At 68.5% G+C, this 57,131-nt stretch carries 43 protein-coding genes; 34 read left to right on the forward strand and 9 right to left on the reverse strand.

What is annotated here, in order from left to right; translation table 11 throughout:
- The 15 genes from VLK66_RS24785 to VLK66_RS24850 form a co-directional block, all read left to right on the forward strand.
- A partial coding sequence (locus VLK66_RS24785; RefSeq protein WP_325312187.1) for an amino acid adenylation domain-containing protein occupies positions 1-3,249 on the forward strand: 3,249 nt, incomplete at its 5' end.
- A 631-nt stretch (positions 3,250-3,880) separates the two neighbouring features.
- Positions 3,881-5,971: a hypothetical protein gene (locus VLK66_RS24790; RefSeq protein ID WP_325312188.1), complete on the forward strand. Its 2,091-nt coding sequence runs from the start codon at positions 3,881-3,883 to the stop codon at positions 5,969-5,971.
- Positions 5,958-7,667, forward strand: coding sequence for a hypothetical protein (locus VLK66_RS24795; protein WP_325312189.1), 1,710 nt, complete (start codon positions 5,958-5,960; stop codon positions 7,665-7,667). Before VLK66_RS24790 ends, VLK66_RS24795 begins: the two co-directional genes overlap by 14 nt.
- Positions 7,668-7,680: 13 nt before the next feature.
- Positions 7,681-7,974 carry a hypothetical protein gene (locus VLK66_RS24800; protein ID WP_325312190.1) on the forward strand — a complete coding sequence of 98 codons (294 nt, stop codon included), beginning with the start codon at positions 7,681-7,683 and terminating at the stop codon, positions 7,972-7,974.
- A 62-nt stretch (positions 7,975-8,036) separates the two neighbouring features.
- The gene (locus VLK66_RS24805) at positions 8,037-14,015 is read left to right on the forward strand and encodes a hypothetical protein (RefSeq protein ID WP_325312191.1); all 5,979 of its coding nucleotides are present in this window, start codon (positions 8,037-8,039) and stop codon (positions 14,013-14,015) included.
- Positions 14,012-19,582 carry a hypothetical protein gene (locus VLK66_RS24810; protein WP_325312192.1) on the forward strand — a complete coding sequence of 1,857 codons (5,571 nt, stop codon included), beginning with the start codon at positions 14,012-14,014 and terminating at the stop codon, positions 19,580-19,582. The genes VLK66_RS24805 and VLK66_RS24810 overlap by 4 nt, the downstream gene beginning before the upstream one ends.
- 648 nt (positions 19,583-20,230) lie before the next feature.
- Positions 20,231-21,142 (forward strand): ABC transporter ATP-binding protein, encoded by a 912-nt coding sequence (locus VLK66_RS24815; RefSeq protein ID WP_325312193.1) that lies wholly within the window; start codon positions 20,231-20,233, stop codon positions 21,140-21,142.
- Entirely contained in the window at positions 21,139-24,789 is a 3,651-nt protein-coding gene (locus tag VLK66_RS24820) for a hypothetical protein (RefSeq protein WP_325312194.1), read from the forward strand. Before VLK66_RS24815 ends, VLK66_RS24820 begins: the two co-directional genes overlap by 4 nt.
- Complete coding sequence (locus tag VLK66_RS24825; protein ID WP_325312195.1) at positions 24,786-25,751, forward strand: oxygenase MpaB family protein; 966 nt, start codon at positions 24,786-24,788, stop codon at positions 25,749-25,751. Before VLK66_RS24820 ends, VLK66_RS24825 begins: the two co-directional genes overlap by 4 nt.
- Positions 25,752-26,604: 853 nt before the next feature.
- Positions 26,605-26,964: a P-loop NTPase fold protein gene (locus tag VLK66_RS28670; RefSeq protein WP_349260543.1), complete on the forward strand. Its 360-nt coding sequence runs from the start codon at positions 26,605-26,607 to the stop codon at positions 26,962-26,964.
- Positions 26,965-27,144: 180 nt separating this feature from the next.
- Positions 27,145-27,330: a ribosomal protein L7/L12 gene (locus VLK66_RS24830; RefSeq protein ID WP_325312226.1), complete on the forward strand. Its 186-nt coding sequence runs from the start codon at positions 27,145-27,147 to the stop codon at positions 27,328-27,330.
- A 337-nt stretch (positions 27,331-27,667) separates the two neighbouring features.
- A complete protein-coding gene (locus VLK66_RS24835; RefSeq protein ID WP_325312196.1) occupies positions 27,668-28,207 on the forward strand; it encodes a hypothetical protein in 540 nt (179 codons plus the stop codon).
- 183 nt (positions 28,208-28,390) lie between these two features.
- Positions 28,391-29,521: a hypothetical protein gene (locus VLK66_RS24840; RefSeq protein WP_325312197.1), complete on the forward strand. Its 1,131-nt coding sequence runs from the start codon at positions 28,391-28,393 to the stop codon at positions 29,519-29,521.
- Between the two features lie 1,071 nt (positions 29,522-30,592).
- The gene (locus VLK66_RS24845; RefSeq protein WP_325312198.1) at positions 30,593-30,979 is read left to right on the forward strand and encodes a DUF2809 domain-containing protein; all 387 of its coding nucleotides are present in this window, start codon (positions 30,593-30,595) and stop codon (positions 30,977-30,979) included.
- 52 nt (positions 30,980-31,031) lie between these two features.
- Positions 31,032-31,580, forward strand: coding sequence for a dihydrofolate reductase family protein (locus tag VLK66_RS24850; RefSeq protein WP_325312199.1), 549 nt, complete (start codon positions 31,032-31,034; stop codon positions 31,578-31,580).
- Between the two features lie 321 nt (positions 31,581-31,901).
- On the opposite strand, the gene VLK66_RS28675 is transcribed toward VLK66_RS24850, so the two are convergent.
- Complete coding sequence (locus VLK66_RS28675; protein WP_349260540.1) at positions 31,902-32,060, reverse strand: hypothetical protein; 159 nt, start codon at positions 32,058-32,060, stop codon at positions 31,902-31,904.
- Between the two features lie 39 nt (positions 32,061-32,099).
- Between VLK66_RS28675 and VLK66_RS28680 the strand changes: the two genes are divergently transcribed.
- The 14 genes from VLK66_RS28680 (at position 32,100) to VLK66_RS24915 (ending at position 42,307) form a co-directional block, all read left to right on the forward strand.
- The gene (locus VLK66_RS28680; protein ID WP_349260541.1) at positions 32,100-32,219 is read left to right on the forward strand and encodes a DinB family protein; all 120 of its coding nucleotides are present in this window, start codon (positions 32,100-32,102) and stop codon (positions 32,217-32,219) included.
- A gap of 22 nt (positions 32,220-32,241) precedes the next feature.
- The gene (locus VLK66_RS28685; protein WP_349260542.1) at positions 32,242-32,706 is read left to right on the forward strand and encodes a hypothetical protein; all 465 of its coding nucleotides are present in this window, start codon (positions 32,242-32,244) and stop codon (positions 32,704-32,706) included.
- Positions 32,707-32,817: 111 nt separating this feature from the next.
- Complete coding sequence (locus VLK66_RS24860) at positions 32,818-33,057, forward strand: DUF433 domain-containing protein (RefSeq protein ID WP_325312201.1); 240 nt, start codon at positions 32,818-32,820, stop codon at positions 33,055-33,057.
- Positions 33,057-33,422, forward strand: a complete 366-nt coding sequence (locus VLK66_RS24865; RefSeq protein WP_325312202.1) for a DUF5615 family PIN-like protein — start codon at positions 33,057-33,059, stop codon at positions 33,420-33,422. The genes VLK66_RS24860 and VLK66_RS24865 overlap by 1 nt, the downstream gene beginning before the upstream one ends.
- Before the next feature lie 60 nt (positions 33,423-33,482).
- Complete coding sequence (locus VLK66_RS24870) at positions 33,483-33,923, forward strand: VOC family protein (RefSeq protein WP_325312203.1); 441 nt, start codon at positions 33,483-33,485, stop codon at positions 33,921-33,923.
- Positions 33,920-34,264, forward strand: a complete 345-nt coding sequence (locus VLK66_RS24875; RefSeq protein WP_325312204.1) for a YggL family protein — start codon at positions 33,920-33,922, stop codon at positions 34,262-34,264. Before VLK66_RS24870 ends, VLK66_RS24875 begins: the two co-directional genes overlap by 4 nt.
- A 54-nt stretch (positions 34,265-34,318) precedes the next feature.
- A complete protein-coding gene (locus VLK66_RS24880) occupies positions 34,319-34,750 on the forward strand; it encodes an NUDIX domain-containing protein (protein ID WP_325312205.1) in 432 nt (143 codons plus the stop codon).
- A 719-nt stretch (positions 34,751-35,469) separates the two neighbouring features.
- Positions 35,470-35,799, forward strand: a complete 330-nt coding sequence (locus tag VLK66_RS24885; RefSeq protein WP_325312206.1) for a metalloregulator ArsR/SmtB family transcription factor — start codon at positions 35,470-35,472, stop codon at positions 35,797-35,799.
- A complete protein-coding gene (locus VLK66_RS24890) occupies positions 35,796-36,236 on the forward strand; it encodes an SRPBCC domain-containing protein (protein WP_325312207.1) in 441 nt (146 codons plus the stop codon). Before VLK66_RS24885 ends, VLK66_RS24890 begins: the two co-directional genes overlap by 4 nt.
- 41 nt (positions 36,237-36,277) lie before the next feature.
- The gene (locus tag VLK66_RS24895; protein ID WP_349260544.1) at positions 36,278-38,722 is read left to right on the forward strand and encodes an excinuclease ABC subunit UvrA; all 2,445 of its coding nucleotides are present in this window, start codon (positions 36,278-36,280) and stop codon (positions 38,720-38,722) included.
- The gene (locus tag VLK66_RS24900) at positions 38,719-38,937 is read left to right on the forward strand and encodes a hypothetical protein (RefSeq protein ID WP_325312209.1); all 219 of its coding nucleotides are present in this window, start codon (positions 38,719-38,721) and stop codon (positions 38,935-38,937) included. The genes VLK66_RS24895 and VLK66_RS24900 overlap by 4 nt, the downstream gene beginning before the upstream one ends.
- A gap of 100 nt (positions 38,938-39,037) precedes the next feature.
- The gene (locus tag VLK66_RS24905; protein ID WP_325312210.1) at positions 39,038-39,457 is read left to right on the forward strand and encodes a DUF1801 domain-containing protein; all 420 of its coding nucleotides are present in this window, start codon (positions 39,038-39,040) and stop codon (positions 39,455-39,457) included.
- A gap of 273 nt (positions 39,458-39,730) precedes the next feature.
- Positions 39,731-40,987, forward strand: coding sequence for a class I SAM-dependent methyltransferase (locus tag VLK66_RS24910; protein WP_325312211.1), 1,257 nt, complete (start codon positions 39,731-39,733; stop codon positions 40,985-40,987).
- A 207-nt stretch (positions 40,988-41,194) separates the two neighbouring features.
- Positions 41,195-42,307: an acyl-CoA desaturase gene (locus VLK66_RS24915; RefSeq protein WP_325312212.1), complete on the forward strand. Its 1,113-nt coding sequence runs from the start codon at positions 41,195-41,197 to the stop codon at positions 42,305-42,307.
- 121 nt (positions 42,308-42,428) lie between these two features.
- Here the strand turns inward: VLK66_RS24915 and VLK66_RS24920 are convergent, their stop codons facing one another.
- On the reverse strand, positions 42,429-42,674 hold the full coding sequence (locus VLK66_RS24920; RefSeq protein WP_325312213.1) for a hypothetical protein: 246 nt from the start codon (positions 42,672-42,674) through the stop codon (positions 42,429-42,431).
- A gap of 643 nt (positions 42,675-43,317) precedes the next feature.
- Here VLK66_RS24920 and VLK66_RS24925 point away from each other — a divergent pair.
- A complete protein-coding gene (locus tag VLK66_RS24925; protein ID WP_325312214.1) occupies positions 43,318-46,482 on the forward strand; it encodes a PAS domain S-box protein in 3,165 nt (1,054 codons plus the stop codon).
- A gap of 354 nt (positions 46,483-46,836) precedes the next feature.
- Here the strand turns inward: VLK66_RS24925 and VLK66_RS24930 are convergent, their stop codons facing one another.
- Entirely contained in the window at positions 46,837-47,865 is a 1,029-nt protein-coding gene (locus VLK66_RS24930) for an HD domain-containing phosphohydrolase (protein WP_325312215.1), read from the reverse strand.
- Positions 47,866-47,996: 131 nt separating this feature from the next.
- Between VLK66_RS24930 and VLK66_RS24935 the strand changes: the two genes are divergently transcribed.
- A complete protein-coding gene (locus tag VLK66_RS24935; protein WP_325312216.1) occupies positions 47,997-49,364 on the forward strand; it encodes a sigma-54 dependent transcriptional regulator in 1,368 nt (455 codons plus the stop codon).
- Here VLK66_RS24935 and VLK66_RS24940 read toward each other — a convergent pair.
- From VLK66_RS24940 to VLK66_RS24955, 4 genes are all read right to left on the reverse strand, one after another.
- On the reverse strand, positions 49,324-50,367 hold the full coding sequence (locus tag VLK66_RS24940; protein ID WP_325312217.1) for an HD-GYP domain-containing protein: 1,044 nt from the start codon (positions 50,365-50,367) through the stop codon (positions 49,324-49,326). The genes VLK66_RS24935 and VLK66_RS24940 overlap by 41 nt on opposite strands.
- A gap of 261 nt (positions 50,368-50,628) precedes the next feature.
- Entirely contained in the window at positions 50,629-51,063 is a 435-nt protein-coding gene (locus tag VLK66_RS24945; protein ID WP_325312218.1) for a type II toxin-antitoxin system VapC family toxin, read from the reverse strand.
- Positions 51,044-51,463, reverse strand: a complete 420-nt coding sequence (locus tag VLK66_RS24950) for an HU family DNA-binding protein (RefSeq protein WP_325312219.1) — start codon at positions 51,461-51,463, stop codon at positions 51,044-51,046. The genes VLK66_RS24945 and VLK66_RS24950 overlap by 20 nt, the downstream gene beginning before the upstream one ends.
- A gap of 132 nt (positions 51,464-51,595) precedes the next feature.
- Positions 51,596-52,201 carry a ribonuclease H gene (locus tag VLK66_RS24955; protein ID WP_325312220.1) on the reverse strand — a complete coding sequence of 202 codons (606 nt, stop codon included), beginning with the start codon at positions 52,199-52,201 and terminating at the stop codon, positions 51,596-51,598.
- A gap of 271 nt (positions 52,202-52,472) precedes the next feature.
- On the opposite strand from VLK66_RS24955, the gene carA reads away from it, so the two are divergent.
- The 3 genes from carA to VLK66_RS24970 all read left to right on the forward strand — a co-directional run bounded on the left by carA (position 52,473) and on the right by VLK66_RS24970 (position 54,713).
- Positions 52,473-53,579 (forward strand): glutamine-hydrolyzing carbamoyl-phosphate synthase small subunit, encoded by a 1,107-nt coding sequence (gene carA / locus VLK66_RS24960; protein ID WP_414676531.1) that lies wholly within the window; start codon positions 52,473-52,475, stop codon positions 53,577-53,579.
- A gap of 288 nt (positions 53,580-53,867) precedes the next feature.
- The gene (locus tag VLK66_RS24965; RefSeq protein WP_325312222.1) at positions 53,868-54,161 is read left to right on the forward strand and encodes an HU family DNA-binding protein; all 294 of its coding nucleotides are present in this window, start codon (positions 53,868-53,870) and stop codon (positions 54,159-54,161) included.
- Positions 54,162-54,407: 246 nt separating this feature from the next.
- Positions 54,408-54,713 carry a hypothetical protein gene (locus tag VLK66_RS24970; RefSeq protein WP_325312223.1) on the forward strand — a complete coding sequence of 102 codons (306 nt, stop codon included), beginning with the start codon at positions 54,408-54,410 and terminating at the stop codon, positions 54,711-54,713.
- 523 nt (positions 54,714-55,236) lie between these two features.
- Here VLK66_RS24970 and add read toward each other — a convergent pair.
- Positions 55,237-56,289 carry an adenosine deaminase gene (gene add, locus VLK66_RS24975; protein WP_325312224.1) on the reverse strand — a complete coding sequence of 351 codons (1,053 nt, stop codon included), beginning with the start codon at positions 56,287-56,289 and terminating at the stop codon, positions 55,237-55,239.
- 211 nt (positions 56,290-56,500) lie between these two features.
- A partial coding sequence (locus VLK66_RS24980; protein ID WP_325312225.1) for a nucleoside transporter C-terminal domain-containing protein occupies positions 56,501-57,131 on the reverse strand: 631 nt, incomplete at its 5' end.

The raw sequence follows: 57,131 nt of genomic DNA on the forward strand, positions 1-57,131 counted from the left end.
GTGCTGCTCGCCGCGCTGGACCTGCTGCTGGCGCGCTGGTCGGGGCAGGAGGACGTGGTCGTCGGCACGCCCATCGCCAACCGGACGCGGCGCGAGACCGAGGGGCTGATCGGCTTCTTCGTCAACACGCTCGCGCTGCGCACCGATCTCTCCGGCAACCCGTCGTTCCAGGCGCTGCTGGGGCGGGTGCGGGAGGGGACGCTGGGGGCGTACCAGCACCAGGAGGTGCCCTTCGAACGCCTGGTCGACGAGCTGCGGGTGGAGCGCTCCCTGAGCCACACGCCGCTCTTCCAGGTGATGTTCTCGCTCATCGAAGGCGGCGGCGCCGGCGGCACGCGGCCCTTGGGCGGCCTGGAGGTGGAGCCGTACGGGGCGGGTGCCGGCGTGGCGAAGTTCGACCTGGACGTGATGGTGGTGGAGCACGAGGGTGGGCTGGGGATAGGGTTCACCTGGCGCGAGGAGCTGTGGGACGCGTCCACGCTGGAGCACGTGGCCGCGGCGTACGGCCTGCTGCTGGAGGCGGCGGCCGCGGACCCGGGGCGCCCGGTGCTCGCTCTTCCGCTCGTGTCGGAAGCGGAGCGGGCAAGCCTGCTGGCGAAGTCGGGCGGCCCGCTCCTCGACTACCCGGCGGGGCTCCGCGTGCACGACCTGTTCGCGGCGCAGGCGGCGCGCACGCCCCGTGCTCCCGCGCTGGTGCACGCGGGCGAGGTCCTCGACTACGCGGGGCTGGAGCGCGCCTCCAATCGGCTGGCGAACCACCTCCGCCGCCGCGGCGTCGGCCCGGAGACCCGGGTGGGCATCTGCCTGGAGCGCGGCCCGGGGCTGGTGGCCGCCATGCTCGCCGTCCTCAAGGCGGGCGGGGCATACGTCCCGCTCGACCCCGCGTATCCCCGCGAGCGCCTGGGGTACATGCAGGAAGACGCGGGCGTCACCCTGGTCCTCACCTCCGGCCGCCTCGCCGGCGCGCTCCCGGAGGGGACGCCCCTGCTCGCGCTCGACGCCGCCCGGGCCGCGATCGAGGCCGAGCCGGAGGTGGCGCCGGAGAGCGGGGCGAACCCGGAGAACCTGTCGCACGTCATCTTCACCTCGGGCTCCACCGGGCGGCCGAAGGGGGTGATGATCCGCCACTCCTCGACGGTCGTCCTGCTGCACTGGCTGCGCGACACGGTCACCGACGGGGAGCGCTCGTCGGTCCTCTTCTCCACCTCGATCAACTTCGACGTCTCCGTCGCCGAGGTCTTCGGCACCCTCTGCTGGGGCGGGACGCTGGTGCTGGTGGAGAACGCGCTGGAGCTGGCGGGCGTGCGCGAGCCGGTGGCGTACGCGAGCATGGTCCCCACCGCCGCCGCCGAGCTGCTGCGCGCCGGCGGCATCCCGGCGAGCGTGCGGACGCTCGTCCTGGGCGGGGAGCCGCTCCCGGCGGAGCTGGCGCGGGCCCTCCACGCGCTCGGCACGCTGGAGCGGATCGGCAACGCGTACGGCCCGACGGAGGACACCACCTATTCCACCTTTGCGATCGTCCCCCAGGGCGCGGACCGGGTCCTGGTCGGCCGGCCGGTGGCGAACACGCGGGCGCTGGTGCTCGACGGGGAGCTGCAGCCGGTGCCCGCCTGGCTCGCCGGCGAGCTGTACCTGGCCGGCGACGGCCTGGCCCGCGGCTACGCCAGCCGCCCTGGCCTCACCGCGGAGCGCTTCCTCCCCAACCCGTTCGGGCCCGCGGGTGCGCGGATGTACCGCGTGGGGGACCGGGTCCGGCGCCGGCCCAGCGGCGAGCTGGAGTACCTCGGGCGGACGGACTTCCAGGTCAAGGTGCGCGGCTTCCGCATCGAGCTCGGCGAGGTGGAGGCCGTGGTGGGGCGCCACCCCGCCGTTCGCGGCGTGGCCGCGGTGGTGCGCGGCGCCTCCTCCGGGCCGGGCGATGTCCGGATCGTGGCCTACCTGGAAGCGGACGCGGGCGTCTCCGTGGACGAGGTGCGGGAGCATGCGCGAGCCTCCCTCCCGGAGTACATGGTTCCCGCCGCGTTCGTGGTGCTGGACGCGCTCCCGCTCACCCCCAACGGGAAGGTGGACCGGCGGGCGCTCCCGGAGCCGGAGCCCGCCGCCGCGCCGGCCGACGAGGAGCCGCGGACGGAGCTGGAGCGCGCCATCGCCGCGGTGTGGGCGGAGGTGCTCGGCGTCCCGGCGGTCGGGGTCCGCACCAGCTTCTTCGGCCTGGGTGGAAACTCGCTCCTGGTGGTCCGGGCCGCGCGGCTGCTGGAGTCGGCGCTGGGGAGGAGCGTGCGGGTGATGGACTTCTTCGAGCACGCCACCGTGGCCGACCTGGCGCGCCACCTTTCGGGTGCCGCGGCAGCGGCGTCGATGGGCGAGGCGGGCGGGAACCGGGTGGAGGAGCTTCGCGCCCGACGGGCGATCCCGGTTCGGCCGGCCGGATCGGAGCGGCCGTTGTTCCTGGTCCACGACGGATGGGGGGCCGTCGCGTACGCGCAGGCGCTGCATCATCACCTGGACGAGGAGCTTCCGGTCTACGCATTGCCGCCGGTGTCCCGCGAGGAGCTCCCCCTCCACACGGTCGAAGGCATGGCGGCCCGGCTGGTGCGGATGGTCCGTGAAGTCCAGCCCGTGGGCCCGTACCGCCTGGCCGGCTGGTCGTTCGGGGGAGTTCTCGCCTGGGAGATGGCCGCACAGCTCGTCGGCCAGGACCAGGCCGTCGAGTTCCTGGGGATGATCGACACCTACCATCCATCGGTCGTCGCCCGGGACATGGAGCACGGCGAATCCCTGCCATCCCTGGTATTCCGCGGAGAAGACGGTGGAGAGGACCACGGCATGGGGCCGGGGGACTCGGCATCCGCCGCCGCGGGAGCGGACCCGGGGGCGTTCGCCGGCCCGGGGCGGGAGGACGGACTGATCCTCACCGTGGACGAAGCGCGGGAGGCCCGGGGCCATTTGCGCACGTCTCTCCACAGTCAACTCGGCTATCGTCCTCCGCCGCTTCCGCTTCCGGTCCACCTGTTCTTCGCGCGGGACGATGCCGGCGCCGATCCCTGGCGCGGCTGGCAGGCTCTCGTGGACGATGTGTCGATCCGTGCGACGCCGGTGCCGGGAACCCATATGTCCGTGATGGAGGCACCCAACGTCGAGGCCCTCGGCCGAGCGCTGTCGCGTGAGATCGGTCGCGCTGCAAACCGGAACGTCCCGCCGGAAGAACACGACTCACCCGTCGACGCTGCAGAGGGGGAGGCCTGGTGAAGCCCCCACCTTCCGTGCGGTGGGTGCGGGCGTGAACGTGACCAGCTTCGCTGAGCTGGCGGGGCATCTTGATCCGGATTGGCCGGTCTACGGGCTCCGGCGCAGGGGCCCGCGAAGGCGGCGCCGTACGTTCGCCCGGTCTACCTGACGCTCAAGTAGTCAAGGGCGGGTCGAAATGCCGGGTCGGCGGTTCGCCTGTGCCGCGTAGGACCGTAGTGGAATCTGGACGGCGCTTGGCCGAGTTTCGGTTTCAGCGCGCGACGGTCGAGGCAGACCACATCGGACGAGGTACTGTACTGATCGTCCGGTTGCTGTGACAAGGAGTGTGTCGGTCCACGGCGTTTGCGTTTCCGGGAGATTCCATGTTTTTACGAAGGGCCGCGGAAAATGTGAGGAAGGCTGTGGGTTTCATTACGTTTGGCTACAGTGGGTTACGACCGCGAACCGGTTGCCGGGAACTCTCGGGCTGTGAGAATTCATAGGAGGTATCCGAGGAGCACACTATACTGTGCCGGACAGCCGAGTGGCCGCCGCGGATCGTGCGAGCGGCCCAACGATGCAAATTCATGGAATGACGGTCGCTACGAATTTCGAGAAAATCTGTTGCCCCGATCGCTGAGGACAATCCAAAATGGCGGCGAAGTTCTATTTCTTCACCGACACCAACTTGCTCTCCCCCACCCAGCCTACCGCTGACGCGTTCGGCCCGCCGTTCATGGGCGCCGACGAGTTCCGCATCACGAGCAAGCACACGGCCTCGACGGCTCCGCATGCCTACGCCGTCTGCGACGGCATCGTGTGCGTGCAGCGGACGAGCAAGCCGGGACGCGTCAACCTCATCCTCAAGCCACTGGTGCAGCCCCCGCTGAACTTCTCGCCGGTCAAGTTCTTCATCTACAGGGGAATTGATGAGTCGCTGCTGATCGACGGCAAGAAGGTGGCTGCCGAGGGCAATAACAATCTCACGGCCTCGCTGTGGGAAACTCAGGCGAACAAGGCCAAGTCCCTCGGCACAACGGCTGCCGACGCACCCGCTGCGGCGCTCGGCGTGGACATGACCGCGATCCCTCCGACGGGCTCGCTACCGGGCACGCCCGTCTTCCCCGACGGCGACCTCATCGAGAGCCTCTTCTACCAGGCAGGGGTCGATTTCCAGCTCCCCGTGGTGAAGGGCGGCTGGTGCATCGGCCAGTTCGAGCCGGGCGGCTTCGGGTTCGAGGTGCTGATGGACGGGCTGGCGTTCAGGCACACGCTGGCCCTGGCGCGCTCGCTCGACCACGTCATCACCGTGCCGGCGCTGGACGGCAGCGAGACGCCGGCGCAGGTCTTCGACCACTGGCACGAGAAGGAGCAGGTGCTGGGGTTCATGGACCCCTGCGCGTTCTACGGCTCGTTCTTCCGCGCCGGCGTTCACGCCCGGGGCAGCAACGACAGCTCCTTCTCAATGAAATCCGGCAACGACCTGTACCAGGACGTCCTGTCTTCCTTCGCCAACCGCAATACGGCATTCATCGACATCCGCAACGAGCACAACTATTCGCTGGATTATTTCAGGAACTATGGCAGGGACATCCAACTCGACTGCGATCCTGCGAACCCGAGCCCGGTCACGGCCACGGTCGACTACTACCGGTCCGGCTGGCCGATCCTGGCGGTGACGGAGGTGAGCTTTCCCACGGGCAACACGAACAGCGCCCGCAATCCGTTCCGCATCCAGCTTCCGGTGGGCGACAACGCGAAGCCGCTGCTCTACGTCTCGCAGGGCTACCGCGACATCGGCCGCAGAGGGAAGAAGTTTCCGGAGGAGCTCAACAGCGCCGACCGTTTCTTCGGTGCATTCGGGAAGCCGGGGCTGGTGTTCACCACCACCCCCGGCGCCGCCTCCGCGCTGTCGTCGATGACCTTCGTGGTCCCAAACGTGACGGGGCAGAGCGTCACCACGCCGGTTTCGTGCTACATCCGGCTGAAGTACCTCCGGCAGGAGCTGCCCGCGCCTGCGATTCCGGCGTCTTCCACCTCTATCCTCGCGAACAACTACCTCGACAACCTGATCTACCCGCTCGACCTGCGGATCCCGTGGAGTGGCACCGCGAGCATCATGAGCGCCGTCTACGACGAAGAGGTCTACGTCGACGCGCGCTCCGTGGCGGGGCTGGAGTGCGATTTCATCGGCAGCATGGGCATCGCGCAGGACGTGGACAACACCTCCTTCTTCGTCGTCCCGACGTGCATCCGGACCCAGGTGGACCCGGCATCCATGCAGGTCGCGCTCGCGGGCGAGACAAGCGCGTACGGCGGCCACTACCCCAACTTCATCGCCCTGAAGTATCCCCTGCAGATCGTGGCAAAGAGCGACCTGCTGCTGCCCGCCGTTGTTCCTGTCGCGGACTTCATCCCCGACGACGAGGCCGACGAATCGCAGTTCTCCGCGCCGGACTTCGGCAAGCTCATCATGCTCGTCGTCCTCAAATCCACCGTGGATGCCTGGAAGCCTGCACTTTCAGCAGCCGGAGCCGCGATCGACGGCCGGTTCAGGACCTATCTCGGGATCAAGAACCTGCAGGAGAAGACCGATACCGCCGGTGTCGATTACACCTCGTTCGAGCTGGTCCTCCGAGGGTTCACGCCCGATTCATCCGGTGGCGGCTACACGGTCGCGGAAACCCTCAGCGATCCCGCCAACGCGGCCAACGTACAGGTATACGCTAATGCTGGCGCTTGATTCGAGGGCGACGCTGGTCTCTTCCGTGACGGTCCACGGTCTTTTGGCGCCGATCGCCCAACTCGATATCGATGCGTACATCGACCAGCCGGTTGTGTACGACGGATGGACTGCGACGAAGGGTTACGAGCTAAAGGTTTTTGTCTCCTTGGAGGTTCTGCGTGATCATTACCACGCTCGAGTCAATGATCTGATCACCCAAAAATTTCTCTCGGTCGACTCCTCCCCCCCAGACAGGTACCGCGTCCACTGCAGGCTGCGCATTGTGTATCCCTGCTCTCGAACGAATCCACAAAAGCTGAAAGGCAGCGGCAAGCTTCCCGTCGTCGTCCTAGTCCACGGCCACACCGAAGTTCTTGTCGCCTCACACACAGGCTTCACGTATCTACAGAACTACCTTGCGTCCAAGGGGATTGTTTCGGTTTCGGTCGACACCAACGCCGCGAACGCATTCGACTCGTATGTGTTGATGCGAGCCCATCTGGTGCTCGGCGCGTTGGATGTTCTTCGAGAGCTGGCCGCCCCGAAAAAAGATCATCCATTTTCCGATCGACTCGACTTCGATAACGTCGGGATGTTGGGTCACTCGCGAGGGGGTGATGCAGTGGTGCTGGCTGCAATCATGAACCCGGACCGCCCGGACGACAAGAAGTGCAAGATCACGGCGGTTTGCGCGCTTGCCCCAACAGACCTGACCGGCCCCAAACAGGCTACCGGCGGCGACAGCCGCCTGACCAACGACCATGCATCGTTTTTCGCTGTAATCTACGGCGCGCTGGACGGCGATGTGGTTGGTGGCCGTTCTGACGGTACCGGTACCGGGTTCCGACTCTATGATCGAGCGTCGGCGCAGAAATCGATGGTGTTCCTCGATCGATGCTGTCACAATCCATTCAACACGATCTGGGAAAAAAATGATCGTAGCCTCCTGCAATCCGATATCGACAATGGTCGGGTTCTCGATTGGCTGAGCCATCACGAGGTGGGGAAGGCATACATCGGTGGTCTTTTTCGCTGGCGGTTGCTGAAGCAGGCGAAAGCCAGATCGCTTTTCGATGGGAGTGCCAAGAAACCAGTCGGCGGCCCCGCTTCGATCCAGTGGTCGTTTGGTGAGAAGATTTACCCCCTCGATGAAATGTATTCCAACCCGGTTGCGGGTATTCGCACTGTGCCGGGCATTACGATGGACATGGTGTCGGTGGTGGGGGTGGACGGGACCCCGGTGAAGAATCGTACCAATCACCAGACCCGTGTCCTGGTTCTGCCTCCCACCCTGCCAGCCACTGCAGGCATGTCAGCCTATAAACTCGAGAATTTCCCGGTCAAGGACTGGAGCGCGTACGATCTATTCACCTTCCGGGCCTGTGCCGACGCCGACGTGTCGACTCAACAGACGGTGAACAACAGCCTTCTGCCCGAGTTCACGCTTGTTTTTTCTGACGGTGACAACAACAGCGTATCGGTCCTCCCCGCCTCATGGACGCCCCAGCCACGCAGGCCCGTATTCCACCAGATCAAACCGAACCCGGACGGTGAGAACCGTACCGTGATCCGCCTCGAGACGCTGTCCATCAAGCTCTCCGACGTAGCGAAGGGAGGGGTCAACCTGACGCAGATGGCGTCCATCGAGGTTGTTGCACCGGCAAACTTCGCCTTCCACCAGTTTCTCGATTCCTTTCAACTGGTCAAACGGTGACAGGGAGGCTCATATGCAGGTAACCAAGGCAACGTTCACGGCTTTCCAAGGAACAAGCCAGAAATGGGTGCTGCGGGTGGAAGTAGAGGGAAGCGATTTCCAGCGCTGCGCGTCTCCGGTAGTAGCCTCGGTAGGGGGCGTCCCGGTAGAGTTCATCATCGTAAACCTCGCTTCCGATGGCTTCGGCGGGTTGATGCGGACCGTTCCGCCAACCGGGGCCGAACTGAGCGTGGGCTATGATAACACGGGCCTCGACGCCACCGGCATCTTCTTCGACCCGCAGGATGTCGTAGCGCCCACCGTGTAAGCTGCCTCCCCTTCATTCGCTCGCACGGGGGTCCCGCCCATTCCTCTCAGAGCGCTGGGTTCATGCCGACCGACACTCAATTCTACCCCTCCGTCTCCACCCTGCTGCCGCTCGAACGCATCCCGCAGAACCTGGGGTTCATCCAGGGGGCGCTGCAGGACGTGTTCGGCAACCTGTACTACCGCGACCTGCAGGTCCAGAAGAGCGCGAAGGGCGACGTGGGCTTCTACCAGCTCACGCTGGTGGTCTACAAGCGCCTCGCCTTCGAGATCCCCGGCACCGGGGGCGCGGCGCTGGTGCTGCAGCCCGCCGCGACCGGCCCCAACACCGAGATCGACATCGCGCTGGGGTACCGCTGGGAGGTGCTGAAGTACGTGCGGGGGTTCAGCGCCGCCTCGCTGGGCGAGATGCCGCGGCTGCTCTTCGACGCCTTCGTGGAGATCTCGGGCGCGACCTCGCTCGCCATGCTGGCGGAGCTGATCGACCGCTTCCACGGCAATGCGACCGACCCGGTGAAGGAGTTCGTCGACGCCTACAACGTCGACAACGTTCCCGCCGTCCCGTTGAACGTGCCTCCTACCGGGGACCTCGAAGCGCTCCTGGTGGAACTCGAAGAGGTGCAGGAGGTCACCGTCTTCGAGCTGCTGATCGCCGCATACCTGGACCAGGCCGGGTCCGTCGAAGACGTGCTGTCCGGGCTCTCGGGCTTCTTCGGCAAGTGGGTGAAGGAGATCACCCTCGACGACTTCGAGGCGATGCTCATCCCCCACTGCTCGGTGGCGCTCCGCAACCTCAAGCTGGCCCTGGAGTTCCCGCGCACACTGCTCAAGCCGGTGAATCCTGACGGCACCATCAAGGTGTCGAGCCCGCCGCTCCCCGAAGATCAGGAGGTCAAGTCCCGGCTCACCTTCACCGCGGGGTCGCTGCTCTACTCCACCGACGCGGGCCTCCAGTTCGACGCGCTCGGCAGCTTCAGCTTCGACCGCTCGCAGATCGGCGACACGGGGATCATCATCGGCTTCAGCAACATGAAGCTGGACCTGAGCCGCACCACGAACATCCCCGAGGCCACGGCCGACGGGAGGCCGGTCGACTTCGTGGGCGTCTACGTCCAGAACGCGACGATCGATCTCCCCGCGAAGTGGTTCAAGCCGCCGGCGCCGGGCCCCCCCGCGCCCCCCCCGGGCCCCAAGATCGTCGGCAGCGACATCATCATCGGCACGGGCGGGTTCTCGGGGAAGATCGGGTTCGACGCGCCGGGGGTGCTGCACACGAAGCTGGGGAACATCGAGGCCGGCCTCACCGGGTTCGACCTGACCTTCGAGCGCAACGCCATCAAGGAATCGAACATCGCGGGCTGGCTGAAGGTGCCCGGGTTCAAGGACTCCACGGGCGCCGCCGACGCGGTGATCGACATCAAGGCGCACCTGGGCCAGCACGGCGACTTCGAGGTGACGGCCAGCGTGAAGAAGGGCGTGGTCGTGAGCATCCCCGGCGTGATGGACTTCAAGATCCTCACGCTGAAGTTCGGCAGGGAGGACCGCCGCTGCTTCCTCGAAACCTCGGGCACCGTCACCCTCACCTTGCAGATCCCCGCGCTCTCGTTCGACCGGCCCATCGCGGTGGAGCTGAAGAAGCTGGTGATCTGGGAAGACGGCAAGTTCGAGATCGAGGGCGGCACCATCATCCTCCCGCAGGCGCTCTCGCTCAAGATCGGGCCGGTGAAGCTCTCGGTGACGGCCATCAGCATGGGCTCGTACGAGCGGGGCGGGCGGCCGTACAAGTACTTCGGCTTCGACGGCGGGGTGAGCGTGAACCCCGGCGGCGTGGACTGCCGCGCCAACGGCGTGAAGGTGTACTACAGCACGGACGACCTGAAGCTCGACGTGTTCATGCGGGTGGAGGGGATCGCCATCGACATCGTGATCCCCGGCGGCAAGAGCGCCGACGAGGCCACGGTGCTGATCGGCGGCTTCCTGCAGGTGAAGGAGCCGGCCGACCCCAACTCCGGCGCGGGGACGGAGTACGCGGGCGGCATCAGCTTCAAGCTGCCCAAGGCGGGGATCGGCGGGAGCGCGGCCATGCGGCTCAACCCGTCGATCCCGGCGTTCATCATCGACACCGAGCTGAGCATCTCCGTGCCCATCCCCCTGGGCAACACCAGCCTGGGGATCTACGGCTTCCGGGGGATGATCGGGATGCGCTACGTGGCCACCCGCGCCGCCATCAGTCCGCCGCTGACCGAAGACGCGTCGTGGTACGAGTACTACAAGGCCAGGGTGCCGCTCTCGTACAAGGAGGGCATCAACATCGACAAATTCGCGCAGCGCAAGGGTTTCGCCATCGGTGCCGGGCTCACGATCGGAACGCTGACCGACTCGGGGAAGGCGTTCTCGGCCAAGCTCTTCCTCCTCCTCTCCCTCCCCGACGCGTTCCTGCTGCAGGGCCAGGCCGCCATCGTCAGCGAGCGGGTGGACCTGAGCCCCAACGACCCGCCGTTCAGCGTGCTCATCGCCGTCACCAAGCAGTCGGTGGAGGCGGCGTTCGGCGTGTTCTACAAGCTCCCCGACACGGGCGAGATCCTCGATCTGCAGGCGCTGATCGAGATGGGCTTCTACTTCAACGACAGCTCGGCCTGGTACGTGAACGTCGGCCGCGACCAGCCCGAGAGCAAGCGGGTGACGGCGCGGCTCTTCAAGCTGTTCAACGCCTGGTCGTACCTGATGCTGTCGGGCCAGGGGATCCGCGCCGGGGCGGGCGTGACCTGGGACTTCAGCAAGGGCTTCGGGCCGGTGCAGGTGGCCGCGCACGCGTACCTCGACACGCAGGGGCGCATCAGCTTCAAGCAGCCGCACATCGGCGCCGCCATCCTGCTGGGGGGCTCGGCCGCGGTGCGGGTGTTCAAGTTCCGCCTGGGCTTCAGCGTCGCCGCGGGGCTGGCCGCCGAGGCGCCGGAGCCGTTCATCGTCACCGGCTCGGTGGACGTGGAGGTGGACCTTCCCAAGCCCTTCAAGAAGTACGGCGGCACCTTCACGCTCGACTTCACCTGGACCTTCAGCTCGAAGCTGGACCGGGTCGCGGTCCCCGTTTTCAACCAGGACGACGTGAGCGAGGCGGCGCGGGCGGTGAACCTGGCCACGCGCGAGCGCTTCGCCCTGAACGTGGCCGCGGGCAACGCGATCTGGAGCGCGCTGCCGCCGGCGCCGGACGCGGGGTGGAGCGGGAGCTTCAAGCACCACGTGGTCCCGCTGGACTGTTCGGTGGACATCGAGTTCAAGAAGCCGATCGCGCCAAGCGCCGCCGTCACCAACATCGGGATCACGGGAACGGGCTACGCCAACACCGAGCTGGTGCCGCCGCAGCCGGGCAAGTCGCCCCAGGTGCGGCACACCTACGGGGTGGACGAGGTGAGGATCCGCTCGTGGAACGAAGATGCCCAGAGGTGGGACGACTACGACGTCTACGCCGCGCTCACCCCGCTGCGGCACACGGCGCTGGTGGACCCGGCCGACCTGGCGGGACTCAAGCAGGGATGGTGGCAGATGGACCAGCCGGGGCGGGTGAACAAGCTCTCGCTCCTTTCACAGACTCCGCTGGCGTACGCGAACGACGTGGCCGGCCCCTTCGCCCCCGAGAACAGCGGCGTGACGGCCGAGACCCTGTTCTGCCCCGCGACACCCATCGCCGACCGCTGCGTGGTGTTCGACGCCTTCCCGGAGCTCCGCACGCTGGAGGCGGACCGGCGCTACACCCTCGACGGTGTGCAGGTGCGGGTCAAAGGGAAGGGCGGGCGGGTGATTCCCTCGATCAACCCCTTCGGGCTCGTCCGCGGCGCGGCGCTGGAGCCGGGGTCGATGCTGGAGATCTTCTTCCCCGAGGCCACCGGGCGGGTGAGCCTGCGGATGGCGTCGCAGGCCGACAGCGTGACGGTGCTCTTCCAGCGCCGCGTGCAGACGGGGGTGAACCCCAGCACGCAGCCGGTCTACGCGTACGTCACCGTGCGGCAGGACGTGCTGAACCCGGTGAGCCTGCTGCGGCGCGTGGCCTACGACGACGCGCAGGCGGCCGTCGACAAAGTGGTGGTGGTCGCGGGCGAGTGCGCCTGCCTGGAGGGCGTGACCGGCGCGGCCGCGGCGCAGGGCGGGGATCGCCCGACGTGGCCGGACGACCGGCAGCCACCCCGCCCCCCCGCGCCGCCGTGCGGGAGCATGGAGGCCTGGCTCGCCACCGTATGCGCCGACGCGCGCGCCCGCCGCGACGCCCTGCGGGAGCAGCGTGAGCGGCTGCTGGCCCAGGCGGCGGAGAACGCGCTGCTGGCCGCCGATGCGCGCCGCGATCACGGGGAGCGCGGCGAGGAGCGCGCCGACTCCGCGCGTGCCGCCGGCTACGAAGCCGCGGCGGAGGCGCTGAATACGTCCGCCGCCGCGGTGCAGGCGGAGATCGACGGGTTGAACACGATCGTCCGCGCCTGCCCGGGCGGCATGGGCGCGGCGGTGAACGACGCGGGACGGGTAGATGATCCCGCCGCGGGACGGGGCGGCGTGGAAGCGCACCAGGTGGGGCCGCCGCGCGGCGCCGACCGCTGCCTCACCCTGGTCTTCGGCGTCTGCTGGCTTCCCCTCGGCGACCAGCTCTTCAACCAGGGGATTCCCAGCCTGGCCACGCTGCAGGCCAGCAACCAGGCGATGGTGGCGGCGATCAACCGGGTGATCCCGCCCATCTGGCGGCCGGACACCATCTACGCCGTCTCCATCGCCACCCTGGATCGCGTGGCCGCGGACGGATATGCGGACGTCGCCGATATGCAGTACATGCACGTGGGCTTCCGCACCGACGGCCCGGTGGGGCACTTCCACGAGCACCGCGCGGAGTACGATGCGCTGGCGGCCCAGGACCGGGCGGACCAGTACCGGCTCCAGTCGCTCAAGCCGTACATCGACTTCGCCCACTCGTATCCCAACCCCGACGGCAACGTGCTGGGCGCCAAGCCGCTCTTCTTCGTGGCGCCGCGGCTGCGGCTGTTCTACCTCCACCCGTACGTCTACACGATGTACGGCGGCACCTTCGACGCGTACAACGGGAACCTCGCCGTCACCAGCACCCTCGAGGCCTCCATCCTGGACCCGGTGGACCCCGTGCCCAAGCCCGGCGACCCCGGCGACGTGGGCCCGGTGAGCGTCTCCTACGTGGCCGCGCCGTTCGGCCGCAGCGGCGCCGACGTGAAGATGCTGAACAACCTGGCCACCCGCGGAGACCCCTGCACCGGCGTGGGGAAGACGGGGATCGCGCCCGGCGGCGTGCAGTCCGAGATCACGGTGGAGCGGCTGAAGCCGCTCAAGCTATACCTGGCCGTGTTCAAGGCGAGGTTCAAGGCAGCCGTGAGCGAGGTCCACCGCTACAACTTCCAGACGTCGCGCTACGCCGACTTCGCCGCGCAGGTGAACAGCTACCGGCTGCACGACGCCGACGGGGTGTTCCTGAAGGACGCCGTGTTCGACGACCTGCCGGTGACGCTCGACGCCGGCCGCTCGGCACAGCTCGCCGGGCTGCTGGCACACCCCCCTCTCTCCGACCCGCCGCTGGAGCAGGAGTACGCCGACCCGTTCGACCGGCTGGTGGACGGCATCCTGCGCCTGGGGCCGCTGGACCCGCCCACGGGCACCGACGTCAACGTGGTGCGCAACGCGGGCGACGGCCGGGTGATCGGGATCCTGCTGCGCAATCCCGAGCCCTTCAACGACCCGCGCGTTCCGGCGGCCGACGTCGCGGCGACGATCGTTCTCTCCCAGCCCGGCACGGCGGCGGGGGATTTCACCACGCTGCACTCCAGGGACCGCTCCCGGGCCTTCGTGGCGCACGCGGGGATGGACCTGCAGCTCCACGACCTGTCGTTCACCTTCACCTACCTGGAATACGACGGCGCCGCGTACGTGCCGGCGAGCACGGTCAAGGCGAGCTTCTTCCCCACGCCCCCCGCCGCACCGTCCTCGACTTCGGGAACGACGCCGTCCACGGGCCTCCTCGCGGGGGTGACGGAATGAGCGATCCGACAATGAACGCGGTGGTGGCCGCAGCCGCGGGCGCCCCCGGCCCGGTGGCGGCCCTGGCCGCCGACCTGGCTGCCGGTGTCGCGCAGGTGCAGAGCCCCTGGCTGTACCTGCAGGGCGCCGGCAGCGACGGCTCCGATGGCAGCGCGAGCGGCATCCACCTGCGTTGGGACCTGCTGCGGGAGCTGGGCGAGGGCCACCTGCCCAAGGGAAACCTGGCGGCGGGGCCGTCCGCGGCGTATCCGGCGCCGTACGGCTTCCACCGGCCCGACGACTTCGTCACGCTGCTGCGCGTGCTGTACGCGCGGCGCTTCCCCTGCGTGGTGAGCTTCGCCACCAACCGGCCGGTGTCGGTGGAGGAGTCCGGTCCGCAGCGCCTCTGGCGCTTCGACACGGTGGTGGCCTCCACCACGCCGCCAAGCCACCGCGAGGTCGTCGTCCGCTTCGCCGATCTCGCCGATTACGATGCCGTACGCGCCTCGGTCGATCCGAACACGGCGCCCGACCAGTTCCTCGCGCGCTACACGGGGGTGGTGGAGGCGGAGGTCACAGGGCAGCTCTGCTTCGCCCTCACCCTCACCGCCCGCACCACGGGGGATCGGAGGGAGGGGACGCTGCGTGTGGAAGCCGTCTCGGTGGCGGAGAACCTGCCCGGCGCCGAGCTGTTCATCTCCTGCCGCCGCCGTTACGTGGTCGCCGCAGCTGCGGGGACCGAGGTGGGGAACGGGGCGGGGGAGGGGACGGAGACGGGGACGGGGACCGGTAAGGAGCCCGGGCCCAGCCTGGCGTGCCGCGTGGCGATCCGGCTGCTCGCCCTGGTGCGCCCGGCGAAGCCCCCGGAGCCCGTCACGCCGCCGAAGCTCCCCGCCGAGCACCGGATGGTCGCGGAGAACGTGAAGTACTTCCGCTTCGACTGTTCGGGGTGCACGCCGCTGGAGCTGCGGCTGGAGAGCTACGAGCAGTTCATCCTGGGCGCGCTCCCGCCGCGGGCGGAGGCGTGGACTCAGGTGGGCGGCGGCTTTGCGCTGACCGACCGCGACGCCGTGGCCTATCCCCGCCTGGAAAACGCGGCGGCTCCGGTGAACGGACGCTGGCCCCGCTACGCCGGCGCCGATACCGCCACGGGGCGGTTCACCGCCAGCGTTCCCAACTACCGCGCGAAGTGGGACCCCACCCTCCCACCGTCGAAGGAGCCCACCGACGCCAACGGCCTGCGCAGGGGAGTGATCCGCTACCTCACCCTGAGCATGAGCCCCGCCAACGCCACGGCCGACGACGTCCTCGCGGCCGACAACCTGAAGGACGGCGGCGCGTTCGGGATCAGCTACCTGCGCATGCTCAAGCTGGTGGCGCTCGACTTCCACGTGGCGCGCATGCTGGGGCTGGGCTGCATCGACGCCGCCGTGGCGCCGGGCACGGCCAGTCACGTCTATCTCGCCGTCTACCGCACCGCGGCGGCGCTGGAAGCCGGCGTCCCGGCCGCGCCGCGGACGCACCTCTCCATGACGCTGCCCACCTCGCGGCTGGACCCGAGGCTCCCGCCCGCGCCGGTGCAGAACGCGCCCACCTTCGGCCTCTCGTTCGACAACGGCACCGGCCAGCCCACGCAGCTCACCGACGCCGCCGGCTACACGCCGTTCGACGACGCGCGCATGATCAACCTGTACCTGGAGCCGTACGACACGGTGCGGCCGTTCGGCCCGTTCTTCGTGCCCCCGGTGCAGTTCTGCTCCAGCGACGTGACCCGCCCCGTGTTCTACGGCTTCAAGCACAAGCTGGTGAGCGAGGCAGCGTACGACGAGCCTGAGCCGAGCCACGACCCGGAGTTTGCCGACGCGGCCGGGGTGGCCGAGGTGGTGCCCCTGCTCCCGCAGCTCGCGCCCGCCAAGCCGGCGTCCGCCGCCCCACCGCCCATCTACACCCACGAAGAGCGGGAGAACGGGCTGCACCGCTACGCGTTCTACGGGGTGAACTGGTTCTCCCGCCCGTCGCCGCTGGGCAACCCGCAGGACGTGGACACGCTGATCCCCACGCGCCACACGCTGCTGCCGCCCGCCGCCCTGGCGGTGCAGCTCATCCAGCTCGAAGACCCGCCATTGCTCACCACCCTGCTCGAGCAGAAGCGGCTGGCCGCGTTCCCTCCCGGCAGCGACGCCACGCTGGTGCGCTGCACCTTTGAGTGGAACCAGAACCATTACCTCCCGCAGAAGCTCTCGCCGGCCAACCAGTACGCCGACCGGGTGCAGCTCTTCTTCCGCCAGGAGCCGCCGCGCGCGGTACAGGGGATCGTCCGCACGGTGACCAGCCTCTCCGCCGGGGAGGTGGAGGTGCGCACCGAAGGCTACACCCTCACCAGCATCACGCCGGCGCAGACGGTGACGCCCGCCGTAAAGCCCGGCGACGAGGGGCGGTTCGTGGGCGGGTCGTTCGCCTCGGGCGGGGTGACGTATGGGGTCGAGGGCGTGGCCCAGCCCCCGGCGCCCGGCGAGGGCGTGGTGTTCCGCCTGCGCAAGCAGACGCAGTCCACCTTAGCCGACCTGGACAACGCCAACCAGTTCTCGGCCTCGGTGCAGGTGAGCGTCCCCACCGTGGGCGACCGCTTCCTGGCGGTGGAGAACATGAACGAGCCGGCCAACTGGGGCCCCGGCCAGCCGCTGGCGAAGGAGGTGGCGCTGGTCAACTTCCTGGTGAACGGCCAGCTCCACCGCGAGACCGCGTCATACGCCGACGGCTCGCACGCCACGCTCGCCATCGGCGGTGTCCTGCAGACGGCCAACGTCAAGGAGCTGCCGGCCCTCGATCCCAACAGCTCGCCTCCGGGGAGCAAGATCCCCAACTCGCGCACCGGGATCTTCGAGATCGTGTTCGACACCTTCGTGCTCGCGCCGCACCCCGACCCCGACGTGGAGTGGCAGCGCGGCACCGTGCGCATCGCCACGGCCACGGGCGAGATGAAGGTGCTGCAGGTGTGGAAGATCGAGATAGGCACGCCGACGCTCGAGCTCACCGTGTACGACCCCACCTTCGCGGTGGACGCCGCCTGGGTGCCGGTCTCCGGCTATGTGCCCATCAAGGCGGGCGCGGGCGTGCCAGTGAACTTCCACCCCGGCTACCGCGTGTACCTCACGGCGCAGGCGGGCGTGCTCGACGAGGCCTCGACTCTCCCGGGCGTGGGGCAGAGCTCCAGGCAGACGTTCCTCTCCGCCCGGTCGCGCAACCCGGCCATCTCCAGCGACTCGCACTTGGCCACGCCGGTGGTGGTGCAGTCGCGCAGGATCGTCCCGCCCGAGGCCCCCGGCGAGCCGGCGGGCCCGCTGTACGCCACGCGGCCGGACTTCTACGGCAAGGCCACCTGGACGATGGACGTGAAGGTGGCCGTAAGCGCCACGCGCGAGCCCTACGGGCTGGTGTTCTACCGCGCCAACGAGCGGTCGGTGCTCGACGTGCTCTACCGCCCCGAGACGGCCGATGCGGCGCTGGCCGCGATCTCCGCCCTCTCCGACGCCGACGCGGCCGGAGCCTGGGGCGACCTGGTGAACGTGCGCCTGGACGCCGACGGCCGCTTCAAGGAGCACGGCGGGTTCCGCTTCCCCATCCCCGACAACGCACCGGTTCCGCTTCCCGACAGCTCGCCGCCGGCCCTGCACGGCGGGTACATGATCCCCGAGACGGCTCTGGCGCCTTTCGACGGAGTGACGCCGCCGGGGGCCGCCGCCACGTTCTCCGTTGGCGGGGTGCCGGTTTCCATGGCCGAGATCGTTCGGGGCGCCATCGAGGGTGTCTTCCTGCCGTTGACCGAATCGCCCCTCATCTACGCGTTCATCCGCTCCGGCACGCAGACCTCGGCGAAGAAGCCCGTGATCCGCGACGCCAATGGCGACCTGCTGCCGTTCACCGACCCCGCGTTCGATCCCTCCCCCATGGCGCGCCGCCACAACGGCGACGACGGCGCCGCGCGGGTGCGCTTCACCGACTACACGCTCGACGGCGCGGCGAAGAATCTCTACTTCTACTACGCGGTGGAGATGAGCGACCAGCTGCGGTTCAGCGCCGGCAGCGCCGTCGCCGGGCCGGTGCGCCTGGTGAACGCCTACCCCGCCACCGCCCCGGCCATCCGCAGGGTCACCTCGCTGATCGAAGACCCCGTCCTGGGCATCGCCACCGGCGTGAGCGTGGTGGTGAACGCATACCTCCCGGCCGAGGGGATCACCCGCTTCGCCCTGTACCGGGCCACGAACGCGGCCGACGCCGCCTCCACGCGCACGATGTCCCTGGTCGGCCGATACGCGGCCGAGGCGGGGGAGGAGACTGAGTTGGTCGACTACTTCGCGGATCTCCCCTTCCCGCCGTTCGGCGATCCGCTCTTCCACCGGGTGGTGGCGCTGCGCCGGATCACCAACGAGCGGGGGCTGTTCGAAGAGATCCCCTCGCAGCCGTCCGACCTGGCGCGCGCCTCGATCATCGACGTGCGCAACCCGGTCGCGCCTCCGCTCTCCTTCACCTCCAAGCCGCCCACGCTGTCGCACCCCGAGCGGCTGGACGACGGCGTGATCTCGTGGCCGAGCGCCACGCACAACGCCACCTACCGCCTGTACCGGCAGGAGGCCACGGGCACCTGGAACCGCATCCACGAGGTCAGGACCAACGCGAGCCCCGTGGTGGTGCCGCTGGCGTCCACCGCGCTGGGCGATGGCACGCTGCTCCGGCGCGACGCCGACGGCGCGCCCCTCTACCACCGCTTCAGGGTGGAGGTGGAGAACACTTCGGGGATGTTCAGCCTGAACGAAGACGTGCTCACCGTGCCCGCCACGTGCAGCGAGGGTTACTCATTCTTCCAGGCAGTGGTGACCTGCGCCGACATGTACCAGCCGGCCGCCCCGCTGGCCGACCGGCTGGTGGCCCCGGCGGATTCACCGCACCCGGGGAGCATGACGTTCCAGGACGCCGTCTCCACGCTCCCCACGGGCCACGTCTTCGACCGGATCGAGGTCACCGTGGCCGACGGGCTGGGGAACGCCGCCCGCAAGACCATCGCCGCCGCCGGCGGCGCCGTGACCTTCGACCACCTGGACGGAACGGGGATCGTGCTCGACGGGTCGGTCCCCAACATCACCTACGGCGTGCGGGTGCGGGTGTTCACCGACATGTGCCCGGGGGGCCTGCTCTTCCGCTACACCCTGCGGTACGGTCCCGAGGTGGAGCTGATGGGGCTCGCCTCCGTGCTCGACTACGCCGACAGCTTGGCCACGGCGTCGCCGCTGGAGGACCCGTACGTGGCGTCGGGCGTGTCGTTCCCCGGCACCATGACCTTCACCGACGCCGCAGCCCTGCCGCCTGGACACACCTTCACCAGCCTCGAGGTCACGGTGCAGGACGAGGCCGGCGCCTCGTCGTCGCAGAGCATCACCGTCCCGGGTGGGTCCGTGACGTTTCAGGATGGCGACGGAGGGCTGGCGCTGGGCGCCACCCTCCCCAGCGGGAGCTACCAGGTCACGGCCCGGCTGTTCACCGATCTGGCGCCGAAGGGCGTAGAGTTCACGTACAACGTTTCCTATGCGTGAACGGGTATGGCCTGGCTCTGGCGCGCAATGCCTGGGCGTTCGAGTGGGCGACATGTACTGAGCCAATCGGCCGAGAGGCTGAACGGATCGGTGGATGAACAGGACCGGCGGAGGGCTCATCAGGCCCTCCGCCGGTCCTTTGCATGCTCCCGGTGCAATCCAGGCGGCGCCTCCTGCGGGTGATGATACCGGGTCTGGCAATCACCGGTGCATTGCAAACGCACGGAGAGACGTCATCCTGAGTCGAACACCGCGCTGCGCGCGACCATGATGGATGGAAGGGAGGCGTCCTCCGGAGCGGAACCGGCCGCCGAGCCGAACCAGCCTCGCGCAGTTTGCGAGGCTTCCCGTCGTTGTTGCTGCAACTTTAGTTGCCGGTGATCGGCTGCGCCCGGAACTTTCCATTCAGGCCGGCCACCCTGTCGTTGCCCTCGCACGCACGGTTGCAGGCCGAAGGATCCATAAGCGCGGTCGCACGTGCGTTTCCGGATTGCACGATGATCCCCGATCCGGTATGAGAGTGTGCCGGCTCGCGCGCATCCCCGCGTGCTTGCGCACACCTTCTTTGTATGATAAAGTACTTCATCGTACCGCCGAGTACTCCCACCGCGTTTCTGCACAGCCATCTTCGGGGACCACGGGCAGCCCATGGAATTACGGATTCAAGGCGTATCCAAGACCTATCCCAACGGCGTGCAGGCGCTGAACGATGTGACGCTCACGATTCCGGCGGGGATGTACGGCTTGCTCGGCCCCAACGGCGCCGGCAAGTCCACGCTGATGCGCATCCTGGCCACGCTGCAGGAGCCGGACGAGGGCAGCATCCGCCTGGGCGACCTGGACGTCGTGCGGCAGAAGGACCTGGTGCGGCAGACGCTGGGCTACCTGCCGCAGGAGTTCGGCGTCTACCCCAGGGTGAGCGCGGAGGAGCTGCTCGAGCACTTCGCGCGGCTGAAGGGCATCGCCGAGAGGAAGGCGCGCAGGGAGGTCGTCGAGGCGCTGCTGCGGCAGACGAACCTGTGGGAGGTGCGCGGGCAGAAGCTGGGCGGCTACTCGGGCGGAATGAAGCAGCGGTTCGGCGTGGCCGTGGCCCTCCTGGGCAATCCGAAGCTCATGATCGTGGACGAGCCGACGGCCGGGCTGGACCCGGGCGAGCGGGTGCGCTTCCTGAACCTGCTGAGCGAGCTGGGCGAGAACAGCGTGGTCATCCTCTCCACGCACATCGTGGAGGACGTCTCCGAGCTGTGCACGCGGATGGCGATCATCGACCGGGGCGAGATCCTGCTGGAGGCCGAGCCGCTCGCCGCGATGGAGGAGATGAGAGGGCGGATCTGGCGCCGGGTGATCGAGCGCGCCTCGCTCGCCGAGGTGGAGCGGGAGCACGACGTCATCTCCACCAAGCTGCTCGGGGGCCGCACCGTGGTGCACGTCCACGCCGATGCCTCGCCCGGCGCCGGCTTCGAGCCGGTGGAGCCGGACCTCGAGGACGTCTACTTCAGCACCATGGCGGGCCATCACGGCCGGCGCCGCGAGCCGGCGGTGCCGGAGGTGGCGCCGTGAAGTTCCGCGAGATCTTCCGCTTCGAGCTCGCCTACCAGCTGCGCCGCCTCTCCACCTGGCTCTACTTCACGGCGCTGGGCGTGATCGCCTTCCTGTTCGTCCGCGAAAACGCCCTCTCCGACGCGCTCTACGCCGACTTCTTCCTCAACTCGCCCTTCATCATCGCCAGCGTCACGGTGTTCGCCGGGCTGTTCTGGTTCGTGGTGGCCGCGGCGGTGGCCGGCGAGGCGGCGGCGCGCGACATGGAGACGGGGATGCATCCCCTCACCTGGACCGCTCCCGTCAGCAAGGCCGCGTACCTGGGCGGACGTTTCCTCGCCGCCTTCGCCCTCAACGCGCTGATCCTGCTGGCCGTGCCGGCGGGCGTCATGCTCGCCGTGTACGCGCCCGGCGTGGACGCCGCGGTGGTCGGTCCCTTCCGGCCGGCCGCCTACCTCACGGCCTACGGCTTCCTCGCGCTGCCGAACGCCTTCGTGGGCACGGCCATCCAGTTCGCGTGGGCGGCGCTCGGCCGCCGTGCCATCGCGAGCTACCTGGGGAGCGTGCTCCTCTTCTTCGTGGCCTACGGGGGGATGTTCTTCACGGCCATCTTCCTGGAGCGGCAGGATCTGGCGGCGCTGCTCGACGTCTTCGGCCACGTGTTCATCACCTCCGACCTGATCCTGGGGTGGACGCCGATCGAGAAGAGCACGCGCCTGATCCAGCTGCAGGGCCCGCTGCTCTGGAGCCGCCTGGTGTGGCTCGGCGTCGCGCTGGGGACGCTCGCGTTCACGTACGCCCGCTTCCGCTTCGCGCACCACACGGCGGGTCCCGGGTCGAGCCGCATCGCGCGGCGGCGGGAGACGCATGCTCCCACGCCCACGGCCGGCGACGTCGCGAGGACCGCCCCCATCTCCGTCCCGCATGTCCCGCAGACGTTCGACTTCGCGACCCACGCGCGCCTGGCGTTCGCCATCGCATGGGACTCGTTCCGCACGATCGCGAAGGGGCGGGGCGGGCTGGTGGTGATGGCCGTGCTCGCGGCCATCGTCGTCCTGGTCCTGCCGGAGAAGATGGAGGACCTGGGCACGCCGCTGCTCCCCCGGACCGCGCACGTCCTCACCTTCCTGACCACGCCGCTGGCCAATCCCCTCACCCCCTGGCTCGTCATCCCCCTGCTCATCGTCCTCTGGGCCGGAGAGCTGGTCTGGCGGGAGCGGGATGCGGGGCTGGGCGAGATCACCGACGCGTCGCCGGCGCCGGACTGGGTCCTGTTCCTGGGCCGCTTCCTGGGGCTCGGCCTCGTCCTCGCCATGTGGATGATGCTGCTGGCGGCGGCCGGGATGCTCGCCCAGGCGCGCATGGGATATCACGACTTCGAGATCGGGCTGTACCTGCGCGTGCTGCTGGGGCTCCAGCTTCCCGAGTACCTCCTCTTCGCCCTGCTCGCCCTGGTGGTGCAGGGGGTGGTCAACCAGAAATACGTGGGCCACCTGGCGGCCCTCCTCGTCTACGCGTCCATCCTCTTCGCGTCCAGCCTGGGGATCCATCACGACCTGCTCGTCTACGGGGCCGGGCCGCGCTGGCGGTACTCGGACATGCGCGGATTCGGGCTGTCGCTGGGGCCGTGGGCGTGGTTCAAGCTCTACTGGGCCGCGTGGGCGCTGCTGCTCGCCGTCGCGGCCCGGCTGCTCTGGGTGCGGGGGATGGAGGGGGGACTGGGGATGCGGCTGCAGCTGGCGCGCCGCCGCTTCACGCGTCCGGCGGCCTGGACCGCGGCGGTGGCGGCGGGGCTCATCCTCACGCTGGGCGGCTTCATCTTCTACAACACCAACGTGCTGAACCGGTACTCGACCGCGTCCGACGGCGGGGAGCGGAGCGCCCGGTACGAGCGGCGCTTCGGGCGGTACGCGAACGTCCCGCAGCCCCGGCTCACGGGGACGCGCCTGCGCGTGGAGATCCATCCCGGGCGGCGCGAGGCGGAGATCCGCGGCACCTACCAGCTCGTGAACGGCGGCGCGGTCCCCATCGACTCCATCCACGTGGCCACCGCCTGGGGAGTGGAGACGGGGCCGGTGTCCTTCGACCGGCCGTCGGCGCTCGTCGCCGCCGACGAGGAGCTGGGCCACCGGATCTACGCGCTGAAGACGCCGCTGCAGCCCGGCGACTCGCTGCGGCTCGGCTTCGTGGTCCACCACCGGTCGCGCGGCTTCCGCACCGCGGGCGCCGACGGCTCGGTGGTGGCGAACGGCACCTGGTTCAAGAACGGCTGGCTCCCCGCCATCGGCTACCAGCCCGGCCGCGAGCTCTTCAAGCCCGCCGAGCGGCGGGCGCACGGACTCGCTCCGCGCCGCATGTTCCCTCTCCTTGCCGACGTGGACGCGGGCCGGGACGTCACCGGCGAAGCGGGCCAGGACCCGGCCGCCACCGGGCGCATCGCCTTCGAGGCGGTGGTGGGCACCGACGCGGACCAGGTCGCCGTCGCGCCGGGGGCGCTGCGCCGGACGTGGACGGAAGGCGGGCGCCGCTACTTCCACTACGCCACCGATGCCCCCATCGGGAACGAGTACTCCATCTTCTCCGCGAGGTACGCGGTGCGTGAAGCGCGGTGGAGCCCCGCGGCGGGCGCGGGGCAGGGGGTCGCGATCCGCATCTACCACGATCCGGGGCACACGGCGAACCTGGACCGCATCCTCCACAGCGTGCGCGCCTCGCTGGACTCCTACAGCCGGCGGTTCGGCCCGTACCCGTACGGCCAGATCACGCTGGTCGAGAACCCCGCGCGCGGCATGGGCGCGCATTCGGACGCGGGCGTGATCGACTATGGAGAAGGATGGGCCCTCTACGACCCGCGGATCGATCCCCAAGGGCTGGATTTTCCCTTCGCGGTGATGGCGCACGAGATGGGGCACCAGTTCGGCGTCCCCTACGCCTTCGCCGAGGGCGCCCCGCTGCTGAGCGAGAGCTTCGCGTGGTACGCCGCGATGGGGGTGGTGGAGGATACCTACGGGCGCGAGCACCTGGAGCGGCTCCGGCGGTTCTTCCGGCAGCCGGATCCCATCAAGCCCGTGCGCCAGTCGGTGCCGCTGCTCCGGGCGATGGATCCGTACGCGGCCTACCGCAAGGGCCCGTTCGCGCTGTTCGCGCTCAGCGAGTACGCCGGCCGGGAGCGGGTGGACCTGGCCTTCCGGCGCCTGCGCGGGAAGCATGGATCGGGAGCGCCGCCGCTCCCCACCACCCTGGACCTGTACCGCGAACTGCAGGCGGTCACGCCGGACTCGCTCCGCCCCCTGCTGCACGACCTGTTCGAGGCGAACACCTTCTGGGACCTGAAGACGGAGCGCGCCACGGCGGCGCGGACCGCGGCGGGCGCCTGGCGCGTGACGCTGCGCCTGCGGGCGCGCAAGGTGACCGTCGACCCCGCGGGCGTGGAGACGGAGGTGCCGATGGACGAGTGGATACCGGTCGGCGTCTTCGCCCCCACCGTTGAGCAGGGCGCGGACTTCGGGGAGACGCTGTACCTGCGGAGCCACCGCATCCGCTCCGGCCGGCAGACGATCACGGTGACGGTGCCGCGCAGGCCGTCCGATGCCGGCATCGACCCCTATCTCCTGCTGATCGACACGGAGCGGTTCGACAACGTCGAGAAGGTGAGGATCGAGAGATGAGCGTGCTCATGACCCGTACATCCACGCCGGTCGGCGCCCGATCCGGCAGCGTGCGCGGCGACGCCTGTCTTCTGGAAGCGCCTGTCAGTGGCGGTGCCGTGGCTGATTTCGTCGACCAGAGCTCCATCGTGCGGAGGATCTGGGGAGATGGAGACATGGTGCTCCTGGTCTTCGCCGGCTCCGCCGCCGAGTTCGCGCTCAACCGCGCGGTCGACTGGCTGTTCTTCACCGGGAAGCTGCCGGGCGATCCCATCGGCCGGCTCTTCTCCACGGCCAGCTATGCGCAGGGGATCGTCTTCGCCGACGCAGCGACGGCCGCGCGCACGCTCGGTCGAATCCGGGCGGTCCACCAGGCCGTCGAGCGCCAGCGAGGCCGGCACATCCCGGACTGGGCCCACCGCGACGTGCTCTACATGCTCATCGACTACTCCGAGCGAGCGCACGAGATGTTCGCGCGGCCCCTGAGCGCGGACGAGCGGCGCGAGCTCTACGACGTGTTCTACCGCGTAGGCACCGGCCTCGGCATCCCCGATCTCCCGCCGGCGTACGACGAATGGAGGGCCGATCGCGAGCTCCACCTGCGCCGCGATCTGGTGCATGGCGAGGGCACCGAAGCGTTGTACGCCCAGTACCGGAAGCACCTCGGCCCCTGGCGGTACCATCTCCTGCTGCGGCTCCAGGCGATCCTGACGCCCGGGCATGTGCGGGGCCTGCTGCGGCTGAAGCGTGCGGAGTGGCTGCGCCCTCTGCTTCGCTTCTATCCAGTGCTGGTCCGCGCCGGACTGCGCTCGATCATCCAGCGGCTGCTCATGCCACCGGCGTATCTCGCCGCCGTGCGGGCCCTGGATCAACCCGCGGCAAGCCTTCCGGAGCCGCGCACCTCCCCGGCGGGTGACGCTCGGCGGGCGGATGCGCAGGATGGTCGGCACCGCGGCGGTCGAGACTGCTGTGCCGATGGATGATCGGGCGGGCGGGCGGGAACTCGGCGTGCACGGGTGTTATTTGCGCGCTTATCGGGAACCGGTCTACTTAGACGGCAGTTAGGCGCCGCCGGACCAAGCTTCGGTGCGGCGCACTCGGCGCGGCGACAGACTCTCGTGCGCGGTGCTCCCGGCCGGGGCATCCGTGCTGAGAGTCACCGCCGCGCACCAGGCGATCGACTCGCTTCGGCGAGCTCAGGTGCGGCGCGGCTGTATCGTGCGAGCCGCTTTCGAACGGAACGTCCAGGCGCGCCACGCCGGTGCGCACCAGTTCCGCGGCCCGTCGGCGCCACCACCATCGGCGCGCCTTTCCGCTTCAGTGCTTGCCGGGCCCGGCGCCGCCTAACAATCGGCTGCAGGGGATGCGGGGCCATTGATGTTTTCGCGGCTGAGGCTCTGAGCGGCCCCGCACCCCTGACCCTTGATCCGTTAGGCCGCCACCACGGCCCCTGATAATTCTCCCGCTCCCTCTTCCCACGACTCTGCGCCCCCGCGCCGCTATGAGCATGCCGAGCCTCCAAGACCTCTGGGGTTTCGCTCAGGACCTCGGAATAGATGTGTCCAAGGACAGCCTCAAGTACCTCATCGGAGCAGGCGCGGCCTGGCCCCTCAGAGCCGGCACTCGGTGGTGTGAGAAGCTAGACCGAGATCGCACCGTGACGATCTGGTTTGATTCCTGGTTGCACCAGTACGACGATAGCCCCGCGGTTGCTCTGCTGCAGACTTTGGTTCAGTAGCTGGATTTGGGCGAAGAGGGAAAGAAGATCATTCTTACCATTGCCACGGCGCTTAGCGGGGCGTTGATGAAGAAGCTTACAGGACTTGCGGTGAAGATATCAAGGAATTACTCGCTCAGTATGAGGAGGAGCAGTTCCAAACTCGTGAAGTTCGAACACGGCTTCGTGACTACTTTCAACAGTTAGCTCGAACCGCCACGGCGGGAGGCACACGTCGACTCATCTTCTTCATCGACGACCTTGATAGGCGCAGCGCAGAAACCACGCTGTCCATGATGGAAGCGCTGAAGCTCTATTTGAACCTTCCAGGATTCGTGTACTTCCTCGGCGTTGATCGCTCTGCGTTGGAACGAAGCATCTCGCATCGTTATGGAGATGGGGCTGTCGCCGAGATTCAGTACTTGGACAAGATTGTGCACTTCCGTTCACTGTTCCGCCGACCACACCGGAAGCTATGAGCCAGTATGTATCATCCTTGCTTTCCGAACCCTTGCGGCCGTGTCGCGATATCCTGATACAAGGGCTTGGGGACAATCCGCGTCGCGCAAAGCGTTTCGTCAACACGCTCGCATTGAATCACGAACTCGCGAGAGAAGCCAACATCACCAACTACGATGTTTCGAAACTAGCAGAGAAAGATCCAAGTCATCAAGGCAGTGCGGGAGATTACGTCGTTGGGACTGAAGGAGGCGAAAGACTTGGTGGGTGGCGCCCCGCAGCGCGTCGGTAGATTTCATAGGGACCTCGCGAAGGAAGTAGTTGCCAAGCTCGAAGAGCTAGGTGCAAGAGTGAGGATGGAGATTGCCGGGGTGCCGAAGCAGTGAAGAACTCCGAGAGCACATGCTTGATGCCTCCCCGTCGGGTGGAGAATTGGCTAGTAGCGGCCTAACAATCGGCTGCAGGGGATGCGGGGCGGTCCACGATTTCGCCAACGAAAGTCTTGCGCGCCCCGCACCCCTGACCCTTGAGGCGTTAGGCCGCTGGGCAACTATCGCGGCAGCCGCAGGTGATCCCTCCTGCGCTGCCGTGTGTTCATACTGGTCCGCTCAGGCGGCGAGCCGCCGTTGCGAGAGTTGACAACACATTTAAGACTCATAATAGTACCATGGTTGACTTCTGTCCCGCCGTAATTTTTTCACCATTTTCGTATGGATGGTCATCATGCAAAACAAGCTACTGCCCGTCTCATTGCTTGTGTCTACTGTCTTTCTATGCGGCTGCCAGATAGAAGGTTTTCACAAGCTAGAGCGATACGGAAATCCCGACCGCGGGTGGTACCAGGTTTCGATGGATAATGTTGCTTGGAGCATGTTTGTCAACTCTTCCAACTATGGAAGCACTATCTCCGACCTTCACCGCTTTTCGAACCCTACGATCCGTACCTTGGGCGATAGAACGTACATCGAAGACCTTAGTGGCACAGCCCAGATGGAGCATAGCTACGACAATTATACGTGCTCACCTGATCCTGTTTATTCGCGCTATATGATCTGTGATTACTACGTGGTCGGCACGGATAGGTATCAGCCGGGATGGAGTATCAAATGGACGGTCGAGTTGGATCCTGACATGCAGATGCTCTCCTCGAACCATCACAGCACGCAGATCGTGGGGGGCCGGCAGCGGTATATCTGGTATTTCGACGGCAACATCGTATCCTCCTTCAACATCCACTTTAGGGTCCGAACGCCAATCGCCTGATCGGCCACAAGTAGCTGCAGCCTAACAATTGGTTCTAGGGGACGCGGGGCCGTCCATGATTCCGTGGACGAAAGCTCTGCGCCGGCCCCGCACCCCGGCTCCTTGTGTCGTTAGGCCGCTGGTCAAATCTTGCGGCAGCCGCAGGTGATCTCCTCACGGTACACTCACCTACTGGAGGCGACCATGAGCTCAGTTCGTGAAAGAGTCGAGATCTTCTGGGCTACTGACCTCCCTAAACCTGCGCAGCGAGCGCTTGAAAGCGGTTTGTTAACGGACGCGTTGCCGCGGCTCACCTCCTGTACTGACGGGTTTGTTGAACTTGAATTACTAGGTCATGACTTTAACCCCGATATACGTCGGAACCTCGAGGAAAAACTTGGTGAGATTGCATCAGCTTCGCGGGCCTATCAAGTGCAGCAAAATGCAGAGTCGGCCGCCGCTGTCAGTGAAGCCCTGACTCGAATCGAGCTACTTCTTCATCTAACTTTCATGGGTGCTGTCCAAACATACACGGGGAAAATTACTCCCTTGCTTACAAAGCAAGCGGAGCTCGAGGAAAGTGTTACGCGCCTCCGCGAAGCAACGGAAACGGCGGTTGAGCGGGCGGCAGAGTCAGTGACTCAAACTGGTACGGGCTTTAGGGACGCCATCGAGCGACTGAGGACTCAAGCCCAGGAATTCTTGAACGAACAACAAACCGCACGAGATCATGAGATCGGGACGCTTCATCGCTTTGCAGATGAGGAGCGCCAGAGATGGCGCTCGGAGACAGAGACCTTTCAGGCTCGGAGAGCCGAGCTTGAATCGGCCTTGAAGGAGGTTGAGGAGCGGTTAGGCTTAGTTCGCCAAGGACCCGCCGCAGCTGCGTATCAATTGGCTTCCGATCACGAACGTCGCGCAGCTGACTTTCTTCGCTATGTTGCTCTCGGACTAATGCTCATTGTCGCGGGTTTCGTCGCATACTCGCTTCAAGATGCAAGACACCCACTTGCCTGGACCGAGATAGCCCTCCGGTTTGGACTCGCCTTCACACTTCTTATTCCGGCAGGCTACGCATCTCGTGAAGCTGCACGGCACCGAGATCGTTCGGAGGATTACCGACTTCGCGGCTTGGGGGTGCTCGCTGTTCAGAACTATATCCATGATATGCCAAAGGACGACGCCGTTGGCCTAAAGAAATCCCTTGCGAAGCGCCTGCTTGGTGCGATCTCGCCACTCAAACCAGATTCGATGGGCGGCGGCACTGCGGATGTCATTCGCCTAATCCGCGAGGCAGCACGTGCACTCCAAGCACGTGAGAAGGCGGCAAAATGAGGGGCAACCCTCGTGTCCCGGTTTAACCCTGCATCAAGCGACGTATGCGTGGCGCGACTGTGTTATTCGTTCGCGCTTTCCTCCACTATCGCTGAACCGTACGCGGCCTAATATAACAATCGGCTGCAGGGGATGCGGGGCCGTCCATGGTTTCGCGGTCGAAAGGCTTGCGCGGCGGCCCCGCACCCCTGACCCTTGATCCGATAGGCGGCTTTAACCCACTGATATCACTACCCATGAGTAGTCCCCCTGATTCGGACGCTCCGCTCCTCGCGTTCCAGGGACGCGTGAGCAGGTTGGTGACAGTGTCACCCATTGCCCCCGCGCTTGCTCAAGGCATATCCTGGCTGTCGCTGTCAATGATCGTCCCGGGACGCACGCTGCTCTTCATGATCCTGACAGTGTGTGTTGCCGCCCAGACGTCGGTGGTCACTGCACAGGTGAGAGCTTTGCCAAAACCGATCGAGCCTATCCGACCGACGCCGCCCACCATTCGCTCCATACCCCCACCTGTAAACAGCTTACCACCCACCACCATCAATAGGCCTCTCACTGTTCCAACAGACCAACAGACCCTTTCGCGTGCGCCCGACAGAACGGTCCGTGAATCTGGCATGCCAGTATCGGCAGGAGGCGGGAACGACTCCCTGGAGGAGCACGAGCACGGGCACCCTCACGAGAATCAGGAAGCGGGCGACAGTGGTGTCACCGACACTACATCAGTGGCGGACCCAGTTGACACTACTCTGTTTACTGCACCGCCGAACCCTCCGCCGCCTGCTGAACCTTCGCCGCCATCGAGCAATGTCGCTCCGCCGCAAGAGCGTCCCAATCCCAATCACACGGTGGAATTGCTCGTGGCGATGCTGCTCTGCCTGATGCTCCTCTTCGCCTGGCGCCGATCGGCGCGGGGGTAGAGCGTGGCCGCCCGCCTGACAATCAGCTGCAGGGGATGGCGGGGCCGTCCATGCTTTCGGGTGACGAGGATCTTGCGCGCCGGCCTCGCATCCCTGACCCTTGAGTCGTTACATGGTCCAGAATGTTCCGGCCTCCACGCTGCCCATGACTCGCGTGGCGTATCTCGCCGCCGTCGTGGTGACGATCGCCGTCGGGCTGCTCGTCCACCTGCGCGGCGCGCCGCTCGGGCCGGTCGCGCGGGACGTGCTCGGTGACGCCCTCTGGGCCGCGATGGTCGCGTGGGGGGCGGGGGCGCTGGCCCCCGGTGTGCGGCTGGCAGCGCGGAGCGCCGTGGCGTACGCGGTCTGCGCTGCCGTGGAGGCGAGTCAGCTGTACCACGCCCCGGCACTCGACGCGATCCGCGCGACGCGTGCGGGGCACCTGGCGTTGGGGAGCGGCTTCGACGCGCGGGATCTGCTGGCCTACGCGCTCGGCGTGGCGGGGGCCGCGCTCCTGGAGGCGGCGGTCGTCGCGCGGGGCAGACGTCTGCGCGCGGCCTGAGCGGCCCCGCACCCCTGACCCTTGTGTCGCCAAGCCACTTCAGGAGCACGTCATGCGACCCCTTCGGTATTCCATCAACGTCACGTTGGACGGGTGCTGCGATCATCGTGGCGCGATCCCTGACGACGAGCTGCATCGTCACGCGATCGAGAACCTCGAGCGGGCCGATGCCCTCCTCTTTGGCCGGGTGACCTACGAGATGATGGAGGAAGCATGGCGGCCGCCGGCGCAGCCGGGAGCGAGGCCCGACTGGATGGAACCCTTCGCTCGTACGATCGACGCGGCAAAGAAGTACGTGGTGTCGAGCACCCTGGACCGGGTCGATTGGAACGCGGAGCTCGTGCGCGGGGATCTGGGGGAGGCCGTTCAGCGGCTCAAGCGGGAGCCGGGCAAGGGACTGTTCGTGGGAGGCGTGAAGCTCCCGCAGGCGCTGGCGGAGCTGGGATTGATCGATGAGTACGAGTTCGTCGTGCACCCCAGGGTAGCGGGCCATGGGCCAACGTTGTTCGCGGGGCTCTCGAAGCCTCTCGACTTGAAGCTCGTGAGCCGGCTCGAGCTCGGCTCGGGCGCGGTGGCGATGCGATATGAGCCGAGAAGGTAGCCCATCCAACCTCGGGCAGACGCCCGACAATCGGCTGCAGGGAATGCGGGGACGCCCATGTTTCGCCGGGCGACAGCCTTACGCGCCGGTCCCGCACCCCTGACCCTTGTCAGATCGCTTGAAAACATCGCGGCAGCCGCAGGTGATCCCTCCCGCGGCTGCCGTGTGTTTGATCGCTGCGGGCTCGGGCGGCAAGCCGCCGCGCGTGCCCGACGAGCACTGGAACTGGCGGCCGGACGGGCGGTCACGGGCGATGGGCCCGCTCGCCACCCACCTGGTGGAGGTGCTGAACCTCGCCGCGACCGTGCTCTCGCGCGACGGCTACGACGTGGCCGCGGAACGCTGGCCCGGCGGCGCGCCCGCAACGCACGACCAGCTCATGAGCGCGTACGAGAGCGCCGCGATCGCGATCACGCAGGCCATTGCCGCCGTGCCGGAAGGCGCATGGACGCGGGTATTCACCGTGCGCAGCGGCAGCATCACGCAGCTGGGGATGCCGCGCTACACCGTGTTCCCTCGATGGCCATCAACCACCTGGTACACCACCGCGCCCAGCTCACCGGCTACATGCGCCAGCTCGGCATCCCCGTGCTCGCCCTGTACGGCCCCACGGCCGACGAGGATGGCCCGCCGATGTAGCACCTACCCCGGGAGGAACACCATGATCGTTGAAGCGCAGGTAACCATCAAGGGATCCAGGGCGGCAGTCTGGGCGGCAATGACCGACATCGAGAACGCCTCGGAAACCATCAGCGGAATCGAAAAGATCGAGATTCTCGAAAAACCGGCGAGCGGGCTCGTGGGACTGAAGTGGCGAGAGACGCGGATGCTGTTCGGCAAGCCGGCTACCGCGGAAAAGTGGATCACCGATGCTGCCGGGAACGAGTTCTACAAGACCAGGGCAGAAAGCGATGGATTCGTATTCCTGTCCACCACCAGCATTTCGGAGAGCAGCGGCGGCATTACGTTGAGCAGCTCTCATGATTCCCAGCCCCAGGGCATCGTTGCAGGGTTGCTGTCGATCCCGATGGGGCTTCTTTTCAAGGGCGTGGCGAAAAGGGCCCTCCTGCAAGACCTGAACGATATCAAGTCCGCGGTTGAACAGGAATCATCGGCTGCGGCCTGAAAACGGCATGCGGCGGTGGTTCGACCACTTGCAGGTTCCTACGCTCGGTTCGAGCTTTCGGTGACGGCGTCGCGGTTGCGTCGCCCCAGATCCGTTTCGAAGGGAGGGCCGATGAACTGGCGCGAGCACATCCATTCCGATCCTGCCGTACTGACCGGGAAGCCAGTCGTGCGTGGTACTCGACTGGCGGTGGATTTCCTCTTGGAGCTTTTCGCCTCAGGGTGGACGTCTGCGCAGGTGCTGGAGGGCTATCCCCAGCTCACCCCCGAAGCGCTCCGGGCGGTTTTCGCGTTCGCAGCCGAGGCGATGCACGAGGAATCCTTCTATGCCGTCCAGCTTGGGGCCAGGTAGTGCGCCTGCTCGCGGACGAGAACGTGCCGGTGCCGAGCATCCGCCTGCTTCGCACGGCCGGGTACATGGTCGAGGCGATGATCGAGCTTGCGCCCGGCACTCCCGACCCCGAGGTGCTCTCGCATGCACGTCAGCACGGACAGATTCTCATTACCTTTGACCGTGACTTTGGCGAGTTGGTCTATCACCGCGGAAGTCCCGTCCCGGCGGGCATCATCTATCTCCGTCTGAGCCCAGCCGATCCTGAGGAAGCAGGCCGCGTACTCTTCAACCTTTTCGCCATTGAGGAACTTCAGCTGGAGGGCCGCTTCACCGTTGTAGACACCGATCGTATCCGCCAGCGGCCCCTGCTCTCCTTGGAGTAGTGCCCTCCACACAGCAATCGGCTGATCGTGAACCTGAGGCTTCCCGCACCCCTTCCGCGAATGATCGATCACGACACCGCAGAACAATTTCACGCCGAGGCGCTCTCCGCTTCGCTCACCGTGCGCGACCTCCACGCCAGTGTCGCGTGGTATCGGGACGCGCTGGGCTTCGAGGTGGAGCGGGAGATCACTCGCGAGGGCACGCTCCGCGCGGTGGCGCTCCGTGCGGGTAGCGCGCGGCTCCTCCTGAACCAGGACGACGGGGCCAGGGGGCTCGACCGGGCCAAGGGGGCGGGAATCTCGCTGATGTTCACCACCCGGCAGGATGTGGACGCCATCGCCACACGCATCAAGGCGTGCGGGGGCAGCCTCGTTTCCGAGCCGGCGGACATGCCGTGGGGCGCGCGGGCGTTCCGGTTCCGTGACCCCGATGGCTTCGCGTTCGCGATCTCGTCGCCCGTGTCCAACGAGGCGCCTCTCGGCGGCACGGCCACGGGATGAACAAGCGCCAGCGGAAGAAGCATCGCCTCGGCGAGTTCCAGGAGCTCGGGTTCGAGCTGCGGTTCTGCACGCCCGCGGACTGGTCCGAGGCGCAGCAGCTCGACTTCTGGGACGCCGCGATCACGCGGATCGAGGCGCTCGGCCTCTCGGTGGGCGGCGGGACGGGGACGTGCTGGGACGTCTACGTCATGGCATTCCAGGAGCGCCGGACGGTCACGCCGGCGCTTCGGCAGGCTCTCGTCGACTGGCTGGCGGCGCAGCCGGCGGTGTCCGGGCTGCGGGCCGGCCCGCTCGAGGACGCGTGGCACGAGGGAGCTCCCGTGCGCGCCCCGGCGGCATGACGGATCGTCGCAGCTGAACTCTGGCGTCAGGCGATACTCGAGCCCATACCGCTCGTGACGATACGCGACACGCGGCTCCAGGCGGCGATCGTGCGGGATGGCCGGCTGCTGCTGTTGCAATGCACGCTGCCGGGCGAGCCGCCGTTCTGGACGCTGCCCGGCGGCGGGCATGAGGCGGGCGAGAGCGACGCCGAGGCCGTCGCGCGCGAGGTGCGCGAGGAGCTCGGGGTGGCGGTCGAAGTAGGCGCCGTGCTCGACGACGTGCCGGCCAACCCGCCGGACGGCACGTACACGCGCTGGCGGACGTTCGCGTGCCGCCTCGTGGGCGGCGAGCCGGCGCCCTGCGGGCCCGATGGCGGGGCGGAGCTCACGGCGGTGCGCTGGCTCCCGCTCGCGGACCCCGGCGAATGGGATGCCACGCTCCGCAGCGACCCGTTCCTGTGTCCGCAGCTCGAACGGATTCGCGCGGCGCTCGGGCTACCGTGACACGCGCGTGTTCCTCGGCTGGGATGACGAGTCGTTGTGGCCCCTGATACCGGATCTGGTAATCACCTGTGCATCACAAACGCACAGAGAGACGTCATCCTGAGTCGAACACCGCGCTTCGCGCGACCACGATGGATGAAAGGGAGGCGTCCTCCGGAGCCGAAACCGGCCGCCGAGCCGAACAGCCTCGCGCAGTTTGCGAGGCTTCCCGTAGTTGTTGCTGCGACTTCAGTCGCCGGTGACCGGCTGCGCGCGGAACTTTCTATTCAGGCCGGCCACACCGTCGTTACCCTCGAACGAGCGGTTGCAGGCCGAAGGATCTATAGGCGAGGTCGCACGTGTGCTACCAGATTGCACGATCGATCCCCGATTCGGTGTGACTTAGCGGCGAGGCGCAGTCGACGAAGCCCCCTTGGCATCGGCCCGGGGGGCTTCGCGCTATCTAATACCAAATCCGGGGGAAGAATCGGTGCATCCAGCCAAATCACGTGCTGTGGCGCCGATAGATCCTTCGGCCTGCAACCTCCTGTCTAGACGCTGGTTACGGTGTGGTCGGCCTCAGGATGACGTCGGCTTGATGCGGCGAGGATACACGAACTGAATTCCCGGATTCCGTATTACTATGTTCCGCGGATTTGCGTCGCGCGGGTGCGGTGAGCGCCGGGACCACGCGATCCGCGACGCTTGACAACTAATAAGCAAACGCTTATTGGTTATCCATGCAAAGCGCGGCCGTGGGCGAAGACAGGATCTTCCAGGCGCTGGCGGACCCCAGCCGCCGGGCCATCTTCGAGTCGCTCACGCGCGGCGAAGCGGCGGTGAAGGACCTCACGGCGCGCTTCGACATCTCGCAGCCGGCGGTCTCGCAGCACCTGGCCACGTTGAAGGACGCCGGCCTGGTGAACGGCCGCCGCGAAGGGCGGTGCGTCTACTACCGGGTGGAGCCGCGCGGGATGAAGCCGCTCATCGACTGGATCGCGCACTACCGCGCCTTCTGGACGGAGCACGTCGATCGCCTGGAACAGCTGCTGGAGAAGATGGACGGATGAGCCGCGCAGACACGACCGACCCATCGCAAAGCGAAGCCATCTCCTTCGAGTTCGATCTGCAGCACGCGCCGGAGAAGGTGTGGCGCGCGCTCACCGAGCCCGAGCTGCTCGCGGAGTGGCTTCTCCCCGTCATCGATCTCCATCTGGAGCCGGGGGCGGCGTTCACGTTCCGGACGCAGCCGTACCCCGGGTGGGACGGCACGGTGAGCTGCCGGGTCCTGGAGATCGAACCGCAGAGAAAGCTCAGCTATACGTGGACCGTTCCCTTCCTCGACACCGTGGTGACCTTCACGCTCACGCCCACGGCGTCGGGCACGCGCCTGTCGCTCGTGCAGTCGGGCTTCAAGCCGGACCAGAAGCGGGAGTTCGGCGGCGCGCGCTACGGCTGGAACATGATGGGCGGGAAGCTCGCCGACCTGCTCGCGAGGATCCCGTGAGCAGCCGGACCCGGCAGGGCGGCGCACCGGCCGGGGCGGAGATGCGGGCGAACATGGCTTCCCCCAGCCGGCACCCCGCGGACGGCCACGACCGGATCCGTGTCCGCGGCGCCCGGGAGAACAACCTGAAGGACGTCAGCCTCGAGATCCCCAAGCGGCGGCTGACGGTGTTCACCGGCGTTTCGGGATCGGGCAAGTCGTCGCTGGTGTTCGGCACCATCGCGGCCGAGTCGCAGCGGCTGATCAACGAGACCTACAGCGCGTTCGTGCAGGGGTTCATGCCCACGCTCGCCCGCCCCGACGTCGACGTGCTGGACGGGCTGACGACCGCGATCATCGTGGACCAGGAGCGGATGGGCGCCAACGCCCGCTCCACGGTGGGCACGGCGACCGACGCCAACGCCCTGCTGCGCATCCTCTTCAGCCGGCTCGGCACGCCGCGCATCGGGCCCCCGACCGCCTACTCGTTCAACATCCCGACCCGGAAGGCGAGCGGGTCGATGACCGTGGACCGGGGCGAGGGCGAGCGCATCGTGGTGCGCGACGTGGTCTACCACGGCGGCATGTGCGCGCGCTGCGAGGGGATGGGATCGGTCACCGACATCGACCTGTCGCAGCTCTTCGACGAAACGAAGTCGCTGGCCGAGGGCGCGATCACCGTCCCCGGCTACAACGCCGACGGCTGGTCGGTGCGGATGTTCACCGAGTCGGGGTTCCTGGACCCGGCGAAGCCGATCCGCGGGTACTCCCGGCGCGAGCTGCACGACTTCCTGCACAAGGAGCCGGTGAAGGTCAGGATCAACGGCATCAATCTCACCTACGAGGGGCTGATCCCCCGGATCCAGAAGTCGTTCCTGTCCAAGGACGTCGACGCGATGCAGCCGCACATCCGGGCGTTCGTGGAGCGCGCGGTCACCTTCACCCCCTGTCCCGGGTGCGGCGGCACCCGGCTCAACGAGGCCGCCCGGTCCTCCAGGATCGACGGGAAGAACATCGCCGACCTCTGCGAGATGCAGATCGACGACCTGGCCGGGTGGGCGCGCGGCCTGGACGAGCCGTCGGCCGCGCCGCTGCTGGCCACGCTGCGGGAAACGCTCGACTCGTTCGTGGAGATGGGGCTGGGCTACCTGAGCCTCGACCGGCCGTCCGGCACTCTGTCGGGCGGCGAGGCGCAGCGCACCCGGATGGTCCGCCACCTCGGCTCGTCGCTCACCGACGTGACCTACGTGTTCGACGAGCCGACGATCGGGCTGCACCCGCACGACATCCGGCGGATGAACGACCTGCTGCTGCGGCTGCGCGACAAGGGGAACACCGTCCTCGTGGTGGAGCACAAGCCGGAGGTGATCGCGATCGCCGACCACGTGGTGGACCTGGGCCCCGGCGCCGGCACCGCCGGCGGCCGGGTGGTGTTCGAGGGCACCGTCGAAGGGCTGCGGGCCAGCGGCACGCTCACCGGGCGTCACCTGAACGACCGGGCCAGGCTGAAGCCGTCGGTGCGCACGCCGTCGGGCGTGATGGAGGTGCGGGGCGCGCGCACGCACAACCTCAAGGACGTCGACGTCGACATCCCGCTCGGGGTGCTGGTGGTGGTGACCGGCGTGGCCGGGTCGGGAAAGAGCTCGCTGATCCGCGGCTCGGTGAGCGGCCGGGACGGCGTGGTGTCGGTGGACCAGGCCGCCATCCGCGGCTCGCGGCGGAGCAACCCGGCGACGTACACCGGCCTGCTGGAGCCGGTCCGGAAGGCGTTCGCGAAGGCCAACGGCGTGAAGCCCGCCCTGTTCAGCGCCAACTCGGAGGGCGCCTGTCCGGCCTGCAACGGCGCCGGGGTGATCTACACCGACCTGGGCGTGATGGCCGGCGTCACCACGGTCTGCGAGGAGTGCGAGGGGCGGCGGTTCCAGGCGTCGGTGCTGGAATACCGGCTGGGCGGGCTCGATATCGCCCAGGTGCTGGACCTGCCGGTGGACGACGCGGCCGGCTTCTTCGGCGCGGGCGAGGCGCGCACGCCGGCCGCGCACGCGATCCTGCGGCGCATGGCCGACGTGGGGCTGGGCTACCTGCGGCTGGGCCAGCCGCTCACCACGCTGTCGGGCGGCGAGCGGCAGCGGCTGAAGCTCGCCACGCACATGGCGGCCGACGGCGGCGTCTACGTGCTCGACGAGCCGACCAGCGGGCTGCACCTGGCCGACCTCGAGCAGCTGCTCGGGCTGCTGGACCGGCTGGTCGACTCGGGCAAGTCGGTCATCGTGATCGAGCACCACCTGGCGGTGATGGCGCACGCCGACTGGATCATCGACCTGGGGCCGGGCGCGGGCCACGACGGCGGACGGATCGTGTTCGAAGGCACCCCGGCCGGCCTGGTGGCGGCGAGGTCCACGCTGACCGGGGAGCACCTGGCGGCATTCGTCGGCAGCGGTTCGAAGGCGATCGGGGCCGGTGTGCCCGATCCGCTCGAGGCTCGTGTTCAGAGGAGGCCGCATTGAGCTGGAACCGATGGATTCGGCAGGCCCACCGCTGGCTGTCCATCGTCTTCACGGTGACGGTGATCGCCAACTTCGCCGCCATGTCGCGGGGGACGCCGCCCGCGTGGGTGACCTACTCGCCGCTGCTCCCGCTCGCCCTGCTCCTGTTCAGCGGCCTGTACCTCTTCGTGCTGCCGTATGCCACCCGGCGACGCAGCGGACAGCGCAGCAGCTGAACGTGCGGGCGGCCGTCGACGAGAAGCAGCTGGCCGGCCGGATCGAGGAGGCGGCCTCCATCCCGGCTGGAACGGCGGATCCTCATCACAGGGTGAGAACATGAAGAAACCGGACGCGAGCCCGGCCCGGCCGGCATCGGAGCTCATCTCGCAGAGAATCGCCGAGCTGGGCGACTGGCGCGGGGAAACCCTCGGCAGGATGCGCAGGCTCATCCAGGAAGCGGACCCGGACGTGGTCGAGGAGTGGAAGTGGATGGGCACGCCGGTCTGGTCGCACGACGGCATCATCTGCACGGGCGAATCCTACAAGAGCGTCGTGAAGCTCACCTTCCTCAAGGGCGCGTCGCTGGAAGATCCGGCCGGTCTCTTCAACTCGAGTCTGGACGGAAACGCACGCCGCGCGATCGACATCCGCGAAGGAGAAGAAGTCGACGAGCCCGCCTTCAAGGCGCTCGTTCGCCAGGCGGTCGCCCTCAACAGCGCCGGCAAGCCGAAACCGGCGAAGAACGCGAAGTCCTAGCGTCGCCGATCCGGCGCCTGGCCCACGGCCCCGCTCCCTCGCACGAGGGGGTGGGGCCGCTCCGTTTTGCGGCTCACCGTCGTCCATCGGGATGCCGGCCGATGCGAATCAGCCCGCGGAATGCTCCTCGAATCGCGCGCCCGCATCGCAACATCCTTTGCGAACCATCGTCCCCCGTTCATACTTCGCTGCATCCGCTCCCCGCGCGGTGATCCGCCATGGGAGCGCGAACCTGCCGGCTCCCGTCGTTCCCCCCTGGCCCCGGACCAGCCCATGCCTCCCGTCACCGCCACACCGCCGTCCTCCACCGCGCCCACCCCGCAGCGCCCGCGACGGGCCGCGGGCGGCGCCGAGCGCGTGTTCCTCGACATGCTCGACCGGCACCTGGAGGACGCGTCCGTCCGCTTCGTCGTGCGCGGCGAGGAGGTGGCGGTGGGGAAGGGCGAGCGCGGCGGCGCCCCCGTGGTGCGCATCCACGACGACCGCTTCTTCGCGCGGGTGCTGAGCGGCGGCAACCTGGGCCTGGGCGAGGCCTACATGGACCGCGACTGGGAGATGGAGGAGGGCGACATCGAGGACCTGCTCACCCCGCTGCTTCGCAACCGCATCGACCGCAAGGTGAAGGGCGATGCCGCCACGGCCGCGAAGGTGCTGCGCGTGCAGGTGGCCAACCTCTTCCGCCGCACGCACTGGGGGAACGCCCAGTTCCACTACGACCTGGGCGACGAGGTGTTCGAGTCGTTCCTGGACCCCGTCACCATGATGTACTCGTGCGGCTACGCCCACACGCCGGACGACACCATCGAGCAGCTGCAGCTGAACAAGCTCGACCGCATCTGCCAGAAGATCGGCGTGCGGCCCGGCGACCACGTGCTGGACATCGGCTGCGGCTTCGGGGGGATGCTGATGCACGCCGCGAAGCACTTCGGCGCCACCGGCGTGGGGATCACCACCAGCCGCCGCCACTGCGAGCGCGGCAACCAGCGCATCGCGGATGCGGGGCTCTCCGACCGCGTCCGTCTCGAGCTGCGCGACCACCGCACCATCTCCGGGAGCTTCGACCGGGTGGTGAGCATCGGGATGTTCGAGCACCTGCCGCGCAAGGAGTACAACCGCTTCTTCGAGCGCATCGCCGCGGTGCTCCCGGCGCACGGCACCGGGCTGGTGCACGCGGTGGGCGCCAACACCGCGAAGAATGTCCACGATCCCTTCATCCAGAAGTACGCCCTTCCCGGCACCGGGCAGCCCAAGCTCTCGGAGCTGGCCCACTGCTGCGAGCAGAACGAGCTGGCCATCCTGGACGTGGAGAACTTCATCCGCCACTACGGCTACACCTCGCGGCACTGGCTGAACCGCTTCCGCGCCAACAAGCACACGCTCGACCAGCAGAAGTACGACACGCGCTTCCAGCGGATGTGGGAGTACTACCTGAGCTGCGCGATCGCCGCGGCGTGGGCCTCGGACGCGGCGCTGTACCAGGTGCTGTTCGCGCGCGATTACGCGGCGGCGATGCCGTTGCATCGGGTTTAAGGTAGAAAAGTCCTAAGTGCTAAGTCCCAAGTCCTAAGTGCTGAGTGCTGAGTGCTGAGTGCTGAGTGCTGAGTGCTGAGTGCTGAGTGCTGAGTGCTGAGTGCCGACGGTGGGATATCGATCCAACAACTTGGGACTTAGGACTTAGGACTTAGGACTTAGGACTTAGGACTTAGGACTTAGGACTACTTACCTCGTGGAGCGTCCGTGCACCCGCTGACCGTTCTGAACCGCGAGCTCGCCGCGCGCGGGTTCCACCGCAAACCGACCGCGCGCCTCCTCGCCGAGCTGGCGCTTCTGCTGGCGATGGCGGGGGGCGGCGCCGCGGCGTACTTCCTGGCGGACGGCATCGCCGCGAAGGCCGCGGCGCTGCTGGTGATGGCGATGGGGAACCTTGGGATCACCACGCACACCCACAGCTCGTCGCACAACGGCACCAGCGGGCGGCTGTGGGTGAACAAGGCGCTGACGCTGTTCGGCTACGGGATCTGGTTCGGCACCTCGGCCCACTACTGGTGGAACAAGCACGTGGCGGTGCACCACGCCACCCCCAACGTGGTGGGGCTGGACGACGACGTGGACCTTCTCCCCTGGTTCGCGCTGACGGAGGAGCAGTTCCAGTCCGGCGGGCCGCTGCGCCGCGGCTACTACCGGGTGCAGTGGCTGGTGGTGCCGCTCGCGGTGGGACTGACGGCGCTGAACATGATCCGCGCGTCGTGGGTTTACCTGGCCGCCGCGCTCCGCGACCGCCGGCGGCGCACCCCGCTGCTGTGGATGGACCTCGGCGTGGTGATCGCGCACTACGCGGTGTGGATCGGGATCCCGCTGCTCTGGTTCCCGGCGGGGCAGGTGGCCGTGTTCTACCTGCTGCGGAGCGCGCTGCTGGGCTGGTCCGTGTTCGCCACCGCCGCCCCCGCGCACTTCCCCGTCGAGGCGCGCTTCCTCCCCACCGAGGGGCACGCGAGCCGGGGGGAGTACCGAAAGCACTCGGACTACCTGCTGCTGCAGACGGTCACCACGGTGAACTACCGCACCGGGCCGATCGGCCGCCTCCTCTGCTGCGGCGCCGAATTCCAGATCGAGCACCACCTCTTCCCCGGCATCAGCCACACCTGGTACCCGCAGATCAGCCCGCTTCTGCAACGCTTCTGCGAGGAGAACGGGTATCCCTACCGCACCCTGGGGTGGGCGGAGGGGATCGGGAAGAGCCTGATGGTCTTCAAACGCCCCAAACGGGTGGAGCCGGCGCTCGAGGCGCTGCGCCAGCGCGTGCAGTCCCACCTGGACGAGGGGATGGAGCCGGCGCTGGCGGAGGCGTAGCATCGATCTCGCCTGCGACGCATCGAGATCCGCCGGAATCACGCCGAGAAGCGGAGGAGCAGAGATGAACTCTCTGTTTCTCCGCTTCTCCGCGTGAAATGCGCCGGGCAGGGATCCGCCGTCAGGCGCAGATGTCGCCGGTCTGCTGGCAGCCGTCGCACCGCGTGGGATCGCTGATGCACCCGATGTCCCTGGACTGCACCGGGCACCCCGTCGCGGCGCAATAGGTGACGCAGCTGTACTGCTGCGTGCAGAAGAACTGCGTAGGCGTGGCGTTTCCCTTCACCGTCCCCGCCGCTGCGGCGGCCGGTCCAGTCGGGAACGACTGCACGGACAGGGTGCCGACGTCCAGCTTCAGCTTGCGCATTCGTACCTCCTCCGGGGTTGAGATCGGCGCTGGACAGCTCCGGATTCCAGCCGCTGGAGAATGATGGGGCTATCAGTCAGGCAGATGCAATCGTTACGGCTAAATAGGCGCTCCAGCCGAATCTCACGCGGAGACGCGGAGAACTCCGCCCATGCGCTGAGTTCTCTGCGTCTCCGCGTGAAATGCGGTTGAGGATGATGCGGCATGCGCGGAAACTCGTACTCGCGCGATCTGTCGATAATCTGAACACTGCTCGAAATCTCGACACATCTACCTCCATCCTCCCGCGGGCGGACCAGAATCGAGCCATCTCCATCGCCTCTGTCCGGATTCTGTCCACTCCGCCCAACGCCGCGCATCTCCCCGGATCTCCCTCCAACCCGTTGACCTGAAACCGTTTAGGTGGAGATTGGCCGTTCGGCGCGGCTTTCGCTGGGGCGCGCCGCATTCGCCCACGCGGGGGGATGCGTGCGCGCGGCGGGACCAGGGCTGGACGAGGATGATGCTGGAGAGAACGACAAGCGTGGCGGCCGCCATACGGTGGCCGCCGGACGGCGTGTTTCCCCGGGCGGAGGCCGAACATTCGCACGAACACACCGGGGCGCCCGCCCCGCGCGCGGCCCCCGTGGCGGCGGACGCGCTGATGCGGCGAGTGGACTGGGCCGCCACCCCCGTGGGCCCCGCCGCCGGATGGCCGGCGGGGCTGCGCGCCGCGGTGGACATGGTGATGGGCTCCCGCTTTCCCATGGTGGTGATGTGGGGGCCGGAGCTCATCCTGCTCTACAACGACGCCTACATCCCCATCCTGGGGATGCGCCACCCCGCCGCCATGGGCCGCCCCGCGCGCGAGTGCTGGCCCGAGATCTGGCACGTCACCGGCCCCATGCTGCAGCGGGTGATGGAGACCGGCGAGGCCACCTGGAGCGAGGACGCGCGCTTCCTGCTGGACCGCCGCGGCACCCCCGAGGAGGCCTTCTTCACCTTCAGCTACTCCCCGGTGCGCGGCGACGGCGGCGAGGTCGCCGGGATCTTCGTCTCCATCATCGAGACCACCGAGCACGTGCTGGCGCGGCGCCGCAGCCAGGCCGTGGCCCGCACCCTGGCCGCCGCCAGCGCCGCCGACGACGCCGAGGTGGCCCTGCAGCTGGCCGCCGCCGCCGCCGTGGGCGAGGACCTTCCCTGGGCCGCCGTCTTCCGCCCCGACGGCCCCGACCGCCTCCCGCTCCGCGCCTCGGCCGGGCTGCCGGACGGCGTGCTGGACGCCGATGCGTGGCTGGACCCGCGCGACCCGGCGGTCGCCCGCGCGCTGGCCACCGACCGCGCGATGGAGCTGGACCCGTCCCACGTCCACGGCCTCCACGACGGCGGCGAGGCGGGGCGCATCGTGGCCGTGCGCGTGCCCGGGCTGGGGGGCGGAATCCTGCTGGCGGGGGTGAATCCCCATCTCCCCCTCGAGACCGAGTCGGCCGCTTTCCTGGGGCGCGTGGCCCGCGCGATCGGCGCCGCCATCGACCGCGTGGGGCGGCTGGCGCGCGCCGAGGGCGAGCGGATCGCGGTGCTGGAGCGGATGACCGACGGCTTCTTCGCGCTGGACGGGGAGTGGCGCTTTGCCTACCTGAACCCCGTCGCCCAGCGCCTGGCCCGCCGCCCCTCGCAGGAGCTGATCGGCCGCACGCTGTGGGAGGCCATGCCGGAGCTGCGGGGGACGGACTTCGAGGCCGCCTTCCGCCACGCCATGCGCCGCCAGGTGCCACGCAGGGTGACGGGCCGCGCCCCGCGCGGCGGCGAGTGGCTGGAGGTGCACGCCTACCCGTCGCGCGAGGGGCTCAGCGTGTTCTTCCGCGACGCGTCGGAGCGGGTGCGGATGGAGGCCCAGCGCGCGGAGCTGCTGGAGCGCGAGCGCCGCGCCCGCGCCGACGCCGAGGCCGCCGAGCGGCGCGTGCGCGAGCTGGTGGAGGGGCTCGACGCCATCATCTGGGAGGCCACGGGCGACCCCATCCGCTTCACCTTCGTCAGCGAGCACGCCCGCGCGCTGCTGGGCTACCCGGTGGAGCGCTGGCTGGACGAGCCGGGGTTCTGGGAGGCGCTGATCCACCCCGAGGACCGCGGCTGGGTGGTGGACCTCTGCGCCCGGGCCACGCGCGAGGAGCGCGACCACGCCTTCGAGTACCGCGTCCGCGCCGCCGACGGCCGCACGCTCTGGCTGCGCGACGTGGTCCGCGTGGCCCGCGGCGCCGACGGCCGGGTGCACCTGCGCGGCGTGATGGTCGACGCCACCGCCCGCCGCCGCCGCGAGGACGAGGTGCTGCGGCTGGCCGCCGTGGTGGGGACGATGGACGACGCGGTGGTCTGCAAGGCGTTCGACGGCACCATCCTGAGCTGGAACGCCGCCGCCGTGCGCCTTTTCGGGTGGAGCGAGGCGGAGACGGTGGGCCGCCCCGTCTTCGAGTTCCTTTCCCCCGAGACGCACGCCGAGGAGCGCGAGATCCTGGCGCGCGTGGCCGCGGGCGAGCGCGTGGCCGGGCGGGAGATGGAGCGCACGCGCAGCGACGGGCGCCGCGTGCTGGTGTGCATCACCGTGAGCCCGGTGCGCGACGCGGCGGGGCGGGTGCAGTGCGCCGCCGTGGTCGCGCGCGACCTGACCGACGAGCGCCGGCTGCAGGCGCAGCTGCGGCAGGCGCAGAAGATGGAGGCGGTGGGGCGCCTCGCCGGCGGCATCGCGCACGACTTCAACAACCTGCTCACCGCCATCAAGGGAAACGCGGGGCTCCTCCTGGGCGACCTCCCCGCCGCCAGCCCCTGGCGCGAGGAGGTGGAGGAGATCGACCGCGCCTCGCAGCGCGCCTCCGACCTCACCCGCCAGCTCCTGGCCTTCAGCCGCCGCCAGGTGCTGCAGCCGCGCGTGGTCGACCTGAACGCCGTGATCGCCGACACCCGGCGGATGCTGCGGCGGCTGATCGAGGAAGACGTGGAGATCGACGTCGCGCTCGACCCCGGCGCAGGGCGGGTGGAGGCCGATCCCGGGCAGGTGGAGCAGGTGGTGCTGAACCTGGCCGTGAACGCGCGCGACGCCATGCCCGGCGGCGGCCGCCTGGCCATCTCCACCTCCGCCGCCAGCGTCCCCCAGGAGCCGCGCACGGGGTGGCCGTACTACGTGGCCCCCGGCGACTACGTGCGGCTGGACGTGCGCGACAGCGGGATGGGGATGGAGCCCGACATCCTGGCGCACCTGTTCGAGCCCTTCTTCACCACCAAGCCGGCGGGGAAGGGAACGGGGCTGGGGCTCAGCACCGTGTACGGGATCGTGAAGCAGAGCGGCGGCTACGTCTGGGCCGAGAGCCAGGTGGGAGCGGGGAGCCGCTTCGTGGTCCTCCTCCCGCGCGTCCCCGACGCGGGCGCCGCCCCCGCCCCCGCGCCCGAGGCGGCGCCGGGGCGGGGATGCGGCGCCACGGTGCTGCTGGTGGAAGACGAGGATTCGGTGCGCTCGCTCGCCCGGCGCGTGCTGGCCCGCGCCGGCTACCAGGTCCTCGAGGCGCCGGACGGCGAGCGGGCGCTGGAGGTGGCTGGCGCCCACGCCGGCGCCATCGACCTGCTGCTGACCGACGTGGTGATGCCCGGTGGCGGCGGCCGCAAGCTGGCCGACGCGATGGGCCGCGTCCGCCCCGCCACGCGCGTCCTCTACATGAGCGGCTACCCGGGCGACGCCATCGCCGAGCACGGCCTCGCGCCGGAAGTGGACCTCCTCCCCAAGCCCTTCTCCCCCGACACCCTCCTCCGCCGGGTCGCATCCGCGCTGGGAGGTCCGTGAAGAAGTGCGGAAGTGCGGAAGTGCGGAAGTGCGGAAGTGCGGAAGTGCGGAAGTGCGTGAGTGCGTGGGGGATGAGATACAGCGCATGGAAGCGCAATCCGGCACACCGCGATCAGCCGCCCGGGCGGAGGATGCAGGCCCCGCAGATCCCCAACCCTCACCCGGTACGGGAGAGGGCGAGCGCTCCAAGGCGCGGGGAGAGGGCCCCTCGGCGAGCACCGCACTCTGGTGAGCACAAATAGCGCGCGGCTCACCGGCCCGGCTCCGCTCCGGCTCGACTTCGCGCGGCAGAGGCGAGGTGCGAGACGAAAGCACACTCCCGCACTTCCGCACTCACGCACTTCCGCACTGTGGTTATCCGTGCAACGCCAGCAGCGCGCTCGCCACGTCCGGGTCGAAGTGCAGCCCCGCCTCGCGCTCGATCATCGCCAGCGTGTCGGCCACGGGGAAGGCGGGGCGATAGGGGCGATCGTGCGTGAGCGCGTCGAAGAAGTCGGCCACGGCGACGATCCTCGCCTCGCGGGGGATGGCCTCGCCGCTCAGGCCCCGCGGGTAGCCGCGCCCGTCCCAGCGCTCGTGGTGGGCGACGGCGATGCGCTCGGCCATCGTCATCAGCTCGCTGCGCCCGCCGGCCAGGATCCGCGCGCCGATGGTGGTGTGCGTGTTCATCCGCGCGCGCTCGTCGGCGGACAGCACCCCCGGCTTGCGCAGGATCTCGTCGGGGATGCCGATCTTCCCCACGTCGTGCAGGGCGGCGGCGCGGCGCAGCATCTCCGCGAACGCGTCGTCCAGCCCCATCGCGCGGGCGATGCGCGCGGCCAGGTCGCCCACGCGGCGCACGTGCTCGCCGGTCTCGTCGTCGCGCAGCTCGGCGGCCTGCGCCAGCCGCTCCAGCACCTCGACCTGCGCCAGCTCCAGGTCGCGCGTGCGCTCGGCCACCTTCCGCTCCAGCAGCCGGTTCTGCTCGCGCACCTGGCGGTGCAGGAAGCGCATCTCCAGCAGGTTGCGGATGCGGAGCACCGCCTCGGCCGGGTCGTACGGCTTGGCCAGGAAGTCCTTGGCCCCGTCGGCCAGCGCGCGGCGCCGCGCCTCGGGGTCCAGGTCGCCGCTCACCATCAGCACCGGGAGCCAGCCCTCGGCCGCCAGCGACGGGCGGAGCTGGCGGATGACCTCCATCCCCCCCATCCCCGGCATGTGCAGGTCCAGCACCACCAGGTCGGGGCGCACCTGGTGGAAGAGCGGGAGCACCTGCGCGGGGTCGGTGGTGGCCGTGAAGCCGGTGAACCCCTCGCGCTCCAGCACGCGCCGCATCAGGCGCAGGTTCGCGTCCTCGTCGTCGGCGGCCAGGATGCGCGCGCCGCGAAGCACCTGTTCGTCCATCATCCCGCCCCGTCCCTTCCCGTCCCGCGGGCGTGCTTGCGCTGGAACCGCGAAGGCGCTAAGTAGCCGGAATATTCAGGCATCCGGACGCAGAAAGCGTCCGCTGCCCCACGTATGCGCAACCTTGAGGCCCGATGCCCCGTTCGGTTCTGCTGGTCGACGACGATCCCGCCGTGGTGCGGGTGCTGGCGCGCTTCTTCGAGCGCCAGGAGTGGGAAGTGTATCAGGCCCTGTCGGGAGAGGATGGGGTGCGCACCTTCGAGGCCCAGCGTCCGGACCTCGTGGTCCTCGACGTGAACCTCCCCGGGCTCAGCGGGCTGCAGACGCTCGAGATCCTGGTCGCCCGCGGCGCCACGGTCATGATGCTCACCGGCCAGGCCGAGGTGAACACCGCCGTCGAGGCCATGCAGCTGGGTGCCGAGAGCTTCCTCACCAAGCCCGTCGACTTCGCCCACCTGCAGACCGCCGCCGAGCGCGCCGTCGAGAAAGTGGAGCTGCGCCGCGCCAACGAGACGCTGGCCGAGCGGATGGAGGAGCGCAGCCGGCAGGGCGTGCTGGGCGGCAGCGCGCGGATGCAGGAGCTGGCGCGCCAGGTGGACCTCGTGGCCGCCAGCGCGCACACGTCCGTCCTCCTCCTGGGCGACAGTGGCACGGGGAAGAGCTTCGTCGCGCAGATGCTGCACGCGCGCAGCCCCCGCGCCCGAGGGCCCTTCGTGGAGATCAACTGCGCCGGGCTCAGCGCGACGTTCCTGGACTCCGAGCTCTTCGGGCACGAGAAGGGCGCCTTCACCGACGCCAGGGAGATGAAGCGGGGGATGTTCGAGGTGGCCGACCACGGGACGCTGTTCCTGGACGAGATCGGCGACCTGGCGCCCGAGCTGCAGCCCAAGCTGCTGAAGGTGCTGGAGACGCGCACCTTCCGCCGGCTGGGCGGCACGCGCGAGATCGAGGTGGACGTGCGCCTGATCGCCGCCACCAACCATGACCTGCAGGCGTCGGTGAAGGCGGGGAAGTTCCGCGAGGACCTGTTCTACCGCCTTTCCGTCTTCCCGCTCACCATCCCCCCGCTCCGCGAGCGCTCGCGCGAGGACGTGCTGGAGCTGGTGCATGCCTCGCTGCGCGACCTGCACCGCCGCCACCCCGGCAGCCCCGACGGGCTCTCCGCCAAGGCGCTCGATCTCCTCGTCGGCTACGGCTGGCCGGGGAACGTGCGCGAGCTGCGCAACGCGCTGGAGCGCGCGCTGGTGCTGGCGCGCGGCGCCGACCGCATCGGCCCCGAGCACCTGCCGGAGCAGCTGCGCGCGCCCGGCGCGCCGCGGGCCCAGCGGCAGGACTGGGAGGTGCTCACGCTGGACGAGGTGGAGCGCCGTCACATCGAGCGCACGCTTCACCTGACCGCCGGGAACCGCACGCTGGCGGCCGAGAAGCTGGGGATCAGCCGGGCCACGCTGCACGCCAAGATCAAGGAGTACGACCTGCAGGAAGTGGGGCGTCAGGGTTGAGGCGCAGGAAGGCCTCCACCGCCTCGGGGTGGAAGCGCGTTCCGGCGCCGGCCCGGAGCGTCCGCTCCCAGTAGTCGCGCGGCATGGGGCCGCGGTAGCTGCGCGGGCTGACCATGGCGTCGTACGCGTCCACCACGCGCAGGATGCCGGCGAGCAGGTGCTCGGGGCCCGCCGGGTCGAAGTGCGCGCCCAGCTCCGCGTAGTCCGTCCCCTGGTGCTCGATCAGCGGCGCCACCCGGCGTAGCGCGGGCACCCCGGCCACGATCCCCGCGCCGGTCCGCGCGTGCCCGCGGATCTGCTCCAGCTCCTCGGGCGCCAGCGGCCCCGTCTTGTGCAGCAGCTCCAGCGGCACCCCCGCCTTGCCGATCTCGTGCAGCATCGCCGCCGTCTCCAGCAGCTCGATCCGCTCCTCGGAGAGGTGCAGCGCGTCGGCCACGCGGCGGCAGAGCGCGGCCACGCGGGTGGCGTGTCCGTGCATGTAGGGGTCGCGCGCGGCCACGGTGGCGGCCAGCGCGTTCACCGTCTCGCGCTGCATCTCGCGCATGGCGCGCTGCATCCGCTGCATCTCGCGCCACATCTCGCCGCGCATGGCGCGCAGGTCCTCGTCCACGCGGCGGATGGCGTCGTCGATGCGCAGCGTCACGTCGCCCTTGCGGAAGGGGCGGGCGAGCGGCGTGGCCAGCAGCGGGAGCGCCGCGCCGTCGCCGCCCTTGGGCGCGGCGGGAAAGCCGGAGAAGGGGGCGCCGTCCTCCACCACCACCATGTGCCGTCCCGCGCGGTTCATCTCCCGGAAGCGCCAGACGTAGTCGATGCCGTCCAGCGACCGCTCGCACCCCAGGTCGCTGATCACGATGTCGGGGACCAGCCCCTCGTCCAGCGTCTGCAGCGCCTCGCGCCCGTCGGGCACGATCAGCGGCAGGTGCTGCCCCCCGCGGATGATGGATTCCAGCTCCGCGATCACCTCGGCGCGGTCGCTCACGATCATGATTCGTCCGTTCAGCATGGTCGGGTGTCTCGGTAGATGGTGGCGCGGTTCGCGGCACGCACGGCGGAGCCGTCCGCCGGAACGCGCGCGCCCAACGCCAGACCCGCGCCGGACCCGCGAGGCTCGTAAGATGTTGATAGGAATATGTTTACGTGGATGATGCGGAGATGCCGCGTTGTCGGGAAGGCGGGCAGGTGAAGCGGAGGGGAGATGCTAAGCTGCTGCGGGAGATGAAGATGCCGCCGCCGTCGCGATTCTGGACGGCGTCAGGATGGCAGATCAGTTGAGGAATGCCGACCAGCTGCGCGTGTGCCGCAGCCTCGGATAGTAGCGCTGGATGGCGACGTAGTCGCGCTGGTTGTCGTGCACCAGCGTCGCCCCCACCTCCGTCGCGGAGACGGCGATCAGCGCGTCATTGGTCAGCGAAGGGGTGATCTGGTACCCCTCCAGGCGCAGCTTGCGGAGAACGTCGCCCGCCGTCCGCCACCCCTGATGAGACGGCGTCGCAACGCGCTTGAGCTTTTCGAACGGCTCCAGGAACACCCGGTCCAGGTGCCGGAGCTCGTGCGGGCGGGCGCCGGAGAGCAGCTCCTGCGCCGCCACCGAGCTCAGGTAGACGACGGACGCAGAGAAGAATGTCTTCAGCCTCTGGAATTCTTCGTGCGATCTGAAGGCGCGTACGAGCAGCCCGGTATCAAGGACGAACTTCCGCATCCGCCCACTCCGCCCGCTGTTCTTCGGTCAAGCCCGCCAGCCACCTGGCCCTCTGCTCGCCAGTCCACATCGCCATCTGCTCGTCGGCCCACCCGGACGGGAATACGTCGTCGATTTCGAGCCCGTAAGCTCCCTCGAACGCAGCGACCAGCTCGCGCCGGATCTCCGCCTCCTCCGGCGTGATCACGTCATCGTCACCGTCGTCCGGCACATGCGCGGCCCAATTCCCATTCCGGCGGTGCGTCCGTGTGATCATCCCCAGCCCGCGGACGGTCACGCCCTCCCCGTTCGCCGCGCAACTCTCGGCGACGTCGAAGATCGCGGCGACGGCACGGCGGGCCTCAGCGCGCGAAATCTTTGCTCTGCGCGCGACCTGATCGATGAAATCGGATCGAGTCATCTCCGTCTCCCCGTGATTGACATCGAACGTTCGCCAATCTTCCGGAAGCACGCAAGAGGACAAAGCGCACGTCTGAGGCCGCTTTAGAGCGTCGGACGAAAAGGACGCGATTAAGCCTTCGGTGAGTCGGGATCACCCTCGCGGCAGCGCGCGCGCGGCCTTGAACTGGAAGCGCTCGGGGGGCATGGGGAAGAAGTCGAGGTAGCGCTCCTTCTCCTGCTCCTCGGCGATCCACTCCTCGAACTTCGAGGGGACGAGGCCGCCGCTGTCGAGCTGCTTGGAGGCGGCCTGGATGGCGCGGAAGTTGGCGTACTCGTTCTGCGGGTGGCCGGCGTGCCCCTTCACCCAGCGCCACTGCAGCGGGTGCCGCGCGGCCACGGGAAGGAGCGCCTTCCACAGCTCCAGGTTCTCCACCGCGCCGGTCTTCCGCTGCCACCCTCGGGCGGCCCACCCGTGCACCCACTCCGTCATCGCATCCACCAGGTAGCGGCTGTCGGTGGTGAAGACCACGCGCGAGGGGCCCTTCAGCGCCGCAAGGGGGACCAGCGCGCTGCGGATGGCCATGCGGTTGTTGGTGGTGTCGGGCTCCGACACCCAGAAGTCGCGGCGGACCCACCCCTTCTGCGGGTGCCAGAACTCGACGAGCCCGGCCGCGCCGCCGGGGCGCGCCCGGTCCTTGAACTGGTTGCCCAGGCAGCTCTCGTCGGCGTAGACGAAGACCAGCGGCAGATCAGACATCAACCCCGAAGTGCGTGAGTGCGGAAGTGCGGGAGTGCGCGGGTGCAGCGCGAAAGCCGGCGTCCGCACGGAAGCAGAACGCACTTCCGCACTCCGCCCGCGGCGAGCACGAATCTATCCCCCGCGCGGGAGCCCGCCAGCCGCGGCGGCGCGATCCCCGGTTGACAGCCCGGGCCGCGGCGGTAGATTGTCGCGGCCCGCAAACCCGCGGCGTCCAAGCACTTGTACAACGTTGCGCGAGGAGACCGGGGTGGGCGAGCCCGCGGTGCTGATGCTGGAAGACGGCCGGACCTTCCACGGCGAGACGTACGGCGCCGCGGGGACGGCGTTCGGCGAGGTGGTGTTCAACACCTCGATGACCGGGTACCAGGAGGTCCTCACCGACCCGTCGTACACCGGGCAGCTCGTCACCATGACCTACCCGCTCATCGGCAACTACGGCGCGAACCCCGAGGACGAGGAGTCCGCCCGCCCGCAGGTGGCCGGCTTCGTCATCCACGAGGCGCCGCCGGTGTTCAGCAACTGGCGCGCGAAGGAGTCGCTGGACGCTTATCTGAAGCGCCACGGCATCGTGGCCATCTGCGGCATCGACACCCGCGCGCTCACCCGCCACATCCGCTCGCTGGGCGCCATGCGCGGCGCCATCGCCCCGGCCGCTACGGATGCCGAGGCGCTGCTGGGCGAGATCCGCGCGCAGCCGGAGATGTGCGGGCTGGACCTGGCCGACGAGGTGTCGACCGGCGAGCGCTACGTGGTTCCCGCCGCGGGCGACACCCGCTACCGGGTGATGGCGTACGACTTCGGGGTGAAGAGCCACTCGCTGCAGCTGCTGTCGCAGCGCGGGTGCGAGGTCACCGTCATTCCCAGCACCACGCCGGTGGACGAGATCCTGGCGCAGCGCCCCGACGGCCTGTTCGTCTCCAACGGCCCCGGCGACCCCGAGGCGGTGCCGCACGCGATGGACGCCATCCGCGAGCTGGCCGGGCGCGACACGCCGGTTTTCGGCATCTGCCTGGGTCACCAGCTCATCGGCCGCGCCTTCGGCGCGGAGACGTACAAGCTGCTGTACGGGCACCGCGGCGGGAACCACCCGGTGCGGCGGCTCAGCGACGGGCTGGTGGAGATCACCGCGCAGAACCACGGCTTCGCGGTGCGCGGCGGCCCCGACGGCGTGCCCGGCGCGCCGGAGCTGAAGGTCACGCACGTGAACCTGAACGACGGCACCGTCGAGGGGCTGGAGCACGCCTCGCAGCCGGTGTTTTCGGTGCAGTACCACCCCGAGAGCGCGCCGGGGCCGCACGACTCGCGCTATCTCTTTGACCGGTTTGTGGATGAGATGGCACGGCGCTCCGCGATCGCGGCGGCAGAGGATGCTTGACGGAACATACGTCCCGGATTATCCTTCGGCCGTATAAGTCACCGTCTGCCACCTCGTTACGCACTCTCGCCCAGCGAACGGCGCCCGCCGTGCTCCGGCCCGCAGCCCAATCCTGCCCCGGTCCCGACGTGATCCGCTATCACCCGTTTGGCGCAAAGTGGCCGATGCATTCCTTCCGGGCCAACCCGCGGCATCGTCGCAGGGTGGCCCAGGCCGGCGGAACGCGCACGCGCGGCTGACATTCCGGGGCACGTCCCCAGCTTCCAGAACCCCCCAGGAGGAGCATCAATGACCAAGGCGGATCTTGTCCAACGGGTCGCCGACACGATCGGCCCGGGCGTCACCAAGCGCGACTGCGCGGTGGTGGTGGACGCGTTCCTGAACAGCATCAAGGACGCGATGGGCGAGCACCAGAACATCGAGATCCGGGGTTTCGGCACCTTCAAGGTGCGCGAGCGCAAGAGCCGCCTGGCGCGCAACCCGCGCACCGGCGATCCGGTGGAGGTGCCGCCGCGCGCGGTGCCGGTCTTCAAGCCCTCCAAGGAGCTCCGCGCCCTCGTCGAGGAGCGTCCGCTCGTCTGACGCGCGGTCCGGTCTTCCCGCCCCGGCAGTTTCGCGCCCGCCCCGCTCGCCCCGGGGCGGGCGCTTTTTCATAAGTGCGGAAGAAGTGCGTGAGTGCGGAAGTGCGGAAGTGCGTGAGTGCACCGCGACACCCGCCCCGTGCGCGAAGCCAACGCACTTCCGCACTTCCGCACTTTCTCCGCATGGCACGTCGTCTGCCCTCGCCTCCCGGGGACACGGATTAGGACCGGACGACGGAGGCCACGGATGCTGCTTCAGGAAGTGCTGACCGAGCTCCCCGCGGAGGAGGTGATCCAGCGGGCGCGCGATTTCTTCTCCCTGCGCTTCACCCCCTACGCCGGTTTCGCGGAAGAGGCGGGCGACAGCTGGATCAAGTTCTCCACCGAGGCGGGAGACGTGACCATCGGCGTGGGCAGGCAGGGCGAGCGCAACCTGGTGCGCGGCTCCAGCTCGCGGCTGCACCACGAGGTCTCGCAGTTCCTGTCGACCCTCGCCCCGCCCGAGGAGGTGCGGCAGAGCGTGCCGGGGCCGGGCGTCAGCGGCGCGGGCTGATGGAAGTACGAGAGTACGGAAGTACGAGTACGAAACTGCGAAGGCCGCCGCATCCCTCGACTGGGGTGTGGCGGCCATTGTTTCTGTGAAGGTCCAGGTGGGAAAGGCGAATGAATTCGCGGCAACAACTGCCCGAAGTCCGCCTTCGCGGACTCGCACCTGGCCATCCCTGCGGCTGGATGGTGCGGCCGCAGTCCCGGAGGGACTTTGTGCTGTTGTTGCCCGCCAATTCATTGGCGGGTGAGTGGGCCGGTTACCCGCTGAAGGCGCCGCCGCCCTGCGCGGGGACGGGCCGGGGCGGGACGCTGCGCGGCGTGGCGCTCACCGGCGGGGCGGACAACCGGATGGGGGGTGACGGGTTCGAGGGTTGATGAGAGGCGCGGGGAGGAGACTCGGGCGAGGGCGAAAGGGAGCCGCCAGACGAATCTGCCGAACGAAGCGGGGCCGGCTCCCCCTGAGAGGAGCCGGCCCATGCCTCGTATCGTACTTCCGTACTTCTCGTACTTTCGTACTTCCCTGGCCGTCAGGCCGCCACCAGCTCCGCGCTGAGCGAATCGATCTCCTCCTGCACCCTGGCCAGCATCTCGAACTTGTGCGGGCGGTGCATGAAGGCGCTCTTGAAGCCCATCACGCTGATGTCCACCAGCTCGTCCCAGGTGAAGCCCAGGTACTGGTGCGCGCGCCAGTATTCCTCGGTGACCGTGGTGGCGCTCATCAGCCGGTTGTCGGTGTTCAGCGACAGGACCAGGCCGTAGTCGTAGTACTGCCGCAGCGGGTGCGACTCGAAGGTGTCGACCGCCTTCGTCTGCACGTTGCTGGTCAGGCAGATCTCGATGGGGATGCGGAAGTCGTTCATGAAACGCATCAGGTCCGGGTCCTCGAAGAGGCGCGTCCCGTGGCCGATGCGGTTGGCGCGGCAGTAGTGCAGCGCCTGGTGGATGCTCTCGGCCCCGTACGCCTCGCCGGCGTGGATGGTGGCCGCCATGTTCTTGTTGATGACGGTGTAGAACGCGTCCTTGTGCTTTTTGGCCGGGTAGTTGTACTCCGCGCCCGCCAGGTCGAACGCCACCACGCCGCGGTCCTTGTACGCCACCGTGAGGTCCGCCAGGTCGCGCGAGGTAGCCGGCTCCATGTTGCGGATGCCGCAGATGATGATGGCCGTCTTGATGCCGAAGTCCTGCTCCGCCCGCGCCAGCCCGCGCAGGGGCGCATCCACCGTCTCGGTGAGGGGGAGGCCGCCCTGCGCGTTGAGGATGGGCGAGTAGCGGATCTCGGCGTAGCGCACGTTCTCGGCGGCCAGGTCCTCGGCCAGCTCGTAGGCGATGCGCTCCAGGGCGTCAGCCGTCTGCATCACGGACAGGGTGATGGAGAAGCGCTCCAGGTACTCCACCAGGTTGCGCGCGTCCTGCACGTGCATGTAGTTGCGCAGGGACTCGGCGTCGTCGGCAGGCATGGGCTTGCCGTACTCGGCGGCCAGCTCCAGCATGGTCTCCGGCCGCAGCGAGCCGTCCAGGTGCACGTGCAGCTCCGCCTTGGGCAGGCGGTGCAGGAGGTCGCGGGTCACTTCGATCGCCATGTCCATATCCTGTGCTGATTGCTTTGTCGCGGCCCCGGTTCCGGGATAAACGCGCAGGCGGATGCACACCCGGTGCATCCGCCTGAGAGGCCGTCGTCGCTCGTTGCTCCGGTGGGATATTGTAACCCCGGCAGTGCCAAGTGCCAAGTATCAAGTGCCAAGTAAGTGCGCTCGGCACTTGTCGCTTGGCACTTCTCGCTTGGCACTGCCGTCAGATCAAGATCCCCACCACCGACGCCGTCATGAAGTTCGCCAGCGTGCCGGCGATCATGGCGCGCAGCCCCAGCCGGCTCAGGTCGCCGCGGCGCTCCGGGGCCATGGCGCTGATACCGCCGATCTGGATGGCGATGGAGCTGAAGTTGGCAAAGCCGCACAGCGCGTAGGTGGCCAGCACCACCGAGCGCGGGTCCAGGCCGGCGCCCTCCTGCAGCATGCCGCCCAGGTGCGCGTAGGCCACGAACTCGTTCAGCGCCGTCTTTTCGCCCAGCAGGGTGCCCACGGCCAGCGCGTCGTTGCCGGGAACGCCCATCAGCCACGCAAAGGGCGAGAACAGCCAGCCCAGCAGCTTCTGGATGCTCAGGTCCAGCCCGGCAAGGCCCGCCGTCCAGCCCAGGAGCCCGTTCAGCAGCGCCACCAGCGCGATGAACGCGATGAGCATGGCGCCCACGTTCAGCGCCAGGGCCAGCCCCTCGCTGGCGCCGCGCGCGGCCGCGTCGATCACGTTGGCGTCCACCTTCTCCATCTTGATCTTGACGCTCCCGGCCGTGACGGGCTCCTCCGTCTCGGGATACATGATCTTGCTGATGGCGATGCACGCCGGCGCCGACATCACCGACGCGCTG

The sequence above is a fragment of the Longimicrobium sp. genome (assembly GCF_035474595.1).
Classification (GTDB): Bacteria; Gemmatimonadota; Gemmatimonadetes; order Longimicrobiales; family Longimicrobiaceae; genus Longimicrobium.

Bases quoted from the DNA above. Each gene is read 5' to 3' on its own strand.
- VLK66_RS24790 (WP_325312188.1), top strand. From the start codon at position 3,881: ATGGCGGCGAAGTTCTATTTCTTCACCGACACCAACTTGCTCTCCCCC.
- VLK66_RS24795 (WP_325312189.1), top strand. From the start codon at position 5,958: ATGCTGGCGCTTGATTCGAGGGCGACGCTGGTCTCTTCCGTGACGGTC.
- VLK66_RS24800 (WP_325312190.1), top strand. From the start codon at position 7,681: ATGCAGGTAACCAAGGCAACGTTCACGGCTTTCCAAGGAACAAGCCAG.
- VLK66_RS24805 (WP_325312191.1), top strand. From the start codon at position 8,037: ATGCCGACCGACACTCAATTCTACCCCTCCGTCTCCACCCTGCTGCCG.
- VLK66_RS24810 (WP_325312192.1), top strand. From the start codon at position 14,012: ATGAGCGATCCGACAATGAACGCGGTGGTGGCCGCAGCCGCGGGCGCC.
- VLK66_RS24815 (WP_325312193.1), top strand. From the start codon at position 20,231: ATGGAATTACGGATTCAAGGCGTATCCAAGACCTATCCCAACGGCGTG.
- VLK66_RS24825 (WP_325312195.1), top strand. From the start codon at position 24,786: ATGAGCGTGCTCATGACCCGTACATCCACGCCGGTCGGCGCCCGATCC.
- VLK66_RS24835 (WP_325312196.1), top strand. From the start codon at position 27,668: ATGCAAAACAAGCTACTGCCCGTCTCATTGCTTGTGTCTACTGTCTTT.
- VLK66_RS24840 (WP_325312197.1), top strand. From the start codon at position 28,391: ATGAGCTCAGTTCGTGAAAGAGTCGAGATCTTCTGGGCTACTGACCTC.
- VLK66_RS24850 (WP_325312199.1), top strand. From the start codon at position 31,032: ATGCGACCCCTTCGGTATTCCATCAACGTCACGTTGGACGGGTGCTGC.
- VLK66_RS28675 (WP_349260540.1), bottom strand. From the start codon at position 32,060: ATGCTGCCGCTGCGCACGGTGAATACCCGCGTCCATGCGCCTTCCGGC.
- VLK66_RS28680 (WP_349260541.1), top strand. From the start codon at position 32,100: ATGGCCATCAACCACCTGGTACACCACCGCGCCCAGCTCACCGGCTAC.
- VLK66_RS28685 (WP_349260542.1), top strand. From the start codon at position 32,242: ATGATCGTTGAAGCGCAGGTAACCATCAAGGGATCCAGGGCGGCAGTC.
- VLK66_RS24860 (WP_325312201.1), top strand. From the start codon at position 32,818: ATGAACTGGCGCGAGCACATCCATTCCGATCCTGCCGTACTGACCGGG.
- VLK66_RS24870 (WP_325312203.1), top strand. From the start codon at position 33,483: ATGATCGATCACGACACCGCAGAACAATTTCACGCCGAGGCGCTCTCC.
- VLK66_RS24875 (WP_325312204.1), top strand. From the start codon at position 33,920: ATGAACAAGCGCCAGCGGAAGAAGCATCGCCTCGGCGAGTTCCAGGAG.
- VLK66_RS24885 (WP_325312206.1), top strand. From the start codon at position 35,470: ATGCAAAGCGCGGCCGTGGGCGAAGACAGGATCTTCCAGGCGCTGGCG.
- VLK66_RS24890 (WP_325312207.1), top strand. From the start codon at position 35,796: ATGAGCCGCGCAGACACGACCGACCCATCGCAAAGCGAAGCCATCTCC.
- VLK66_RS24895 (WP_349260544.1), top strand. From the start codon at position 36,278: ATGCGGGCGAACATGGCTTCCCCCAGCCGGCACCCCGCGGACGGCCAC.
- VLK66_RS24905 (WP_325312210.1), top strand. From the start codon at position 39,038: ATGAAGAAACCGGACGCGAGCCCGGCCCGGCCGGCATCGGAGCTCATC.
- VLK66_RS24910 (WP_325312211.1), top strand. From the start codon at position 39,731: ATGCCTCCCGTCACCGCCACACCGCCGTCCTCCACCGCGCCCACCCCG.
- VLK66_RS24920 (WP_325312213.1), bottom strand. From the start codon at position 42,674: ATGCGCAAGCTGAAGCTGGACGTCGGCACCCTGTCCGTGCAGTCGTTC.
- VLK66_RS24925 (WP_325312214.1), top strand. From the start codon at position 43,318: ATGCGGCGAGTGGACTGGGCCGCCACCCCCGTGGGCCCCGCCGCCGGA.
- VLK66_RS24930 (WP_325312215.1), bottom strand. From the start codon at position 47,865: ATGATGGACGAACAGGTGCTTCGCGGCGCGCGCATCCTGGCCGCCGAC.
- VLK66_RS24935 (WP_325312216.1), top strand. From the start codon at position 47,997: ATGCCCCGTTCGGTTCTGCTGGTCGACGACGATCCCGCCGTGGTGCGG.
- VLK66_RS24940 (WP_325312217.1), bottom strand. From the start codon at position 50,367: ATGCTGAACGGACGAATCATGATCGTGAGCGACCGCGCCGAGGTGATC.
- VLK66_RS24945 (WP_325312218.1), bottom strand. From the start codon at position 51,063: ATGCGGAAGTTCGTCCTTGATACCGGGCTGCTCGTACGCGCCTTCAGA.
- VLK66_RS24950 (WP_325312219.1), bottom strand. From the start codon at position 51,463: ATGACTCGATCCGATTTCATCGATCAGGTCGCGCGCAGAGCAAAGATT.
- VLK66_RS24955 (WP_325312220.1), bottom strand. From the start codon at position 52,201: ATGTCTGATCTGCCGCTGGTCTTCGTCTACGCCGACGAGAGCTGCCTG.
- carA (WP_414676531.1), top strand. From the start codon at position 52,473: ATGCTGGAAGACGGCCGGACCTTCCACGGCGAGACGTACGGCGCCGCG.
- VLK66_RS24965 (WP_325312222.1), top strand. From the start codon at position 53,868: ATGACCAAGGCGGATCTTGTCCAACGGGTCGCCGACACGATCGGCCCG.
- VLK66_RS24970 (WP_325312223.1), top strand. From the start codon at position 54,408: ATGCTGCTTCAGGAAGTGCTGACCGAGCTCCCCGCGGAGGAGGTGATC.
- add (WP_325312224.1), bottom strand. From the start codon at position 56,289: ATGGCGATCGAAGTGACCCGCGACCTCCTGCACCGCCTGCCCAAGGCG.